51 protein-coding genes, 1 tRNA gene and 2 pseudogenes (1 of these 54 cut by a window edge) are annotated in these 56830 nt (G+C 65.6%); 26 read left to right on the top strand and 28 right to left on the bottom strand.

What is annotated here, in order from left to right; genetic code table 11:
- The 5 genes in view from IP65_RS16230 to IP65_RS16210 are tightly spaced (at most 32 nt apart) and all read right to left on the bottom strand, a layout consistent with a single transcriptional unit that may run on beyond the window.
- A protein-coding gene (locus tag IP65_RS16230) for a GNAT family N-acetyltransferase (RefSeq protein WP_028657458.1) crosses the window boundary here: on the bottom strand, window positions 1-626 show its 5' portion. The gene continues 505 nt to the left of window position 1, outside the view; only the first 626 of its 1131 coding nucleotides appear in the window; the start codon lies at window positions 624-626; its stop codon lies beyond the left edge, outside the window.
- Window positions 627-639: 13 nt separating this feature from the next.
- Complete coding sequence (locus tag IP65_RS16225) at window positions 640-1446, bottom strand: glycerophosphodiester phosphodiesterase family protein (protein WP_051146223.1); 807 nt, start codon at window positions 1444-1446, stop codon at window positions 640-642.
- Window positions 1418-1885 (bottom strand): RidA family protein, encoded by a 468-nt coding sequence (locus tag IP65_RS16220; RefSeq protein WP_022674819.1) that lies wholly within the window; start codon window positions 1883-1885, stop codon window positions 1418-1420. Before IP65_RS16220 ends, IP65_RS16225 begins: the two co-directional genes overlap by 29 nt.
- A 32-nt stretch (window positions 1886-1917) precedes the next feature.
- A complete protein-coding gene (locus IP65_RS16215) occupies window positions 1918-2544 on the bottom strand; it encodes a hypothetical protein (protein ID WP_022674820.1) in 627 nt (208 codons plus the stop codon).
- Complete coding sequence (locus tag IP65_RS16210; RefSeq protein WP_082208961.1) at window positions 2541-2783, bottom strand: DUF3572 family protein; 243 nt, start codon at window positions 2781-2783, stop codon at window positions 2541-2543. Before IP65_RS16210 ends, IP65_RS16215 begins: the two co-directional genes overlap by 4 nt.
- A gap of 114 nt (window positions 2784-2897) precedes the next feature.
- Between IP65_RS16210 and IP65_RS16205 the strand changes: the two genes are divergently transcribed.
- From IP65_RS16205 to IP65_RS16185, 5 genes are all read left to right on the top strand, one after another.
- Entirely contained in the window at window positions 2898-3260 is a 363-nt protein-coding gene (locus tag IP65_RS16205; protein WP_022674822.1) for a response regulator, read from the top strand.
- A gap of 160 nt (window positions 3261-3420) precedes the next feature.
- Window positions 3421-3660 (top strand): acyl carrier protein, encoded by a 240-nt coding sequence (locus tag IP65_RS16200; protein WP_022674823.1) that lies wholly within the window; start codon window positions 3421-3423, stop codon window positions 3658-3660.
- An 8-nt stretch (window positions 3661-3668) separates the two neighbouring features.
- Complete coding sequence (locus tag IP65_RS16195; RefSeq protein ID WP_022674824.1) at window positions 3669-4868, top strand: aminotransferase class I/II-fold pyridoxal phosphate-dependent enzyme; 1200 nt, start codon at window positions 3669-3671, stop codon at window positions 4866-4868.
- Entirely contained in the window at window positions 4868-5680 is an 813-nt protein-coding gene (locus IP65_RS16190) for an SGNH/GDSL hydrolase family protein (protein ID WP_022674825.1), read from the top strand. The genes IP65_RS16195 and IP65_RS16190 overlap by 1 nt, the downstream gene beginning before the upstream one ends.
- Before the next feature lie 124 nt (window positions 5681-5804).
- The gene (locus tag IP65_RS16185) at window positions 5805-7592 is read left to right on the top strand and encodes an amidohydrolase (RefSeq protein ID WP_054132339.1); all 1788 of its coding nucleotides are present in this window, start codon (window positions 5805-5807) and stop codon (window positions 7590-7592) included.
- Window positions 7593-7645: 53 nt separating this feature from the next.
- Here IP65_RS16185 and IP65_RS16180 read toward each other — a convergent pair whose 3' ends face one another.
- Window positions 7646-7939, bottom strand: a complete 294-nt coding sequence (locus IP65_RS16180; RefSeq protein WP_022674827.1) for an EthD family reductase — start codon at window positions 7937-7939, stop codon at window positions 7646-7648.
- A 48-nt stretch (window positions 7940-7987) separates the two neighbouring features.
- On the bottom strand, window positions 7988-8566 hold the full coding sequence (locus IP65_RS16175; RefSeq protein ID WP_022674828.1) for a rhodanese-like domain-containing protein: 579 nt from the start codon (window positions 8564-8566) through the stop codon (window positions 7988-7990).
- A 121-nt stretch (window positions 8567-8687) separates the two neighbouring features.
- On the opposite strand from IP65_RS16175, the gene IP65_RS16170 reads away from it, so the two are divergent.
- Genes IP65_RS16170 through IP65_RS16160 form a run of 3 tightly spaced genes read left to right on the top strand, consistent with a single transcriptional unit; the run spans window position 8688 to window position 12218 of the window.
- A complete protein-coding gene (locus IP65_RS16170) occupies window positions 8688-9434 on the top strand; it encodes a quinoprotein dehydrogenase-associated SoxYZ-like carrier (RefSeq protein ID WP_231627752.1) in 747 nt (248 codons plus the stop codon).
- Window positions 9431-10417: a quinoprotein relay system zinc metallohydrolase 1 gene (locus tag IP65_RS16165; RefSeq protein WP_022674830.1), complete on the top strand. Its 987-nt coding sequence runs from the start codon at window positions 9431-9433 to the stop codon at window positions 10415-10417. The genes IP65_RS16170 and IP65_RS16165 overlap by 4 nt, the downstream gene beginning before the upstream one ends.
- Window positions 10418-10475: 58 nt before the next feature.
- Window positions 10476-12218: an alpha/beta hydrolase-fold protein gene (locus IP65_RS16160; RefSeq protein WP_022674831.1), complete on the top strand. Its 1743-nt coding sequence runs from the start codon at window positions 10476-10478 to the stop codon at window positions 12216-12218.
- Window positions 12219-12294: 76 nt separating this feature from the next.
- Here IP65_RS16160 and IP65_RS16155 read toward each other — a convergent pair whose 3' ends face one another.
- A complete protein-coding gene (locus IP65_RS16155; RefSeq protein WP_054132338.1) occupies window positions 12295-12591 on the bottom strand; it encodes an usg protein in 297 nt (98 codons plus the stop codon).
- Window positions 12592-12725: 134 nt separating this feature from the next.
- On the bottom strand, window positions 12726-13367 hold the full coding sequence (locus IP65_RS16150; RefSeq protein WP_028657464.1) for a YqaA family protein: 642 nt from the start codon (window positions 13365-13367) through the stop codon (window positions 12726-12728).
- 415 nt (window positions 13368-13782) lie between these two features.
- Between IP65_RS16150 and IP65_RS16145 the strand changes: the two are divergent.
- Window positions 13783-14891 (top strand): annotated as a pseudogene (locus IP65_RS16145) (OmpA family protein).
- A gap of 152 nt (window positions 14892-15043) precedes the next feature.
- Window positions 15044-15643 (top strand): superoxide dismutase family protein, encoded by a 600-nt coding sequence (locus tag IP65_RS16140; protein WP_022675938.1) that lies wholly within the window; start codon window positions 15044-15046, stop codon window positions 15641-15643.
- Between the two features lie 82 nt (window positions 15644-15725).
- Here IP65_RS16140 and queC read toward each other — a convergent pair whose 3' ends face one another.
- The 6 genes from queC to IP65_RS22180 all read right to left on the bottom strand — a co-directional run bounded on the left by queC (window position 15726) and on the right by IP65_RS22180 (window position 21015).
- Complete coding sequence (gene queC, locus IP65_RS16135) at window positions 15726-16439, bottom strand: 7-cyano-7-deazaguanine synthase QueC (RefSeq protein WP_022675937.1); 714 nt, start codon at window positions 16437-16439, stop codon at window positions 15726-15728.
- Between the two features lie 61 nt (window positions 16440-16500).
- Window positions 16501-16929 (bottom strand): DUF3617 family protein, encoded by a 429-nt coding sequence (locus tag IP65_RS16130; protein ID WP_022675936.1) that lies wholly within the window; start codon window positions 16927-16929, stop codon window positions 16501-16503.
- A 96-nt stretch (window positions 16930-17025) separates the two neighbouring features.
- Complete coding sequence (locus IP65_RS16125) at window positions 17026-17922, bottom strand: Hsp33 family molecular chaperone HslO (protein ID WP_022675935.1); 897 nt, start codon at window positions 17920-17922, stop codon at window positions 17026-17028.
- A 28-nt stretch (window positions 17923-17950) separates the two neighbouring features.
- On the bottom strand, window positions 17951-18877 hold the full coding sequence (argF, locus tag IP65_RS16120; protein ID WP_022675934.1) for an ornithine carbamoyltransferase: 927 nt from the start codon (window positions 18875-18877) through the stop codon (window positions 17951-17953).
- 10 nt (window positions 18878-18887) lie between these two features.
- Entirely contained in the window at window positions 18888-20084 is a 1197-nt protein-coding gene (locus tag IP65_RS16115) for an aspartate aminotransferase family protein (RefSeq protein ID WP_022675933.1), read from the bottom strand.
- Window positions 20085-20238: 154 nt separating this feature from the next.
- Window positions 20239-21015: a cold-shock protein gene (locus tag IP65_RS22180; protein WP_054132337.1), complete on the bottom strand. Its 777-nt coding sequence runs from the start codon at window positions 21013-21015 to the stop codon at window positions 20239-20241.
- A 282-nt stretch (window positions 21016-21297) separates the two neighbouring features.
- Between IP65_RS22180 and IP65_RS16105 the strand changes: the two genes are divergently transcribed.
- The 3 genes from IP65_RS16105 to IP65_RS16095 all read left to right on the top strand — a co-directional run bounded on the left by IP65_RS16105 (window position 21298) and on the right by IP65_RS16095 (window position 23909).
- Window positions 21298-22107 (top strand): TerC family protein, encoded by an 810-nt coding sequence (locus IP65_RS16105; RefSeq protein WP_022676147.1) that lies wholly within the window; start codon window positions 21298-21300, stop codon window positions 22105-22107.
- Window positions 22108-22164: 57 nt separating this feature from the next.
- Window positions 22165-22608, top strand: a complete 444-nt coding sequence (locus IP65_RS16100; protein ID WP_022676146.1) for a TIGR01244 family sulfur transferase — start codon at window positions 22165-22167, stop codon at window positions 22606-22608.
- Window positions 22609-22799: 191 nt separating this feature from the next.
- Window positions 22800-23909, top strand: a complete 1110-nt coding sequence (locus tag IP65_RS16095) for a choice-of-anchor A family protein (RefSeq protein WP_082209096.1) — start codon at window positions 22800-22802, stop codon at window positions 23907-23909.
- Window positions 23910-23991: 82 nt separating this feature from the next.
- On the opposite strand, the gene murA is transcribed toward IP65_RS16095, so the two are convergent.
- Entirely contained in the window at window positions 23992-25275 is a 1284-nt protein-coding gene (murA, locus tag IP65_RS16090; protein WP_022676144.1) for a UDP-N-acetylglucosamine 1-carboxyvinyltransferase, read from the bottom strand.
- 193 nt (window positions 25276-25468) lie between these two features.
- On the opposite strand from murA, the gene galU reads away from it, so the two are divergent.
- Window positions 25469-26359 (top strand): UTP--glucose-1-phosphate uridylyltransferase GalU, encoded by an 891-nt coding sequence (gene galU, locus IP65_RS16085; protein WP_054132336.1) that lies wholly within the window; start codon window positions 25469-25471, stop codon window positions 26357-26359.
- A gap of 171 nt (window positions 26360-26530) precedes the next feature.
- Here the strand turns inward: galU and IP65_RS16080 are convergent, their stop codons facing one another.
- From IP65_RS16080 to glnE, 4 genes are all read right to left on the bottom strand, one after another.
- Window positions 26531-27271, bottom strand: a complete 741-nt coding sequence (locus tag IP65_RS16080) for a M23 family metallopeptidase (protein ID WP_022676142.1) — start codon at window positions 27269-27271, stop codon at window positions 26531-26533.
- A 209-nt stretch (window positions 27272-27480) separates the two neighbouring features.
- Window positions 27481-28281: a ferritin-like domain-containing protein gene (locus IP65_RS16075; protein WP_054132335.1), complete on the bottom strand. Its 801-nt coding sequence runs from the start codon at window positions 28279-28281 to the stop codon at window positions 27481-27483.
- A 10-nt stretch (window positions 28282-28291) separates the two neighbouring features.
- The gene (locus IP65_RS16070) at window positions 28292-28765 is read right to left on the bottom strand and encodes a peroxiredoxin (RefSeq protein ID WP_054132334.1); all 474 of its coding nucleotides are present in this window, start codon (window positions 28763-28765) and stop codon (window positions 28292-28294) included.
- A 3-nt stretch (window positions 28766-28768) separates the two neighbouring features.
- A complete protein-coding gene (gene glnE / locus IP65_RS16065; RefSeq protein ID WP_054132333.1) occupies window positions 28769-31477 on the bottom strand; it encodes a bifunctional [glutamate--ammonia ligase]-adenylyl-L-tyrosine phosphorylase/[glutamate--ammonia-ligase] adenylyltransferase in 2709 nt (902 codons plus the stop codon).
- Between the two features lie 126 nt (window positions 31478-31603).
- Here glnE and IP65_RS16060 point away from each other — a divergent pair, with 126 nt between their 5' ends.
- Window positions 31604-33259 carry a M28 family metallopeptidase gene (locus IP65_RS16060; RefSeq protein WP_082350206.1) on the top strand — a complete coding sequence of 552 codons (1656 nt, stop codon included), beginning with the start codon at window positions 31604-31606 and terminating at the stop codon, window positions 33257-33259.
- 9 nt (window positions 33260-33268) lie between these two features.
- Entirely contained in the window at window positions 33269-34267 is a 999-nt protein-coding gene (locus tag IP65_RS16055; protein ID WP_054132351.1) for an agmatine deiminase family protein, read from the top strand.
- Between the two features lie 70 nt (window positions 34268-34337).
- Here the strand turns inward: IP65_RS16055 and IP65_RS16050 are convergent, their stop codons facing one another.
- A complete protein-coding gene (locus tag IP65_RS16050) occupies window positions 34338-34586 on the bottom strand; it encodes a hypothetical protein (RefSeq protein WP_054132350.1) in 249 nt (82 codons plus the stop codon).
- A 5-nt stretch (window positions 34587-34591) separates the two neighbouring features.
- Complete coding sequence (gene gyrB, locus IP65_RS16045; protein ID WP_054132332.1) at window positions 34592-37117, bottom strand: DNA topoisomerase (ATP-hydrolyzing) subunit B; 2526 nt, start codon at window positions 37115-37117, stop codon at window positions 34592-34594.
- A 149-nt stretch (window positions 37118-37266) separates the two neighbouring features.
- Here gyrB and IP65_RS16040 point away from each other — a divergent pair, with 149 nt between their 5' ends.
- Both IP65_RS16040 and IP65_RS16035 read left to right on the top strand, forming a co-directional pair.
- Window positions 37267-38703: a M20/M25/M40 family metallo-hydrolase gene (locus IP65_RS16040; protein WP_082350208.1), complete on the top strand. Its 1437-nt coding sequence runs from the start codon at window positions 37267-37269 to the stop codon at window positions 38701-38703.
- Window positions 38704-38887: 184 nt separating this feature from the next.
- Window positions 38888-39523 carry an HNH endonuclease gene (locus IP65_RS16035; protein WP_022677941.1) on the top strand — a complete coding sequence of 212 codons (636 nt, stop codon included), beginning with the start codon at window positions 38888-38890 and terminating at the stop codon, window positions 39521-39523.
- A 27-nt stretch (window positions 39524-39550) separates the two neighbouring features.
- On the opposite strand, the gene IP65_RS16030 is transcribed toward IP65_RS16035, so the two are convergent.
- Window positions 39551-40759 (bottom strand): MFS transporter, encoded by a 1209-nt coding sequence (locus tag IP65_RS16030; protein WP_054132331.1) that lies wholly within the window; start codon window positions 40757-40759, stop codon window positions 39551-39553.
- A gap of 29 nt (window positions 40760-40788) precedes the next feature.
- Window positions 40789-41802: a nitronate monooxygenase family protein gene (locus tag IP65_RS16025; protein ID WP_054132330.1), complete on the bottom strand. Its 1014-nt coding sequence runs from the start codon at window positions 41800-41802 to the stop codon at window positions 40789-40791.
- Window positions 41803-41995: 193 nt separating this feature from the next.
- Here IP65_RS16025 and katG point away from each other — a divergent pair, with 193 nt between their 5' ends.
- Window positions 41996-44194 carry a catalase/peroxidase HPI gene (katG, locus tag IP65_RS16020; RefSeq protein ID WP_054132329.1) on the top strand — a complete coding sequence of 733 codons (2199 nt, stop codon included), beginning with the start codon at window positions 41996-41998 and terminating at the stop codon, window positions 44192-44194.
- Between the two features lie 189 nt (window positions 44195-44383).
- Window positions 44384-44524, top strand: coding sequence for a hypothetical protein (locus IP65_RS21420; protein ID WP_156306658.1), 141 nt, complete (start codon window positions 44384-44386; stop codon window positions 44522-44524).
- 44 nt (window positions 44525-44568) lie between these two features.
- Here the strand turns inward: IP65_RS21420 and wecB are convergent, their stop codons facing one another.
- The 3 genes from wecB to IP65_RS16005 form a co-directional block, all read right to left on the bottom strand.
- The gene (gene wecB / locus IP65_RS16015; protein WP_054132328.1) at window positions 44569-45714 is read right to left on the bottom strand and encodes a non-hydrolyzing UDP-N-acetylglucosamine 2-epimerase; all 1146 of its coding nucleotides are present in this window, start codon (window positions 45712-45714) and stop codon (window positions 44569-44571) included.
- A gap of 157 nt (window positions 45715-45871) precedes the next feature.
- Window positions 45872-47107 (bottom strand): UbiH/UbiF/VisC/COQ6 family ubiquinone biosynthesis hydroxylase, encoded by a 1236-nt coding sequence (locus IP65_RS16010; protein ID WP_054132327.1) that lies wholly within the window; start codon window positions 47105-47107, stop codon window positions 45872-45874.
- Window positions 47107-48804, bottom strand: coding sequence for an alkaline phosphatase family protein (locus IP65_RS16005; RefSeq protein ID WP_231627751.1), 1698 nt, complete (start codon window positions 48802-48804; stop codon window positions 47107-47109). The genes IP65_RS16010 and IP65_RS16005 overlap by 1 nt, the downstream gene beginning before the upstream one ends.
- A 241-nt stretch (window positions 48805-49045) precedes the next feature.
- Here IP65_RS16005 and IP65_RS16000 point away from each other — a divergent pair, with 241 nt between their 5' ends.
- The 3 genes from IP65_RS16000 (at window position 49046) to IP65_RS15990 (ending at window position 52611) form a co-directional block, all read left to right on the top strand.
- Window positions 49046-51082 (top strand): protein-disulfide reductase DsbD domain-containing protein, encoded by a 2037-nt coding sequence (locus IP65_RS16000; protein ID WP_231627750.1) that lies wholly within the window; start codon window positions 49046-49048, stop codon window positions 51080-51082.
- A 37-nt stretch (window positions 51083-51119) separates the two neighbouring features.
- Window positions 51120-51193: transfer RNA gene (locus IP65_RS15995), tRNA-Gly, on the top strand.
- 167 nt (window positions 51194-51360) lie between these two features.
- Complete coding sequence (locus IP65_RS15990) at window positions 51361-52611, top strand: integrase arm-type DNA-binding domain-containing protein (protein ID WP_054132325.1); 1251 nt, start codon at window positions 51361-51363, stop codon at window positions 52609-52611.
- A 160-nt stretch (window positions 52612-52771) separates the two neighbouring features.
- Here IP65_RS15990 and IP65_RS20975 read toward each other — a convergent pair.
- Window positions 52772-53528, bottom strand: a pseudogene (locus IP65_RS20975) (IS5 family transposase).
- Between the two features lie 404 nt (window positions 53529-53932).
- Here IP65_RS20975 and IP65_RS15975 point away from each other — a divergent pair.
- The 3 genes from IP65_RS15975 to IP65_RS22000 all read left to right on the top strand — a co-directional run.
- Window positions 53933-56014 (top strand): TonB-dependent receptor, encoded by a 2082-nt coding sequence (locus tag IP65_RS15975; protein ID WP_054132323.1) that lies wholly within the window; start codon window positions 53933-53935, stop codon window positions 56012-56014.
- Between the two features lie 61 nt (window positions 56015-56075).
- Entirely contained in the window at window positions 56076-56594 is a 519-nt protein-coding gene (locus IP65_RS15970; protein WP_054132322.1) for a cytochrome c, read from the top strand.
- Window positions 56595-56599: 5 nt separating this feature from the next.
- A partial coding sequence (locus tag IP65_RS22000) for a hypothetical protein (protein ID WP_231627749.1) occupies window positions 56600-56830 on the top strand: 231 nt, incomplete at its 3' end.

Below are 56830 nucleotides of genomic sequence, written 5' to 3'. Positions count from 1 at the left end.
GTCACGATCTCCACCCCGGCCTGGGCAGCGGCGCGTTCCTTGCGCAGGTTCTTGCGCTTGGCCGAAGACAGCGCGCCAAGAAAATCGTCGAACGTGGCATAGCCGCGATTTTCCCAGTGGAATTGCAGGTCTGAGCGCAAGAGCCAGCCGGCTTCCTCGAACAGCGGCACCTGTTCGGGTGCAAGGAACGTGGCATGGGCCGATGACAGGCCGTTCTGGTCCACCAGCGCCTCGGCCGCGCGCAACAGGGGGAGCGCCAGATCGGGGCGGCCGGCACACAACAGGCGCGGGCCAGTCGCCGGCGTGAACGGCGCGGCGATCTGCAGCTTGGGATAATAGTCCCCGCCCGCGCGCTGCCAGGCATCGGCCCAGGCGTGATCGAACACATATTCGCCCTGGCTGTGCTGCTTCAGATAGGCTGGCAGCGCCGCCGCCGGGCGGCCATCGGCGTCGTCGATCAGCAGCGGCAGCGGCGTCCATCCGCTGCGCCCGCCGACCGAGCCGGATTCCTCAAGGAGGGAGAGGAATGCGTGTGACATGAAGGGATTGCCATCCCCGATCAGGCGATCCCAATCCGCCGCCGGGATATTGCCCACCGCTCCTTCGACGCGTGCGGTCAGCGTCATGGCGCCGCCCGCCTCACGCCGCTGGCGCCGCCAGCAGAACCGGGCCTTCGGCAATCGGCGCATCGGCATAGGTTGCCGCCCGGCTGGCATCATCGGGGGTGCGCACGGTCCAGGTCAGCACTGGAACGCCCCGGCGCCGGGCGAGGCGCACCACAGGATTGGCAATATCGGCAATGTCATAGGCCAGGAATTGGGGACGCGCGCGCCACAGCGCAAGATGCCTCTTGAGGCGGGCGAGCAAGGTGCGCCGCCCCGCCTCGGTCACTACCAGGCCATGCACCACGTGCGGGGAATAGCGGCGAAACCAGGCGGCAACGCGCGGATCGAAGCTCATTACCGCCACGGGCCCGCGATAGCCTTCAAGCAGGCGGCGCACCGCGAGGCACAGCGGCGCGATGCGCTGCGTGGGCGCGGATTTCACTTCGATCAGGAGGGGCACGCGGCCATCGATGCGGTCGAGCAACTGGCGCAGGCCAAGGATCGTTTCACCGCCCACCACCATGCCGGTTTCATCCAGCAGGGTCATGCCAGCAAGTTCTGCGGCGGTGTGGTCGGCCAGGTTGCCGGCCTGCCCGGTCAAGCGATCGAGCGCGCGGTCGTGGAATACCACGACCTGCCCATCGCGGCTGCGCTGCACGTCGCATTCGATGCCAAAGCCGCGCGCAATGGCGGCCTCGGCCGCGGCGAGCGAGTTTTCCGGCACACCCGGGCCATGCAGCCCGCGATGCGCATAGATGGCCTCGCGCAGCCAGCCGGCGCGGGCCGCTGCCCGCGCCGGCAGGAGAAAGCGATCAATGAGCGCGAACAGCAAAGATAGCATCGATTTCCACCGCAGCGCCCAACGGCAGAACCGGCACGCCCACGGCGCTGCGGGCATGGCGCCCAGCATCGCCGAACACCGCCTGCATCAGTTCCGAAGCGCCGTTGGCCACCTTGGGCTGATCGGTGAAATCACCGGTCGAATTGATGAAGGCGCCGAGCTTGACCACCTGCTCGATGCGGTCGAGCGAGCCCAGGGCAGCCTTGGCCTGAGCCAGCAGCATCAGCGCGCAGGCCTTGGCGGCAGCGGCGCCCTGCTCCAGGCTGACGTCTTCACCCAGGCGGCCGGTCACCAGCGCGCCGTCAATGAACGGCAACTGCCCCGAAACATGCAGCAGCCCGCCCGCCAGCACGGTGGGCACATAGGCCGCCACCGGCGCTGCGGCCTGCGGCAGTTCCAGGCCCAGTTCGGCCAGGCGGGCATCGATCGAAACAGTCATTCTCACTCACTCCAGCAAACGCGAAGAAACGGTCAGGCGGCCTCGTCCAGCCGGGCCATCAGCCAGGGCAGCGCATGGTCCCAGGTATCGATCCGCGCATGGGCGTGGCCAGCCTTATGCGCACAATCGATATGCGGGGCGAGCAAGGGCTCTCCGCACAAGTGCAGGCGGATCACCTCGGGCGTCAATTGCGCGGCGGAATGGTGATGCTGGGGCAGATCGTCGATGAACACCGCGCGGGTGGGGTTGTATTCATCGAGAATGGCCTTGAGCGCCGGCCCTTTCGGCCCCTGGTTGGTAAAGACGCGGGCGTTGATGCCCACGCCTTCGAGTTGCGCGGTGCGGGCGTCGCGATAGCTGTGGCCCAGATTGGTCAGGATCACGAAGTCGGCGCGGTCGGCCAGCGCGCCTACAGCCTCCACCGCGCCGGCGATGGCCGGCTGCGTGTGCATCTGCGTGTTGAAGAACAGGTCGAGCAGGCGCCAGATCTCGCGCGATTCCACCCCGCGCCCGTCATGGACATAGCGCATGGCCTTACCGAAATCATTGCTTTCCATCACGAAATCGATGTCGTGGTTGGCTTTGAGCCAAGCCTGGAACGGCGCCACCATGTGCAGCAGCACTTCATCGCAATCGCTGATCACCAGCGGGCGGCTCATACCAGTTTCTCCCGTGCGGCGGCCAAGGCCTGGGGGCTTATATCGAGCGCGTCGGCCGCGGCAACAAGATCGGGCTCATAGGCCATGAGGAAATCGAGCACCCCGCCCAGCACCCCGGCCTGCGCGGCCGGATCGCCCAGGCCCGCGCGCAGGGTTTCGGGCGTCATCCCGCTCAGGGCCAGGAAGCGTTCGGCGCGCTGCCCATCGGCCAGCACCCAGCCGAGCGCGGCCAGCGCCAGATCCTGCGGATCGGGGACGGGGGACGAGGGTTCGCGGATGATTGTCAGAGCCTTTCGAGGTCAATAGAGCAGCGCAGGCGGCGGCCGTACTGGACCGCGCAATAGAGGTGTTCCGTGGCAAAAAGAATTCTGGTTGTCGAGGACAACGACCTCAACCGCAAGCTGTTCTGCGATCTGCTGGTGGCCAATGGCTTTACCGTCGAGCCGGTAGCCGACGGGCGCGAGGCACTCGACCGTGCACGCCAGTTCGTGCCGGGGCTGGTGATCATGGATATCCAGCTGCCCAACGTTTCGGGGCTGGAACTGATCGAGGCGCTCAAGGCCGATCCGGTGCTGCGCCAGATCCCGATCCTGGCCGTCACCGCCTATGCCGGCAAGGGCGACGAGGAACGCATTCGCGAGGCCGGCGCCGAGGGCTATCTGGCCAAGCCGGTGTCCATCAGCCCGTTCATGCAGGCGGTGATGAAACTGATTTAGATCGCGGCCTGTGTATCATCGTCACCCCGCTTTCCCACGGCCACCGCGCAGGAAATCGGCCTCATCGCCCGTTCAGGCTTGACAGGGCAGGCCACAGGCCGCTTTTCCGCCGCAATGTTCTGGCAGGGGCACCGCCCTGCCCCACGGAGTTAGAGAGACGATGGACCGCCCCGCCACTGCCGCCAAGATTGCCGAGCTGATCGAGCCCTTCAACAAGAAGGGCGTGGCCATCACCGATGCCACCACCTTTGCCGGCGACCTGGAGTGGGACAGCCTGACGGTGATGGATTTCGTCGCCGCGATCGAGGACGAGTTCGACATCATCATCAGCATGAATCAGCAGGCCGAGATCGAAACCTATGGCCAGCTGATCGACGCCGTGACCAAGCTGCAAGGGTAAGCACCCCCATGACCGACCTGTTTTCCAAGTTCGACGGCCTGATCGAACAGCGCCGCGCGCTGCTGTCCACTGGCGTCACCGATCCGTTCAACCTGGTGATGGAAAAGGTGATCTCGCCCACCGTTGCGGTGTGCAACGGGCGCGAGACGATCCTGCTGGGCACTTACAACTACATGGGCATGACGTTCGACCCGGACGTGATCGCTGCCGGCAAGCAGGCGCTCGATGAATTCGGTTCGGGCACCACCGGCAGCCGCGTGCTCAACGGCACCTATGCCGGGCACCGCGCCGTGGAAGACGCGCTCAAGGATTTCTATGGCATGGACCATGCCATGGTGTTCTCCACTGGCTATCAGGCCAACCTGGGCATCATCAGCACGATGGCCGGCAAGGGCGATTACATCGTGCTCGACATCGACAGCCACGCCTCGATCTGGGACGGCTGCAAGATGGGCGATGCCGAGGTCGTGCCGTTCAAGCACAACGATATCGAGGCGATGGAAAAGCGCCTCAAGCGCATTCCCGAAGGCGCGGGCAAGCTCGTCGTGCTCGAAGGCGTCTACTCGATGCTGGGCGATATCGCCCCGCTCAAGGAAATGATCGCCATTGCCAAGGCGCACGGCGCCATGGTGCTGGTGGACGAAGCGCACTCGATGGGCTTCATCGGCCCCAACGGGCGCGGCGTGGCCGAAGACCAGGGGGTGCTCGACCAGGTCGATTTCGTGATCGGCACGTTCTCCAAGTCGGTCGGCACCGTCGGCGGCTTCTGCGTGTCGAACCATCCCAAGTTCGAAATCCTGCGCCTGGTGTGCCGTCCTTACGTGTTCACCGCTTCGCTGCCCCCCAGCGTGGTGCACACCGCCAGCACTTCGATCCGCAAGCTGATGCATGCCGCCGACAAGCGCGCCCATCTGTGGGAAAATTCCAAGACCCTGCACGCTGGCCTGACCCAGCGCGGCTTCAAGCTGGGCACGGCAACGCCGCAAAGCGCGATCATCTCGGTGATCATGCCCGATCTGGAGCGGGGCGCGATGATGTGGGAAGCGCTGCTGCACGAAGGGCTCTATGTGAACCTGGCGCGCCCGCCGGCAACGCCAGCGGGGATGACCTTGCTGCGCTGCTCGCTCTGCGCCGCGCACAGCGCCGAGCAGGTGCAGACGATCATCGGCATGTTCGAACGCGCCGGCAAGGCGGTGGGCATCATCTGATGCGCCGGGCAATTGCCAATCTGGCTGGGGCGGGCGCTGGCGCGCTGGCCCTGGCGCTGATGCTGTCGGCGTCGCCGGCATTGGCGGCGCAGGCCGGGCAGCCGGCCGTGCCCGCCCCGGCGCCCAGCGTCACCGTCGCCGTGGCGCCGATCGGCCCGACCGCGATGGTGACCGAGCCCTGCACGCCCAGCCGGGTCGGTGGCTATGACTGGGGCAACCTCTGCCGCTATCAAAAGGCCGATCGCCAGGTGCCGCAACCGCTGCGCGCGGTGTTCATCGGCGATTCGATCACCGAATGGTGGCTGACCACCGCCCCGGCCATGTTTGCCGGCGGCATCGTCGATCGTGGCATTGCCGGGCAGACCAGCCCGCAGATCCTGCTGCGGTTCTATCAGGACGTCGTGCGCCTGCGCCCACGCGTGGTGCACATTATGTGCGGCACCAACGACGTGGCCGGCAACACCGGGCCGACCAGCCCGGATGAATATGCTGCCAACGTGCTGGCGATGGTCGATCTGGCCAAGGCCAATGGCATTGCCGTGGTGCTGGGCAGCGTGCTGCCCGCCGGCGGTTTCAACTGGCGCAGCGAGATGAAGCCAGCCGCACAGATTGCCGCGCTCAATGCCTGGCTCAAAGACCTCGCCCGTGCCCGCGGCCTGGCCTATGCCGACTACTACAGCGCGATGGCCACGCCCGAAGGGGCGATGAAGCCCGGCTTGTCGAGCGATGGCGTCCATCCCAATGCCGCCGGCTATGCCGTGATGGAGCCGATCGCCCGCGCCGCCTTGGCCGAGGCAGAAAAGCCGCGCTGACACACCTACCGTTCCGGCAGACCTGCATGGACGAAAATTGGACACTTGTCCTACCCCCGCCCTATCTGCTTAGATCACAGATAGGGCGGCACAGGGGGTGCCGCGCGATGTGCGAGGTGCCCGCATGCATTCCCTTCGCCTGATTTCGCTATTGGCCGGTTCGGCCTTGGCGGCCAGCGCCGCCCAAGCCGCGCCAGCGCCGGTGGCCGATACCGTGCTGCTGCACGGCCAGATCCACACCATCGACGCGCAGGGCAGTGTTGCCCAGGCGATCGCGATCAAGGATGGGCGCATCGTCTATCTGGGCAGCGACGCCGGGGCCAAGGCGATGGCCGGCCCGGCCACCCAGACCATCGACCTCAAGGGTGGCGTGGTCATGCCTGGCCTGATCGATGCACACATGCACCCGCTGGAAGGCGGCGCCGGGCTGCTCGCCTGCGACCTGCAGTACAAGCGACTGACCGTGCCGGAATTCCAGGCGGCGCTTTCCGCCTGCGCGGCCAAGGATGGTGACGCGGCCAGCGATGGCAAGTGGCTGATCGCGGTGCACTGGTTCCAGCAGGAAATGCAGCCGCTGGGCGTGGACATGACCAAGGCGATGCTCGATGCGCTGCCCACGCGGCGGCCCGTGGCGGTGTTCTCCTCGTTCGGGCATTCTGCCCTGGTCAACAGCAAGGCGCTGGCCCTCGCCGGTATCGATGCCAAGACGCCCGATCCGGTTGGCGGTGCGATCCACCACGATGACAAGGGCGCGCCCACCGGCCTGCTGGAAGACGCCGCGCAAGACCTCGTGCGCAAGCTGGTGCCCACGCCAACGCCGGCCGACGATGTGGTCGCCGCGCGCGCTGCCCTTGCCGCGATGGCAGCGCAGGGCGTGACCACGTTCCTCGATGCCGATGCGCCGCGCGAATCAATCCATGCCTTTTCCGTACTGTCCAAGGCCGGGGAATTGACCGCGCGCGGCCATTTCGCGCCACACATCGCGCCCGAGGAAGGCCCGTCTCCCGAACCGGCCCTGGCGCGCATCGTCGAATGGCGGCGCGCCTATGACCAGGGCGCGGCGCAGGTGCAGCCCACGATCATGGTGCGCACGATCAAGCTCTACATGGATGGGGTGATCACCGCCCCGGCCTTTACCGGGGTGATGCTGCAACCCTATCTGGAAAACCACGGCACGCCGGAAAAGCCCGATTGGCAGCCCGGCATGAACAAGGGGCCGGCGCCCTATTTCCCGCCTGCCGTGCTGGCGCCACTGCTGGAGCGCATCACCGCACTGGGCTTTGACCCGCACATGCACGCCGATGGCGATGGCGCGGTGCGCATCGCGCTCGACGCCGTGGCGGCCCTGCGCAAGAGCCAGCCGACGCGCGACGTGCGCCCGGCGATCGCCCATGACGAGATCGTCGATCCCACTGATTTCCCGCGCTACAAGGCACTGGGCGTCACCCCGGTGCTATCGTTGCAATGGGGCAAGAAGGCCGCTGATACCGTGGCCGGCGCCAAGGATTACCTCGGCCCCAAGCGCTATGCCTTCATGGAGCCTTCGGGCCTGCTGGCCAAGGCCGGCGCGCGCATCACCTTTGGCAGCGACTGGCCGGTCGATCCGCTGAACGAATGGTTTGCCCTGAAAGTGGGGGTAACCCGGCGCAACGATCCCTCGGCGGGGCCGGAATACAGCCAGCCGCTATCGGGCGGACCGCCGCTGTCGGTGATGCAGGCAGTGCGCGCGGCCACGATCAACGCGGCCTGGTCGCTACGCGCCGAGCATCAGGTGGGCAGCTTGGAACGCGGCAAGTTTGCCGATCTGATCTGGATCGATCGCGATATCTTTGCCGGCAACCCCGATGCCATTGCGCAAACCCGGGTGCTGCTGACCATGGTGGGCGGCAAAGTGGTCTATCGCGCCCCCTGACAACCTCGAACGGGCAACGCGGGGGCGTGAACCGCCCCCGCGTTGCCCCTCGTTCAATCTGCCGCGCGGTAGATCACCGGGGCGATGTCGGTGAAATTGGCCACATCGCCCAGCACTTGCGGCGTATCCGGGCTGGCCAGCGCGGCATCGATCGCCGCCTGGCTGGAAAAGCGCAGCAGGACCGACGCTTTCCACGGCTGGTCGCCCGCCGGAAATAGCACTTCGGCGCCGGTAAAGCCGTGCGGGGTCCACAGCCGCTCTACCAGCGGGATATGCGTGGCGGTATAGTAGGCGGCATCGAACCGCGCGCCTTCTTGCGCGGGATAGCTGACGATCAACGTGGCCATGGCATTTCTCCTGTCGGTGGTTCTGATTGTGGTTCTGGTTTCAACGCATCACTTGTCGGGCACCGGCACGGGGGTTGCCGGCACCAGGTTGCCGCCGGCATCGTGCCATCCCTCGATCCCTTCGGCCAGCCAGCGCACGCCCGCAACGCCGCCCAGCGCCAGGCGCCGCGCGGCGTTCCAGCTCATCCAGCAATCAGCGCGGCAGAACAGCACGATCGGCGCAGCCGGATGCTGCTGACGGAATTGCACCACGCGTGCGGCCATGGCCTGCCATAATACCGGATCGGGCGGCGCGCGGCCGGTTTCGGGATACCACAGGGCGCCGGGGATCGTGTCATGCGGGGTGGCCAGCGTCCAGGCGCCGCTGGCGCCATCGCGATGCGCGCCTTCGGCTGGCAAGACATCGATGAACAGCGCCGCGCCTGGCGCCAGGCGGCGCGCCTGCGTCAGGGAAATCGCCGTGGCCGGCGCGGGATCGCGATCGACCGGCGCCCGAAACGCCGCGTTGCGATAGCCCTGGACATCGAACGGCGCAGCCTGTTGCGCCCAGGCTGGCGAAAGGACCGGCGCGGCCGTCATGGCCAGCACCATCCCTGCCCACGGGATGCGACGCAGTGCTGCGATCATTCTCTCCCATCCCTTGCCCAAGCTGGCCGTCGATCTTGGCCTATGGTGCAATTGTAGAATGCTGTCCGATCAAGGCAAATGGTGCCTTGGTATGAAGCGCCCTGCCCTCCTCGTGCCTATCATGGCTTTGCTGGCAAGCGCTGCGCCGGTTGCCGCCGCCCCTGCGCCTGGATTAGTGGCCGATCCGCTCGCCTCGCCAATGTGGGCCAACCATGCTGCCTGGCTGCTGGGCAAGGCGCCGGTGCGGTTTGATCCGGCGGTAATCGTCACCATGCCCGATGTGACGGAAAACCAGCATGTTTTCCCCGTTACCGTCGATGCTCGCGCGCTGGGCAAGGTGCAGCGCATCGTCGTGCTGATGGATCTGAACCCCTTGCCCGTGGCGATCGACTACCAGCCCCAGGGCGCGCTTCCCTATGTCAGCCTGCGCATCAAGCTGGACCAGCGCACGCCGGTGCGGGCGCTGGTGCTGACCGCCGATGGCGTGTGGCACGTGGGCGGGCGCTGGATCGATGCGGCGGGCGGTGGCTGCTCGGCCCCGCCGGTCAGCCGGGTCAAAGGCGATTGGGCGCAGCATCTGGGCGAAATGCGCGGGAAGCTGTGGCACGAGGCCGCCGATACCCGCCTGCGCGTGAGCGTGCGCCATCCGATGGATACCGGCTATGTCGACAATATCGCCGCCTACAATATCGAAACGATGCAGGTCAGCGGCGCCGATGGCGCGGCGCTGGGCACGATGACGATCAACGGCTCGGTAGCGGAAGACCCGGCATTCACCCTGCTCTTGCCGCCCACGCAGGCCGGCCCGGTCAGCATCCATATGGCCGACAGCAACGGTCGCACGTTTGACGGCAGGCTGGCACCATGACGCTATCGCGCCGCGCGGCCCTGGGCCTGCTTGCCGCCGCACCAGCTGCATTGCCAGCGCGCATGGCCCAAGCGGAAACCTTTGCCGGTCGCTATGCCTATGATCCCCAGCCGATCGGGCCGGGGATCTGGCTGGTGCGCGGCGCGGACGAGGCCATCGTGTTCGGCAATGGCGGCGCCATCGCCAATGCGGTGATCATGGCCTGCCCGCAAGGCGGGGCCGTGCTGTTCGATTGCGGCCCGTCGCTGCGCTATGCCCAAGGGCTGGCGGCGGTGGCGGAAAAGCTGTGCCACGGCCCGGTGCGGCGTGTGTTCCTCAGCCATCTGCACCCCGATCATGCCCTGGGCACGGCGGCGTTCGATCCGGCGATCGTGGCCGCGCTGCCCGCCACCCGCACCGAATTGGAGCGGGACGGCAATGGCTTTGCCGATGCGATGTACCGCATCCTGGCCGACTGGATGCGCGGCACTGCCGTGGCCCTGCCCGGTGCGACGGTCATTCCCGGGCCAATCGAGATTGCGGGCCGGCAGCTTCAGGCCATGGCGCTCAAGGGGCATTCCGATGGCGACCTAGTGCTGGTGGACGAGGCGAGCGGCACGATCCTGGCCGGTGATCTGGTGTTTTACGATCGCGCCCCGGCCACGCCCGATGCCAACCTCGCGGCCTGGCGCGAGAGCCTGGCGACGCTGGCCGCCCTGCCCCATCACCAAGTCGTGCCCGGCCATGGCCCGCTCGATCCCAGCGGGACGGCGGCCATCGCCCAGACCCGCGACTGGCTCGATTGGCTGGAGCAGGCGCTGAACCAGGCGGTCGCGCAAGGCCTCGACATGACCGAGGCGGGATCGCTGCCAATTCCCGACCGCTTCGCCGCGGTGAAGCTGGCGCGCTATGAACTGCAGCGATCGGTGGCGCACTTCTATGCCGGCATCGAGGCGCAGCGCTTGCCGCGCATCGACGCCGGCAGTGGCAACGGAAACGGCTGACAAGCGACGTTTTTGCAGGAATAGTGCGGCCCTGACCAAATTCGGTGGGGGCACCATCATGAAACGTATCGCACGTCATCGTCTTCTGGCGCAGGCCCTGGGGCTGAGCTTGGGCATCGGGCTTGGCCTCGCCAGCGTGCCGGCCCAGGCCGAGGATTTCCGCGTCACGCTGCCGGCAACGGCCAAGAATGCGCCGGTCGATGGGCGGGTGCTGGTGATCCTGGCGGCCAAGCCCGATCCGCAGCCGCGCGAACAGGTCAAGGCCGACTATGATTCCGCGCAGGTCTTCGGCGTGACGGTCGATGGCCTCAAGCCCGGTGACAGCACCACGGTGGGCAGTGGGGTGCTGGGTTTTCCCACGCTCGATCTCAAAAGCGTGCCAGCCGGGCGCTATACCGTGCAGGCCGTGCTGCACCGCTATGACACCTATCATCTGGGCAATGGCAAGACGGTGAAGCTGCCCGCGCCGCGCGGCGCCGGGCAGAATTGGCGGGCAGAGCCGGGCAACCTGTTCAGCACGCCGCAGACGGTCGATTTCGATCCGGCCAGGCTGGGCACGATCGCGTTGACGCTCGACAACGTGAATCCGCCGATCACCCCACCGGCTGACACGCCCTTTGTGCGCCATTTCAAGATGCGCAGTGCGCTGCTGTCAAAGTTCTGGGGCCGCGACATCTATCTGACCGCGCACGTCCTGGTGCCGCGCGATTTCGACAAGCATCCCGAGGCGCACTTTCCGCTGATGATCTTCCATGGCCACTTCCCGGCCGATTTCGGCGGCTTTCGCACCACGCCACCCGATCCCAACCTGAAATGCGAACGCAGCGAACGCTTCAACCTGCCCTGCTACAACCGCACCGAGCAGGAAGAGGCCTATGCGTTCTACAAGCAGTGGATCGGCGATGCCTTCCCCCGCTTCCTGGCGGTGGAGATCGACCATTCCAACCCGTATTACGATGATTCCTATGCGGTCAATTCGGCCAACCTTGGGCCCTATGGCGATGCCATCACCCACGAACTGGTGCCGGCGATCGAGAAGAGGTTCCGCGGCCTTGGCCAGGGCTGGGCGCGGTTTCTCTATGGCGGGTCGACCGGCGGGTGGGAATCGCTGGGCGTGCAGATCAAGTACCCGGATGACTACAACGGCGCCTTCGCCGCCTGCCCCGATCCGATCGATTTCCGCCAGTTCATGCTGACCGACATCTATGCCGACAAGAACGCCTATGCCTATGAAGGGCCGTTCGGGCGAGTGGAGCACCCCGGCAAGCGCGACTGGCTCGATCATGTGCCTTACACCATGGAGATGGAAAACCGCCTGGAACTGGTGCTGGGCGACAAGAACCGCTCGGGCGGACAGTGGGATATCTGGGAAGCGGTGTTCTCGCCCATGGCGGCCGACGGCTATCCGCAGCGCTTGTGGGACAAGCGCACCGGCGTGATCGATCCCAAGGTGGCCGCCTATTGGCGCGACAACTATGACCTGCGCCATATCCTGGAGCGCGACTGGCCGACCCTGGCACCCAAGCTGCAGGGCAAGCTGCACATCTATGTCGGCACGATGGACAATTTCTTCCTCAACAACGCCGTCTACCTGATGGACGATTTCCTCAAGAAGAGCGATCCGCCCTATCGCGGCGTGGTCGATTATGGCGATCGGGCCGAGCATTGCTGGAGCGGTGACCACACCAATCCCAACGCCATCTCGCGCCTGCGCTATCACACGTTCTATCTGCCCCAGATTCTCAAGCGGATCGAGGAAACCGCACCGGCCGGTGCCGACCTCAAGAGCTGGCGCTATTGAACCACACCGGACCGGCGCGATGCATCAGCCAGCGCCCGTCCTGTTGGATCAGCCCGGCTCGATCAGCCCGGCTCGATCAGTTGATCGTGATCACGCCGTTGACCGCGCGGTATTCCTGCGGGCCGATCAGGTGCCGGTGGGCAATGCGGATGGAATGAAGCGCGGCATCGATTTCGCGCCGCCGATGATCGAGAAAGCCGCCTAGGCGCGGAAAGCGTGGCGCAAGATCATACTGCTGAAAGGCAAACATCTGGAGCAGCGCGGGGTGATCGGGCATGTAATAATGCACCTCGATCGTGGTCAGGCCATAGCCGGCAAGTTGCCCCAAGAAACCACTGTCAATTTGCCCAGTATTCGCTCCACCACGTGCCATGCCTTCCCTCCGCCAAAGCAAGGGGCCCGGCCAGCCGCAACGCGGTCAGGCCCCGTGACAGCCTGAAGATCCAACACGGTGAACTTGGCACGTCGTGCGCCGCAGTCAAGACGGGGGCTTAACCGCTGCGGCGTTTACGGCTGGGTGAGAATGGCCTTTTCGCAGCGCTCCATCGCCGCATTCTTGGCGCCGCCGCCGCCCAGCAAGGTTGCAGCTGCGAAGCCGGCCACGACCAGCACGACAAAGCCCGCCGTGACCAGGCCGAGGTACTTGTCGATGAAGCGCTTGATCGGCGCCCCGAACAGGCGGAACAGCACGCCCACGATCATGAAGCTGATCGAGCGCGACACCACGCTGGCCAGGAAGAAGGGCAGCAGCGGCATGCCAATGAACCCGGCGGTGATCGTCAGGAGCTTGAACGGGATCGGCGTCGCGCCCTTGAGCACGATGATCTCCACGCCATACTCGCGCAGATAGCAGGCCGCCTTGGGGAAGCTTTGCGTCAGATGAAGCAGCGCAAGCAGTTGTGTGCCCACGCTATCGTAGAGGAAATGCCCGATGGCATAGCCAAGCAACCCGCCAATGACAGAGCCGGCCGTGGCAAACGCGGCATAGCGCACGGCCTTGCGCGGCTGCGCCAGGCACATCAGGCCGAGCAGGGGGTGCGGCGGGATCGGGAAGAAGCTCGCTTCCATGAACGCGAACAGGAACAGCCACCATGACGCATGGCGATGGGCGGCCTTGGCCATGGTCCATTCGTAGAGGCGGCGCAGCATGGTCTTGTCGTTTCCCCGGTCCATGGCGCCACCGCGCCCTATGAGCCACACGTACCTAGTGCAGTGCACAAGATTGCGCCAGCCATGGCAGCAGGCCGCTGAAAGGCCAGCGGCAAGCCTGGGCAAGCCAGATTGGCACCCGGTTCGCCGTACTGGTTGCATCAATTTGCACCGGCCATCGCAATGAAAATTCGCCTCATCTCAAATTTTTTTGATGGTCGATCGGGAACCGGCTTCGGGCTTCCGCATTGGAGGGGGCACATGAGGGTGGTTTCAACCGGGAAATTGCTGCAAGGGCAACTGATACAGTGGCTTTTAGGCAACAGTTCACGCGTGTGTCCGCTTGCATGAACATAACAGAACCGGTAGACAACCGCCACGACGTGGCATGATCTCGCAAAAAAGGGGAAACGTAATGCGGAAACTGATCCTGGGCCTGGCCTTGGCATCAAGCGCAATGGCGACGCCCGCGCTTGCCAAGAGCAAGAGCTGGTATGTGGAAGGTGATGGCGGCGTCATGCTGCTGGAAGACGCCGACCACAATGTGAACGGTACGGCCAATGCCGCCACCGTCAGCTCCAAGACCGGCTACGACTTCGGTGGCGTGGTAGGTTACGATTTCGGCGGCTTCCGCCTCGAAACCGAAGCCAGCTACCGTCGTGCTCGCAACAGCAACGTGCGTAACAACGTCACCGGCGCTGTGTACTCGCGCGACAACGGCCAGATCGGCGGCAGCACCAGCGCGCTGAGCTTCATGGTCAACGGCCTGCTCGACTTCGGTCCCGACGATGGCCTGCAGGGCTTCATCGGCGGTGGTGCCGGCGTTGCCAAGGCGAAGTACTATGTCGCCACGCCCGACGGTTTGCTCGACGACTCGAAGACCAAGTTCGCTTGGCAGGTCCTGGCCGGCGTTCGCGCGCCGCTCAGCAAGCATGTCGACGTGGGTCTGAAGTACCGCTTCTTCAACGTTCAGGACGTGAACCTGGTTGGCACCTCGGGTGCTTATGCCGGCGCCAACTTCTCGACGCGTCTGCGCTCGCACTCGATCCTGGGCACGCTGACCTACAACTTCGGTGGCGAAGAGCAGGCTCCCCCGCCGCCCCCGCCGCCCCCGCCGCCGCCCCCGCCGCCTCCGCCCCCCCGCCTCCGCCGCCGCCTCCGCCGCCGCCGGTGTGCAACAAGGGCCCGTACATCGTGTTCTTCGACTGGAACAAGTCGGACATCACGCCTGAAGCGGCGACCATTCTCGACAACGCGATCACCCAGTATGGCAACTGCCAGACTGTTCCGATCATGCTGGCCGGCTACACCGACCGTTCGGGCTCGCCCAAGTACAACCTTGGCCTGTCCGCACGTCGTAACTCCTCGGTCCAGGCTTACCTGACGTCGCACGGCATCCCGGCCTCGACGATCACCAGCCAGGCCTTTGGTGAAGCCAACCCGCGCGTTCCGACCGCCGACGGCGTGCGTGAACTGCAGAACCGTCGCGTGGAAATCACGTACGGTCCGGGTTCGGGCAACTAAGTGGCACGGCCCCGGTCAAACGGGGCCGGTCATGAAGACCCAAAACGAACGAGGGGCCGGAGCAATCCGGCCCCTTTTTCGTTGTTGCGACATACGATGCGCCGCGTATCGGCCCCAGCCTTGATGGCGGCATAAGCCACGGAGATCCCACCATGCCTTCCCCGCTTCTGTCCTCTCGCCTGCGCCGTACCGTAACCACCTTCGCGCCGCGCGCGATCGTCGCGCTTGCCCTGCCGATTGCGCTGTCTGCCTGTGGCGATGGCAGCATGGCGGGCATGCACAGCGCCCCCACGCCCAAGGCACAAGTCGTGGCCAATGCCACGCTGATGCTGGCCAGCGGCGCCAGCGCGGGCACCGCCGAACTGCTCCAAGGCCCTGACGGGTTCCGTGTCCACGTCGATGCCAAGGGTCTGCCGCCCGGCGTCCACGGCATTCACCTGCACACCGTTGGCAAGTGTGATGCCCCCGGCTTCACCACTGCAGGTGGGCATCTCAATCCCGATGGCCACCAGCATGGCGCGGAAAACCCCGCCGGGGCGCACCTGGGTGACCTTACCAACCTGACCGTGGGAGCCGACGGCACCGGGGCACTGGACTTTGCCCTGCGCGGCGGCGCCGACATGACCGGCCCGGCGCTGTTCGATGCCGATGGCACGGCGCTGGTCATCCATGCCGCGCCCGACGATTACAAGACCGATCCCAGCGGCAACAGCGGCGCGCGCCTCGCCTGCGGCGTGTTCGTTCGCCAGTAATACAGCACCTGAATGAACGAAGGGGACGAGCAGGGCCTGCCTGCTCGTCCCCTTGTCGTGTCGGTCCAACCAGGCCGGGCGCTCAGGCGCCGTAGCGCGTTCCATCGGTCAGGCCCGCTTCGGCGAAGCCCGCCTTGCGCAAACGGCAGCTATCGCATTCCCCACAAGCGCGGCCATCGGGCAGCGGATCATAGCACGACCAGCTTTCCCCGGCATCGAGGCCCAGCCGGGCCGCTTCCTGGGCAATTTCTGACTTCTTGAGGTGTTGCAGCGGCGCGTGCACGGTTACCGTGCCACCCTGGCTGCCGACCTTGGTGGCAACGCGGGCCAGCCCTTCGAACCCATGGATGAATTCCGGGCGGCAGTCGGGGTAGCCGGAATAATCCAGCGCGTTGACGCCGATAAACAGCGCGTTCGCCCCTGCCGCCTCTGCCCAGGCAAGTGCGAGGGAGAGGAACACCAGGTTGCGCGCCGGCACATAGGTGATCGGGATATCGTCGGTCAGCCCATCCTTGGGCACATCGATCGCGTCGGTCAGCGCCGATCCACCGAACTGGCGCAGATCGAGCGGCAGGATGACATGACGCTCAACCTGCAGGCGCGCCGCGATCACCCGCGCGGCATCCAGTTCCACGCGATGGCGCTGGTTGTAATCGATGGTGAGGGCCAGGACACGGAAGCCCTGCTCTTGCGCAAGCGCAGCGCAGACCATTGAATCGAGCCCGCCGGAAAGCAGGACAACCGCCAGCGGCGCCGATTCCGCGCCGGACGAAGAAGACAATTGGGTATCAGTCATGCTACCGGGCTAGCCCCCTCGCCCGGCACAGGCAACCCCCAGCCGGGCGTTCGCAGCGTGATCAGCGCGCGGTGCAGTCGCCCAGGCGCCGCGCTTCGGCGTTGAAGGAAAAAGGCAGTCCCTTGGCGATGCCCTGCGCCTCGATCTGCAGCAGCTGATCGTTTTCATAGCGGATACGTGTCAAGCCCGAGCCGGCCTGTCCGCAGACATAGCTGACGGAAATGGCGTTGGCTTCGTCCTGCACCACGAACTGGCGGCAAGCCTGCCCCGGATGGCGTAGCTGGATCAGCGGGCGCCCTTCAGCGAGGCACAGCCGGCCCTCAAATCCGCCAGCCTCGCGCGCGTGGACCTGCCATTGGCCCGGCGCGATGCGATCGAGCATCGCGAGAGTGGCCGGCGCCCTTTCGGCATCGGCGGGGGCGACCCAAGCCAATGCCGGCAGGACGATCACCGCAGCGAGGGCGCGGCGCAGCGCGTTACGATACGTCATCAACCACCCTCCAACCCTGCCGCACAGGCTGCGGCAGCCCTTGGCAATATAGCTGCGATGCTGGTGCGATTGAAGACCTCCGGTCGGCAACGGCCGTCAATCGAAACGAAGCGGAAACTCTTTCGAGCAGAACGCGCAGTCGACGACGATAAGACCATCGTCGTTGGCCATTTCCGCGCGCTGTTCCGCACCAAAGCGGGCCAGCAGATCGCGATAATGCTCGGCCGTGCAACGGCACCCCCGCGTGAGCGGATGGCCCTGGGCAACGCGTACTTCGCTTTCCTCGTGAAACAGGCGCCACACCAGGCTTTCCAGCCCAAGTTGCGGATCGGTAAGTTCTGCTTCGGTCAGCGAGCCGGCCAGTGCCGCGACATGTTCCCATTCCGGGTGATCGAGCCGCGCGTGCAGGCGCTCGCGCCCCTCCTCGCCATCGGGCAGATGCTGCACCAGCAAGGCGCCCGCCACGGTGCGGCCATTTTCCGCATGCACCCCCACCCGGATCAGCGTTGGCACCTGTTCCGATTGGAAGAAATAGCTTTCGCAGGCGCGCGCCAGACAATCACCCTCGAGCGGGACAATGCCCTGATAGCGCTGATCACTGCTGGCCAGATCAAACGTGATCGCCAGGTAACCATCGCCGAACAGCGCATGCAGCGAGGGATGCGGCCCCAGCTCGTCCAGCCGCGCACGATCGTGGCGGACATAGCCGCGCAATTCGCCGCCGCGATAATCGCATACCAGCAGATCGACCACCCCATCCTGGGTCTGCGCCTGCATGGTCAACTGGCCATCGTCGTCCTTGAGCAGCGCGCCGAGCAGCGCGGTCAGGGTCAGCGCTTCGGCCAGCAGGTTGCGGATCGGCGCCGGATAGGCGTGGGCCGACAGCACGGTGTCGAGCACCGGGCCCAGGCGCACCACCCGCCCCCGGGCATCGCGCCCGGGAACGGTGAACTGCAATACCTGGTCAAATCCGGTTTCGGCTTGGTCGGTCATGAAAGCTTTCGTCGTGTGAGAATAATGGTCAGATCTGGCCAAAGGCCCAGCGCAGAACGGATTTCTGGGCATGAATGCGGTTTTCCGCTTCGTCCCACACCACCGAACGCGGCCCATCGATCACGGCATCCGTGACCTCTTCGTTGCGGTGGGCCGGCAGGCAGTGCAGGAACAGCGCATCGCCCTTCGCGCGGGCCATCAGCGCTTCATCCACCTGGAACGGCGCCATGGCCGCCAGCTTGGCTTCGGCGTGAGCCTGGCCCATCGAAATCCACGTATCGGTGACCACCACATCGGCCCCGGCCACGGCCTCGGCCGCGTCGCGATGCACGGTGATGGCTGCGCCTTGTGCCTGGGCGCGGGTGATAAAGCCGGCGTCGCAATCATAGCCCTCGGGCACGCCGATGCACACGTTGAACTTCATCAGCCCGGCCGCCTCAACGATCGAGTTGAGCACGTTGTTGCCGTCGCCCAGCCAGGCCACGGTAAGGCCGGGCAGCGCCTTGCCATGTTCGATCACGGTCAACAGATCGGCCATGATCTGGCAGGGGTGGGAAAGATCGGTGAGCCCATTGATTACCGGAACGCTGGCATAGTGGGCCAGTTCCTCGACCTTGGCGTGATCGTCGGTGCGCAGCATGATGGCATCGGCCATGCGGCTGAGCACGCGCGCGGTATCGGCGATGGTTTCGCCCCGGCCCAGTTGGGTATTGCCGGCATCGAGAATCAGCGCCGAGCCGCCGAGTTGGCGCATCGCCACGTCGAACGACACGCGCGTGCGGGTGGAATTCTTTTCGAACACCATCGCCAGGATATGACCGGCCAGGGGAGCATCGGCATCGACGCGGCCCTTGGGCCAGACCGCGCGGGCAGCCTTGCGATCGAGCGCGTCGGCCAGCATCGCGGCGACCGCATCACCGCCGGCATCGGAAAGATTGAGGAAATGCCTGATCATTACCGCTGTCTCACGCCGCAGGAGCCGGAGGAACATAGCTGGCCGCGGCGGCCGAAAGCTTGTCCATGAATTCATCGATGTGGCTGTCGTCGATCACCAGCGGCGGCAGGACGCGGAACGTCATGTCGCCAGCGGCCACGGCCAGGAGCTGATGATTGTCGCGCATGTGGGCCACGAACGGGCGCGGCTCGACCTTGCACTTCACCCCCAGCATCAGCCCCTTGCCGCGGACCATTTCGAACAGGTCGGGATAGTTGCCGATGAACTGTTCGAGCCGCGCCTTGAGGCGATCGCCGGTGGCGCGCACCTGGGCAAGAAATTCGGGAGTGGCGACGACATCGAGCACGGCATTACCGGCCGCCATGGCCAGCGGATTGCCGCCATAGGTGCTGCCGTGGGTGCCAAACACCATGCCGCGTGCCGCCGTTTCGGTAGCGAGGCAGGCGCCAAGCGGGAAGCCGCCGCCAATGCCCTTGGCAATCGCCATGACATCGGGCGCTACGCCATACTGTTCATAGGCGAACATGGTGCCGCTGCGCGCCACGCCGCACTGCACCTCGTCAAAGATCAGCAGCAGGCCATGCTCGTCACACAGCGCGCGCAGGCCCTTGATGAACTCTTCGCTGCCTTCGCGAATCCCGCCTTCGCCCTGGATCGGCTCGACCAGGATGCCGGCGGTATGCGGGCCGATCAGCGCCTTGGTCGCTTCCAGATCGTTGAAATCGACATAATGGAAACCGGGCAGGATGGGCAGGAAGCCCTTGTGCATCTTTTCCTGATCGGACGCGCTGATCGTGCCCATCGTGCGGCCGTGAAAGGCATTGCGATAGGTGATGATCTCGAACCGTTCCGGGGCCTGGCCGTGATACTGGTGATAGGCGCGCGCGGTCTTGATCGCGCATTCCACCGCCTCGGCCCCGGAATTGGTGAAGAACACCGTAGCGGCAAAGGTCATGTCGACCAGGCGCTGCGCCAGCGCCTCGCCCTGGGGGCTGCCATAGAGATTGGACACGTGCATCAGCGTTTCGGCCTGGCGCTGGATCGCGCCGATCAGGTGCGGGTGCGAATGGCCCAGCAGATTGACCGCGATGCCGCTGGCGAAATCGAGATAGCGCGTGCCGTCCTCGGAAATCAGGTGGCAGTGTTCGCCGCGCACCGGACGCACGCCACACCGGGGATAGACGGGCATGAGCGGGGTGATGGACATGGGCAATGCTCCTGTAGTTTCCAAGGATAAAGGTGTTTGGAACGGGGATGGCTGCAAAACGACAAATGGCGGCCCAGCGGACCGCCATTTGCACGCGTATGTGGTGATGCAAGGCCCCTGGGTCTCACAGACCCGAGGGGCAATGCGGCCGGGATCAATCCTGGCGCGGCACCAGGTTGACCGCCGAGTACTTGCCTCGTCGATCAACTTCGAGGTCGAACTCCAGCTTGTCGCCTTCGTTGAGCTCGCGCATGCCGGAACGTTCAACGGCACTGATGTGCACGAACGCGTCGGGCTGGCCGTCATCACGGGTGATGAAGCCGAAGCCCTTCATGCCGTTGAAGAACTTGACCGTGCCAGTGGCCTTTTCACCGGTCAGCTGGCGCTGCGGGGCTGCGGGCTTGGCCGCCACGGGGATGACATCGCCAACAACCTGAAGGTCAGCGGCAGAAACCTTGCCACCACGATCAACCAGGTTGAATTCCAGCGTCTGGCCTTCGGCCAGGCCTTCGAGGCCGGCACGTTCCACGGCGCTGATGTGGACGAACACGTCTTCACCGCCGTCTTCGCGCTGAATGAAGCCGAAGCCCTTCTGGCCGTTGAAGAACTTGACGACGCCCTTGCCGGTGCCGACAACCTGTGCAGGCATGCCGCCGCCGCGCGGGCCGCCGAAGCCGCCACCACCGCCGCCGCCGCGATTGCCGCCGCCGAAGCCGCCGCGATCACCGCCGCCGAAGCCACCACGGTCGCCGCCGCCGAAGCCGCCGCCGCGATTGCCGCCGCCAAAGCCACCACGGTCACCGCCGCCGAAGCCGCCGCGATCGTAGCCACCGCCAAAACCGCCACCGCCGCCGTAGGGATCGAAACCGTCGTCGCCGAAACCGTCGCGCTTGTCGCGTCCGCGACCACGCCGCCCTCTGTCAAAACCCATAAAACCCAATAAACCTTACAATCCGCCCCAAATTTCCTGGCGCCACTGGCCGGACGCGGAGACCAGGGGCGCGACAAGGACAACGTGCCGGGCTTTAGGGCCGGCCCTCTCCATTGCGCCAAGGACTATAACGAAGAAAAAGCCGATGCGCGAACGGAATCGACGGGCGCAGGTGATTCCACCGCAAAATATCGTTCGCAGCCACAATTCGTGACAAAAGTGCCGCGCTTTGCTGCCCCCTGACGCCTTGCCGGGGGCTGAACGATACGGCACAAGCGCGCCATGGACCTTGTCGCTCTTCTTTCCGACCCGCAAGCCTGGGTTGCGTTTCTCACCCTGGTGCTGCTCGAAATCGTCTTGGGCATCGACAACCTGGTGTTCATCGCGATTCTCTCGAACAAGTTGCCCGCCCACCAGCAGGCGCGGGCGCGGCGCATCGGCCTGGCGCTGGCGCTGGTTCTGCGGCTGGCGCTGCTGTCGCTGATCGGCTGGATCGTGACCTTGCAGACCCCACTGTTCGACCTGGGCCTGCGCGGCGCACCCGGCGCCCATGGCGAGCCCACGTTCGAAACGGCATTTTCGGGCCGCGACCTGATTCTGGTAGCGGGCGGGCTGTTCCTGCTGTGGAAGGCAACCAAGGAAATCCACCACACGCTCGATCCCGAACCCAGTGGCGAAATGCTCGACCACAAGGGCCATGAAGCCAAAGGCGCCGGGCAAGCCGTGGTGGCGAATTTCGGGGCGACGATTGCGCAGATCATCGCGCTCGATCTGGTATTTTCGATCGATTCGATCCTCACCGCCGTGGGCATGACCGATCAGATCGCGATCATGATCGCCGCCGTGGTTACCACCGTATCGCTGATGATGCTGGCCGCCGATCCGCTGGCCCGCTTCATCGAGCGCAATCCCTCGCTCGTCATGCTGGCCCTGGCGTTCCTGGTGATGATCGGGCTCGTGCTGCTGGCCGATGGCTTTGGCGTGCACATTCCCAAGGGCTATATCTATGCCGCGATGGGCTTTTCGGTCTTTGTAGAACTGCTCAACATCGCCGGCCGGCGCAAGCGCAGCGTAGCGCTCGCCAAGGCCTGATCCGCGACATCTGCTCCTTCACTCTCGCCAATTCACTCCCGTCAACAAGGGTTTGTCATGTCCCAGTTTCGCCAGATCGACGGCCAGTTCCTGGCCAGCCCGCAGATTACCGTGGAAGACGTGGCCCTGGCCAAGGAACTGGGCGTGACACTGATCATCAACAACCGGCCCGAGGGCGAATCCGACGACCAGACGCCGGGCGCGGAAATCGCCGCCGCGGCGCAGGATGCCGGCATTGCCTACGTCGCCATTCCGGTAACCCATGCCGGCTTTTCGATGCCCCAGGTAGACGCCTTTCAGCAGGCACTGCGCCAGGCGGGCGATGCGCCGGTGCTGGCCTATTGCCGGTCGGGCACGCGATCGACGCTGCTGTGGGCGCTGGCCCAGGCCGCCAATGGCGCCAACCCGTTCGAGATCGCTGCCAAGGCAGCAGCGGGCGGGTATGACATCGGCCCGATCCGTGCCCAGGTCGATATCCTGAGCGCACGCGCATCGGGTTAACCGTGGATCCGCGCTGAAGGCGGGCGATCGCTCCGCCCGGGCGCCTCCAAGCCCGTTCGATCGTTAACGATTGTCAAATCATTGTGCCACAAGGGCACGATGGGCAAATCGCGGTTGCGTTACGGCGCAAAGCGGGCAGGAGGAACGCGCGCGTCTATGCCGGCGCGCATTCCACAGGAAATCGATTCGTCATGCCCGCCCGCCCCCGGATGACCGCTGCCCTTGCCACTCTGGCCGCGCTGGCCCTGCCTTGCAATGCCATGGCCGCGTCCACCCCGGTGGGGATCGACGCGCTCAAGGTCTACAACCTGATCGTGCTGGGCAACCTGACGTCCTCATCCGAAGTGGAAGGGCGCACGTTCGTTGGTGGCAACCTCACCGGCAATTCATCGAACTACCTGATCTCCACGCTGCCGGCATCGAGCTATACCGGGCCGGGCCTGGTCGTGGTGGGTGACGTGAACGGCGGGATCAAGAACCTCAACAACGGTTCGGGCGCAATCGTGGGCGGCAGCGTGTCGAGCGGGTTCAACCTCAATGGCGGCACGCAGACGGTGCAGGTGGGCGGATCGATCGACAACACCAACGTCAATTCCAACATCGTGCAATCCAACCTGGGCACGACCAATCCGGCATTTGTCAGCAATCTGCAGCAGGACGGCAGCCTGATGTCGACCAGCATGACCGGGCTGTCGTATCAGTTGTCGCAGCAGACCGCGAACAGCACCCTGGCGATCAGCGGCAACCGCGGCACGTTCAATGCCCAGCCCAATGCCAGCGGCGTGGCGGTGTTCTCGATCACCGCGGCCGATCTCAATTCTATCGGCGAAATCCAGTTCAACACCAATGGCGCCGATACGGTGATCGTCAACGTTTCGGGCAGCACGATCAACCTGAACGACAACTTCCTGGGCGGCACGGCAAACCTGGGCCAGCACGTGATCTGGAACTTTGCCGATGCCACGGACCTGACGCTGACCACCGCCTGGGGCGGATCGGTGCTGGCGCCCAAGGCCGCCGCCCACACCTACAACTATATCCAGGGTTCGGCGGTGTTCGGCAGCCTGACCCAGGATGGGGAAATGCACATCGGCACCTATAGCGGTGGCTATGTCGTGCCGAGCGATCCGCAGGTTCCCTCGTCGTCCACGTCGAGCAGCAGCAGCACGGGTGGCACCGATGTGCCCGAACCGGGCATGCTGGCCCTGCTCGCCCTGGGCCTGGGCGGCCTGATCCTGGGCCGCAAGCGCCGCGAGCCGAGCGAGCGCCCAGCCAAGGGCGAGTCCGCCGAAGCCGCCTGAACCCCACGATAGGGACACAAAAAAGGGGCCGCGCGGCAGATCCGCGCGGCCCCTTTATTACTGAGCTGGATCAGGTGCGCGCTCAGTCGCTGCCAACGCGCTCCACATCGGCGCCGAGCAGGGCGAGCTTTTCCTCAAGCCGCTCGTACCCGCGATCAAGGTGGTAGAGGCGGTGCACCTGGGTTTCGCCCTCGGCGGCGAGCCCGGCGATCACCAGGCTCATCGATGCGCGCAGGTCGGTGGCCATGACTTCGGCGCCCGACAGCTTGTCCACGCCATGGACCACGGCCGTGCGGCCCGAGGTTTCGATACGCGCACCCATGCGGTTCAACTCGGGCACGTGCATGTAGCGGTTTTCGAAGATGGTTTCGGTCAGCATGCTGGAGCCCTTGGCGAGGCAGAGCATGGCCATCAGCTGGGCCTGCATGTCGGTGGCAAAGCCGGGATAGGGCGCGGTGGAAATGGTCACGGGCCGCAGATCACCATCAGCGGCGATGTGCAGGCCGCCGCGCACCGGCTCCACCGAAACGCCTGCATCGCGCAGCGCCTGGACGGTGGTTTCCATGTCCTCGATCCGCGCGCCCTGCAGCGTCACTTCGCCGCCGGTGATCGCCGCCGCACAGGCATAGGAGCCGGCCTCGATACGATCGGGCATGACCATGTAGGTGGCGCCGTGCAGGCGCGCGACGCCGTGGATCGTCAGGTCTGACGTGCCGATGCCCTCGATCTCGGCGCCCATGGCGACCAGCAGGTTGCACAGGTCAACGATTTCAGGTTCGCGCGCAGCATTGTGCAGCGTCGATTTACCCTTGGCCAGAACCGCCGCCATCAGCGCGTTTTCCGTGGCGCCGACTGACACCACCGGGAAGCTGTAGCGCCCGCCCGGCAGCCCGCCATCGGGCGCGATCGCGCGGACATAGCCCGCGGCCAGTTCGATATGGGCACCAAACGCCTCGAGCGCCTTGAGATGCAGATCGATCGGCCGGTTGCCGATGGCGCAACCACCAGGCAGTGACACGGTGGCTTCGCCAGCGCGGGCCAGCAGCGGCCCCAGCACCAGGATCGAGGCGCGCATCTTGCGCACCAGGTCATAGGGCGCGACGGTCGACGTGAGGCGGGTGGCCTGCAGCGTCATCACCCGGCCGAAATCCTCGGGCCGGCCGCCAGCAATTGCGGTAGACGCACCGAACTGGTTCATCAGGTGCTGGAAGCCGTCGATATCCGCCAGGCGGGGCAGATTGCGCAGCGTTACCGCTTCATCGGTGAGCAGCGCGCAGGGCAGCAGCGTGAGCGCCGCATTCTTCGCCCCGGAAACAGGAACCGTGCCAGAAAGACGCTTGCCGCCGCGAATGATGATCTTGTCCATCGCGGCGGTTTAGCCGGTTTGCCGGACAGGGCAAGGGGCAAGGTTGCGGGCTGGCTGGAGGGCAGCAAAGAGACGGCACGGCGCCAATATTGCATTGCAGCATTTTTTGCACGTTCCGGCCTGCGGAGAACTTGTCATCACAAAAGGAGGCTGCTTAACTATCGTGTAACCGGACAATGGGACAAACACCGACATGAGCGAAACCACCGCAAGCCGCCACAAGCCGATCCGCAAGGCCGTCTTTCCCGTTGCCGGTCTCGGCACCCGCTTCCTGCCCGCCACCAAGGCCATTCCCAAGGAGATGCTGCCGATCGTCGATCGCCCGCTGATCCAGTATGCCGTGGACGAAGCGCGCGAAGCGGGCATCGAAGAGCTGATCTTCGTGACCGGGCGCGGCAAGACCGCAATTGTCGAGCATTTCGACACCGCATTCGAGCTGGAAACCACCATGACCAGCCGGGGCAAGGACCTGTCGGTGCTGGACGATACCCGCATCAAGCCGGGCAATCTGGTCACCGTGCGCCAGCAGGTGGCGATGGGCCTGGGCCACGCCGTGTGGTGCGCCCGCGAAGTGGTGGGCGATGAACCCTTTGCCATCTTCCTGCCCGACGAACTGATGGTGGGCGCACCCGGCTGCATGAAGCAGATGGTCGAAGCCTACAACGAAGTGGGCGGCAACCTGATTTCGGTGCTGGAAGTGCCGGAAGAGGAAGTATCGAGCTATGGCGTGATTGCGCCGGGCGCGCGCAAGTCTGACTCGCTGACCGAAGTGACCGGCCTGGTTGAAAAGCCAAAGCGTGAAGAAGCCCCGTCGAACCTCATCATCTCGGGCCGCTATATCCTGCAACCCGAAGTGATGCGCACGCTGGAAAACCAGGAAAAGGGCGCTGGCGGCGAAATCCAGCTGACCGATGCGATGGCCCGCATGATCGGCACGCAACCGTTCCACGCGGTGACCTTTGCCGGGCGCCGCTTCGACTGCGGCAGCAAGGCCGGGTTTGTCGAGGCGACGATCGCCCTGGCCCTGGAACGCCCCGATCTGGCCGACGATGTGCGCGCCGTGATCAAGAAGCTGGTGGGCTGACCGCCACACGACAGGCTTAAGCAAAAAGGGCCGCGCAGCATAGCCATGCTGCGCGGCCCTTTTTGCAGGCCCCAGCCGCGATCTGCCCGCCGGCGCCGATAGAAAAAGGCGGCCGTTGCGGGCCGCCTTTTTCCGCATCCTCTCCGATGCGTTATTCCAGAAACTGGCGCCTTATTCGTCGCCTTCACCCTCGGCGTCGGTGGCGTTGAAAGCGCGGATCTGCGAGGAATCAGCGGCGCTGGCCAGCTGGGCCAGGTTGGCATCGCGCTGCATGTAGGGCAGCGGATTGACCGCGTTACCAGCCACGCGCACTTCATAGTGCAGGTGCGGGCCAGTCGAATGGCCGGTGGAACCGACATAGCCGATCACGTCACCCTTGTGCACATGCTGCCCTTCGGCAACGGCGATGCGCGACATGTGGCCATAGCGGGTTTCGAGATTGCCGCCGTGCTCAAGCTGAACATAGAGGCCGTAGCCGCCGAAGCGTTCGGCCTTGCCCACCACGCCATCGGCGCTGGCGCGGATCGGCGTGCCGGTCGGCGCGGGCAGATCGACGCCCTTGTGCGCACGCAGGCCGCCGTAGATGGGGTGATTGCGCAGACCAAAGCCGCTGCTCATCGGGCGGCTGCTGGTGATCGGCATCAGAGTGGGGATGGAAACCGAAGCGGTGCGTACCAGCGGCGCCTGGGCCGAGCTACCCTTGCCGCCATCGAGTGCTTCCCAGCTGGCGAAAAGCTTGGAGAATTCTTCATCGCCGGCCGGCGCGGTCATCCCGGCCTTGGCGGCTTCGGCATTACGCAGCGGGGCGGTGATATCGGCAGAAGCGGCGCTGTTGGCGAGAACCGGCGTGGCGAGGCCCAAGGCGAGCATGGTGCCAATGGCAGCCAGACCGGTAGAAAAAGCTTTTTTCATTGCGACCCGTACAACCTCTTTTCGGCAGACACACACCGACGTTGGGCCAATCGGGCCCTGCGCCAGCGGCATCCGTTCCGTGCTGACCCCCAGCGAACGCGACTTTGTCAGACTGCGGCAGGAACCACATCGCTGGCCAAGCTTTGTTCAGAGATTGGTGGATACCCCCCGCCGATCTCGTGCCGGAGGGGTAGCGGCGGCTGCCCCCATCACGCAAGAGCCGCCATCATTTCGCACGACAGACCGGCTGAACGACGCGCCGAGTCGTTGAACGGTGGCTTAACGCTGCCACGGAAGTGCTGCGCGACCAGGGTTTTCCAAAGTTGCGGTGCCGGTTTACCACGCTCTTCGCACAGTTTGGCGAAATGGCTTGTGCCGAAGCGAACGTGGCGCACTTCGTCGTCAACGATTCGCTGCAGGATGCGCGCGGTGGTGTGGTCATCTGCCGCCACGAACCGCGCAATGGTTTGCGGCGTGACATCGAGACCGCGCGCCTCCAGCACCATGGGCACCACGGCGAGGCGGGCGGCAACATCGTGCGCGGTTTCGCGCGCGGCATCCCACAGCCCGTCGTGCGCCGGCATCGCGCCGTAATGGCTACCCAGGGCGCGCAGGCGCCGGGCCAGCAGGCTGAAATGCATCGCCTCGTCCGCCGCCACGCCCAGCCAGTCGCTGACGAAATCCGGCCCGCGCTCGGCACCGAACCGCCCCGCAGCGTCGAGCGCCAAGTCGATCGCGACAAATTCGATGTGGCACAGCGCATGGATCAGCGCGAGGCGCCCGCGCTCGGAACCGCCGCGCCCGCGCTTGGGCATGCGGTTGGGCGGCAGCAGTTCCGGCTCGGCCGGACGCGCCGGGCTATCGGGCATGGCCACGTCGAAGGCGAAAGCAAGGCGGCCGGCCGCCCAATCGCGCGCCACGGCGCGGGTGGCCATGGCCTTGTCACGCGGATCGGCCGTCAACATGGCGGCGCGAATCGCGGCCGCCACGGTGGGAAGCGATGCAGTCATGCCGCGCGCGTTACAGCGCCTGGGCGGCGGCGAGAACCTGCGCTGCGTGATCCTTGACCTTTACCTTGTTCCACACCTGGGCGATGCGGCCATCGGCACCGACTAGATAGGTCGTGCGCTCCATGCCCATGTAGGTGCGGCCATACATCGACTTTTCCGTCCAGATGCCGAGCGCATCGGACAGGCCACCTTCTTCGGCATCGCTGGCGAGCGGGGCTGCCAGGCCATGCTTGGCAATGAACTTCTCGTGCTTCTTGGGCGGGTCCTTGCTCACGCCCAGCAGCGCGGTGCCGGCGGCGGCAAATTCCTCGGCCAGCGCGGAAAAGTCCTTGTTCTCGGTGGTGCAGCCGGGCGTATCGTCCTTGGGATAGAAGAACACAACCAGCTTGCGACCGGCAAAATCGGATGGCTTCACCACGCTGCCATCAGGGGCAGTTAGCGGCAGATCGGGCAGCGGATCGCCCACGCCGGGGAAAGTACTCATGCGTCATGTCTCCAATGCTTGCCCGAAGACCTGGCCCCAGGCAGCGGCAATGCGGTGTCTTGCCCCGGCCACCGCGTCAAGCAGGGCGTCCCAGCTTTCCTGGCCACAGGCAGCGGCCACGATGGCACGGCTGGCCGGTGGCGGGAACATGCCATCAGGGGCAACCAGGCGCACCACCACCAGCAGGCCGGCAAGAAGATCATGCGCCGCGCGCAGGCCCGCCGGCAGCAGGCCGGCATCCTCCAGCGCGGAAACCGCCGCGCCCAGATCGGGTTCGAGCGCAACATGATCGCGCAGTTGCAGGTAGTGTGCGAGGAATTCGAGATCGACGAGGCCACCACGCGCCAGTTTCACATCAAGCGGGCCCTTGGCCGGCTTGTGCCGCGCCATTTCGGCGCGCATCGCCAGAACGTCTTCGCGCAGGGCAACCGGATCGCGCGCATGGCGCAGCACGCGCCCCACGATATCGGCAAGCGCGGCGCGATCGGCAGCCTGCCCGAACAGAGGCCGGGCCCGGCACAGCGCCATGTGCTCCCAGGTCCACGCGTCTTCGCGCTGATAGCGTTCGAAACTGTCGAGGCTGACCGCGATCGGTCCCTGCGCGCCAGACGGGCGCAGCCGGGTATCCACTTCGTACAGCGCGCCCGCAGCGGTGGGCACCGATAGCGCCGCGATCATGCGCTGGGCCAGGCGGTTGAAGTAGAGCGTGCCGCCGATCGGCCGGCCGCCGTCGGATTCGCGGGCATAGGCATCACCTGGCCCGCCAAACAGGAACACCAGATCGAGATCGGAGGCATGGGTGAGCGCGCCGCCGCCCAGCCGCCCCAGGCCGAGCACGACCATGCGCGCATCAGGCACCTGGCCGTGCACGCGGATGAACTCCGCCTCGGCTGCCGTGCCGAGCACGCTGATGGCGGCTTCGGCGACACGGCTGAGCGCAGCGGCCACGGCCAGCGGCGGGTGCAGCCCTTCCACCAGTTGCACGCCCAAGGCAAAGCGCAGCTCGCCCACCTTGCGGCGCACGGCATCAAGCAGGCGCTGGTAATCATCCCCCACCTCGCCCCGCGCCAGAGTGGCGACGATCTCATCGACGCTGCCCGGCAGAGCGAAGGCGGAATGATCGATCAGCGTATCGAGCAGGTCTGCCCGCCGCGCCAGATCTTCGGCCAGCGTCGGAGCATGGGCGAGCACGCGCATGACCACCGCCATCAGGCCGGGGCGCGCCTCGAGCAGGCGGAACACGTTGATCGCCGAGGGCAGCGCCGCCAGCAGCCGTTCCCACCGGGCCAGCGCATGATCGGGATCGGGCGCCTCGGCCAGGGCCTGCAGCAATTGCGGCCGCACGCGTGCAAAGGCGGCGCGGGCCTCGTCGCTGCGCAGCGCGCGAAATGCGCCGCTGTCCCAGGCTTCCACCCGCCCGGCCAGCCCTTCGGCATCGGCAAAACCCATCTCCGCCAGGTCTTGCGCCAGGCTGCGGTTGTCCACCGCCACCGCGCCGGTGGGCGAAATGATCGCCAGCAGGGCATCGAACCGCTGCGCCACTGCCTGCGAGATATCCTGCACCTCGGCAATCAGCGCGGCGCCATCGTCGTGGCCGGCCAGCTGGGCCACGCTGTCGAGCGCGGCCTGCTGCGGCGGCAGGGCATGGGTCTGCTGATCGGCGACCATCTGCAAGCGATGTTCGAGCACGCGCAGCCGGTCATAGCTTTCGCCCATGACTATCGCGTCATCCGCAGAGATGATACCGGCTTCTGCCAGGGCATCGAGCGCCGGGCGCGTGCCGCGCAGGCGCAGGGCGGGATTGCGCCCGCCATGGATCAGCTGGTGGGTCTGAGCGAAGAATTCCACTTCGCGGATACCCCCGCGCCCGCGCTTGAGATCATAGCCCGGCCCCACCACCTGTCCGGCGGCATAGTGATCGCGGATGCGGGCGGTGAGCCGGCCGATTTCGGCGATCGCACCGAAATCGAGGCTGCGCCGCCACACAAAGGGGCGGATCGTATCGAGGAAAGCCTGGCCGCGCGTGACATCGCCAGCGGCGGCACGGGCGCGGATATAGGCCGCGCGTTCCCAGGCGAGCGCGCTCGATTCGTAATGGGTGATCGCCCCTTCGAACGGGATGGCCAGCGGGCTGACTTCCGAGGCTGGGCGCAGCCGCAAATCGATGCGGAAGACATAGCCTTCCTCGGTAATCGTGGAGAGCAGTTCGACTACCCCACGCGCCACGCGCTGCGCCGCCTCGCCCGGCTCGTCGCGCGGGCGGCGCGGCAGCATGTCGGGATCGTAGAGCAGGATGGGATCGATATCCGACGAGTAGTTCAACTCTTGCGCGCCGTGCTTGCCCAGGCCGATGGCGGAAAAGCCCACTGGCGCAGCATCGGGCGCGCGCCGGGCAATGGCGGCGGCGATGGCGGCATCGAGCGCGCGATCGGCAAAGTCTGACAGCGCCTGCACCACACGCATGAGCGGCAGCGCGCCGGCGATATCGCCCACCGCCAGGGCCAGCGCCAGGGCCAAGCGTTCGCGCCGCAAGGCAATCCCGACATCGTCCACGCCCTGCCCAGCCAGGCGCGCATGCGCCAGTGCCGCTTCGATCTCACCCTGCGCGAGCAGCGTGGCCACCTCGGGCTGGCGATCGAGCGCGCGGGCCAGGAACGTGGTGTGCCGGCGGGCAAGGACAAACGCATGGTCCCAATCGATTCCTTGCCGCACGCAGGCTCCCTCTCTCGTTGCCGCACCGTGGGTCGTCTTGCCCCAGCCGGCCGGCTCTGCCAAGTAGCCGGCATGAGCTGCGCCTTCCCCCTTGGCGCGGCGTTATCCCATAGCAAGGATCTGACCATGCATGTTTCCCTTGGCCGCCGCATGGCCACCGCGTTGCTGGCCTCTGCCCTGGCTGTTCCCGCGTTTGCCGCCCCGGCCGCCCGCGTGCCGGCCGTGCCGGTGCCGATGATGCGTGAGGCGATCAAGACGCTGGCGTCAGACGAACTGGAAGGCCGCGCGCCCAGCGGGCCCAAGGAACAGGCCGTGCTCGACGCGATCATCACCCGCTTCAAGGCCGCCGGCCTCAAGCCCGGCAACAAGGGTGAGTGGTTGCAGCCCGTGCCGATGGTGACGATCGCGGCCAAGAACATCAGCCCGCTGACCGTGGGCAGCCTGTCGTTCAAGCCGGGCGCCGATTTCGTGGTGGGTTCCTATCGCGAGGCAGACCACACCGCGATCGATGCCAGCGAACTGGTCTTCGTCGGCTACGGCATCACCGCGCCCGAACTGGGCTGGGACGATTATGCCGGCGTGGACATGAAGGGCAAGATCGCGGTGATCCTGGTCAACGACCCGGATTATGAAAACGCCGACGAACAGGGCTTGTTCAAGGGCCGCCGCATGACCTGGTATGGCCGCTGGCCCTACAAGTATGCCGAAGCCGCGCGCCATGGCGCCAAGGCCGCGCTGATCGTGCACGATACCTTCCCCGCCGCCTATGGCTGGAACGTGCTGGAATCGAGCGGCGGCACCGGCAATTTCGTGGCCAGCGCCAACAAGGGCATGGACCAGACCGAGGCCAACGGCTGGATCCGCCGCCCCGTGGCTGAAGCGATCTTCCAGACCGCTGGCAAGGACTTTGCCGCGCTTTCGGCCGCAGCCAAGCAGAAGGGCTTTCACGCGGTGTCGCTGGGGGCCAAGGCCAGCCTGTCGTTCGACAACACCGTCACGCACAGCACTTCGCACAACGTGATCGGCGTGATCCCGGGCACCACCCGCGCCAACGAATACGTGCTCTATTCCGGCCACTGGGACCATCTGGGCCACTGCAAGCCCGACGCCAAGGGCGATGACATCTGCAACGGCGCGATCGACAACGCCAGCGGCGTGGGCGCGCTGGTCGCGCTGGCCGACATGAACCGCCGCGCCGGCCCCACCCTGCGCACCCAGGTCTTTGCCGCCTGGACGCTGGAGGAATCGGGCCTGCTCGGCTCGGAATACTATGCCCAGCATCCGGTCTATCCGCTGGCCCGCACCGTGGGCGGCGTGAACATGGATGCGCTGTCGCTAATCGGCCCGACGCGCGACGTGCAGGTGACCGGGGGCGACAAGTCTGACCTCACCGCGATCCTGCGCCAGGTGGAAGCGCAGATGCACCTGACCGAAACGCCCGAGGATCATCCCGAGCGTGGCCACTATTACCGGTCGGATCACTTCAGCCTGGCCAAGCGCGGCGTGCCGATGTTTGCCGTCGGCCGGGGCACCGACCTGATCAACGGCGGCAAAAAGGCCGGTGAGGCTGCCACCGAAGAGTATGTCGAGCATCGCTATCACCAGCCGTCGGACGAATATTCCGACAGCTGGGACATGACCGGCATGGCGCAGGAGGTGGAGCTCTATTACCGCCTCGGCCGTGCGCTGGCCACTGGCACGACCTGGCCCAACTGGCACCAGGGCGACGAATTCCGCGCTATCCGCGATGCCAGCCGCGCAACCGTAACCGGCGCCAAGTAAGCCGTGGCCATGAACGACGAGAACCCGACGGGCGGCATGATGCCCCCCGAATTCGCCCCGCAGGACTGGCTCTGGGTGGGTTTCCCCCACCTGGCCGAAGAATGGTCGGGCGTGATCGACCGCGCGCAGGAGCAGATCGCCGCGTTTGCCAGCGCCGTGGCCGAAAGCGGCCAGGAAGTGCGCCTGGTAGTGCGCGATGCAGCCAACCGCATGCGCGCCGAGCGGCTGGCCAGCGCCTGCGTCAAGATCGAACAGCGCGTCTATGGCGACGTATGGCTGCGCGATACCGGGCCGCTGGTGGTGGCCGATGGTGCCGGTGGGCGCCGCGCGCAGCTATTTGGCTTCAACGGCTGGGGCGGCAAGTACCTGATGCCTGGAGACCAGGAGATCGGTGCCACCCTGGCCGCCGATGCCGGGCTGCCGGCCAGCAAGGCCGACTGGGTGCTCGAAGGCGGCGCGCTCGATGGCGATGGCACTGGCCTGGTTGCCACGACCGAGCAGTGCCTGCTCAACCCCAATCGCAACCCGCACCTGTCGCGCGCCGACCTGGAAATGCGCCTCAAGCGCGACCTGGGCTATGATCGCGTGCTGTGGCTGGGCGATGGGCTGATCAACGACCACACCGACGGGCACGTCGACAACCTGGCCCGCTTTGTCGGCGCCAATCGCCTGGCCCTGCCCCGTGCCACCGGCCCGGACGATCCCAATGCCGCGATCTATGCCGATGCCGCCGCGCGCGCCCGCGATGCTGGGGTGGAGGTGATCGAGGTGCCCTCACCGGGCCGCATCGAATGGGGCGGCATGATCCAGCCGGCCAGCTACATGAACTTCGTGATCACCAGCCATGCGGTGATCGTGCCGATCTTCGGCTCGGTCCACGACGAAGCTGGCGTGGAGGCCATCGGCGCGCTGTTTCCCGGCCGCGCCACGCTGGGCGTGATGGGCGATGCCGTGCTGGTGGGTGGCGGTGGCTTCCACTGCGCCAGCCAGCAGATGCCCTCGGCCTGACGAAGCATCGCCCTGTCCCGCCCGTGACATAATCGGGCGGGACAGGGGGTTGCCGGCATATTGGGCCGGGTTACTGCGTCTCGCGTGCCAGGCGTTCGGCCAACTCGGCGATTTCCGGTGGATCGAGCAGCCAGGTGCGGGTCTTGCGGCCTTCGCGGTGGATCGGCACGGTCAGCAGCACACGGGCGTTGTCACGGGCGTGCGGCTTGTAGAGCGAGAAGTGCAGCGCACATTCGCGGATCGTGCCGATGATCGGCGTGCGGCCTTCCAGATCGATCATCGTGGCGGCCTGGTCCCAGGGGATGGTTGCAGTGCTCATGCCGATCAAACGTCCAGATTGGCCACGTTGAGGGCGTTTTCCTGAATGAAATCGCGGCGCGGCTCGACCACGTCGCCCATCAGGCGGGTAAAGATCTCGTCGGTCACGTCGGCGTCTTCCACCTTGACCTGGAGCAGCGAACGGACTTCCGGATCGAGCGTGGTTTCCCACAGCTGTTCGGCGTTCATTTCACCCAGGCCCTTGTAGCGCTGGATCGACAGGCCCTTGCGGCCATTGGCCATGACCGCTTCGAGCAGTTGCGAAGGCCGGGTAATGCCGGCGTCCTTGCTGTCGGCCCGGGCCGCGGCGGCGGGGACTTCCTCGCCATCGGTGGCGCCCGTGCTTTCCGGCTCGGCCGGCGCGGCGCCAGCGCGCACCAGGCGGGCAACACCGGCATAGACATCGGCGTGTTCGGCCGCGAGGCGGGCCAGCTTGCGCGCTTCGGCGCTGGTCAGGAAGCCGGCCTCGATCATGTGATGGTCGGTCACCCCGCGCCAGGCGCGCTGGATGTGATAGCCGCCGTCTTCGCTCATCTGCGCCGCCCACTGCGCCTCGGGATCGCCACGATCCAGCCAGCTTGCGGCATTGGCAAGCGCGGCGATGCGGGCATCGGCCGAGAGATCGGGATCGAGCGCACCGGCCAGCGCCAGCGCTTCCACGATATCCGGGTTGTAGCGGCGCGGCACGAAGGCCATCAGGTTGCGCAGGCGCAGCGCATGGTCGACCAGTTCGGCCAGTTCCTGGCTGCCGCGCGCGCCACCCTGGGTTTCCAGGATGCGGCCCGTCGTGCCGGCCTCCACCAGGTAGCGATCGAGCGCGGCGTTGTCCTTGAGATAGACTTCGCTGCGCCCCTTGGCGACCTTGTAGAGCGGCGGCTGGGCGATGAAGAGGTGCCCGGCCCGGATGATGTCGGGCATCTGGCGGTGGAAGAAGGTGAGCAGCAGCGTGCGGATGTGCGCGCCGTCGACGTCGGCGTCGGTCATGATCACGATCTTGTGATAGCGCAGCTTTTCCAGGTTGAATTCATCGCGGATGCCGGTGCCCATCGCCTGGATCAGCGTGCCCACTTCGCGCGAGGAAATGATGCGGTCGAACCGCGCGCGCTCCACGTTGAGGATCTTGCCGCGCAAGGGCAGGATCGCCTGCGTCTTGCGGTCACGGCCCTGCTTGGCGCTGCCACCGGCCGAGTCCCCTTCGACCAGGAACAGTTCGCACTTGCTGGCGTCGCGCTCCTGGCAATCGGCGAGCTTGCCGGGCAGGCTGGCGATGTCCATCGCGCCCTTGCGGCGGGTCAGTTCGCGGGCACGGCGCGCGGCCTCACGCGCGGCGGCCGCATCGATTACCTTGAGGATCACGGCCTTGGCGTGGGCCGGGTTTTCCTCCAGCCATTCGCTCATCTTGTCGGCCATCAGGCTTTCAAGCGGCTGGCGCACTTCGGAGGAGACCAGCTTGTCCTTGGTCTGGCTGGAAAACTTCGGATCGGGCAGCTTGACCGAGACGATCGCGGTCAGCCCTTCGCGCATGTCGTCACCCGACAGCGAAACCTTTTCCTTCTTGAGCAGGCCCGAGCGATCGGCATAGCCGTTGAGCGTGCGGGTCAGCGCGGCGCGGAACGCGGCCAGGTGGGTGCCGCCATCGCGCTGCGGGATGTTGTTGGTGAAGCACAGCACGTTTTCGTAATAGCTGTCGTTCCATTCCAGCGACACGTCGATGCCGATGCCGTCGCGCATCGCCGAAATCGCGATCGGTTCGGGGATCAGCGCCTGCTTGTTGCGATCGAGGTATTTCACGAAGGCCGCAATGCCGCCCTCGTAATAGAGATCGTGTTCCTTGACCTCTTCATGGCGCTTGTCACGCAGCAGGATGCGCACGCCCGAATTGAGGAAGGCAAGCTCGCGATAGCGGTGCTCGAGCTTGTCGAAATCGAACTCGGTCACGTTCTTGAAGGTGTCGTGGCTGGCCGAAAAGGTCACGCGCGTGCCCTTCTTGGGCTTGCCGTTGTCCGCCATCGGCGCCGGGCCGGTAACCTTGAGCGGCGCCACGGCATCGCCATGGGCAAACTTCATCCAGTGTTCCTGGCCTTCGCGCCAGATCGTCAGCTCCAGCCATTCCGACAGGGCATTGACCACCGAGACGCCCACGCCGTGCAGGCCGCCCGAAACCTTGTAGGCGTTGTCGTCAGACGTGTTCTCGAACTTCCCGCCCGCATGGAGCTGGGTCATGATCACTTCGGCGGCGGAAACGCCTTCCTCGGCATGGATGCCGGTGGGAATGCCGCGTCCGTTATCCTCGACCGAGACCGAACCATCGGGGTTCAGCTCGATCAGGACAAGATCGCAATGACCGGCCAATGCCTCGTCGATGGCGTTGTCCGACACTTCGAAGACCATGTGATGCAGGCCCGAGCCATCGTCGGTATCGCCGATGTACATGCCGGGACGCTTGCGAACCGCATCCAGGCCCTTGAGGACCTTGATCGAGTCGGCGCCGTAGGAGTTGGTGTTCGGGGTATTTTCGTTGGTGCTGGCCATAGTTTTGCACATAGGCACTTTACCCGCAAAACCCAAGCGAATTGGCCCTGTTTTACACAGGCCCAAGGCGGGCTGCGCCAAGTCTCTTGCATGCGCGGCGCCATGCGGCATGGTGCGCGCAACGAACAGGAAAAGGGGGCAATCCTTTGATCACGCGCAGCGCCATCTCGACCATCGCCCTGGCAGCGATGGCCACCGCCACTGCGGCCCAGGCCGCGCCCACCGCGCCAGACGCCGGGGAGGCGCAATTTCGTGGCATCTACAAGGAACTGGTCGAAACCAATACCACGGTCAGCAGCGGATCATGCACCCTGGCGGCCGAGCGCATGGCCGCGCACCTGAAAGCGGCTGGTTATGCCGACAGCCAGCTCACGCTGTTTTCCACGCCCGAACATCCCAAGGATGGCGGGCTGGTTGCTGTGCTGCCGGGCACGTTGAAAACCGCCAAACCGATCCTGCTGCTCGCCCATCTCGACGTGGTGGAGGCCAAGCGCGCCGATTGGGAGCGTGATCCTTTCACCCTGATCGAGGAAGGTGGCTATTTCTATGGCCGCGGCACCGCCGACGACAAATCGATGGCGGCGATCTGGGTCGATACGATGGTGCGCCTCAAGGCGGGCAAACCGCTCAAGCGCACGGTCAAGATGGCGCTGACCTGCGGCGAGGAAACCACCTGGGCGTTCAACGGTGCGCAGTGGCTGGCGCAGAACAAGCGCGACCTGATCGATGCCGAGTTTGCCCTTAAAGAGGGCGGCGGCGGCGATACCGATGGCAAGGGCCTGTCGGAAGGCGGCAAGCTGGTCAACCAATCGATCCAGGTGGGCGAAAAGGCGGTGCAGAACTATCGCCTGGAAACCCGCAATCCTGGCGGCCACAGCTCTATCCCTGTGCGCGAGAACGCCATTTACGAGCTGGCCGATGCGCTCGCCCGGCTGCGCGACCATGAATTTCCCACCGAGATGAGCGACACCACCCGCGCCTTCTTTGCCAAGGCCGGGGCGGCGCGCGGCGATGCCATGGGCAAGGCGATGCAGGTCTTGGCCAGCAACCCGATCGGCAGCCCAGCCTTTGCCGAGGCGGAAAAGCTGGTGAACACCGACCGCACCTATCATTCCAAGCTGCGCACCACCTGTGTGGCCACGCTGCTCGATGGCGGCCACGCCAACAATGCCCTGCCCCAGCGCGCCGGGGCCAACGTGAACTGCCGCATCTTCCCCGGCCATTCGGTAGAAGAAATCCAGACCGCGCTGCAAAAGGTCGTAGCCGATCTTGGCGTGACGGTGAGCCTGGTGCCGCCCCAGCGTCCGCTGGCCAAGGCGCCCGCGCTAGATCCCAAGATCATCGGCCCGATGGAAAAGCTTTCCGCGCAGTATTTCCCCGCCGTGCCGGTGGTGCCCGACATGTCCACCGGGGCCACCGACGGCATCTTCCTGGAGGCCGTGGGCATCCCGACCTATGGCGTGCCTGGCCCCTGGGGCAACCCCGATGGCAATGGCGTGCATGGCCTGAACGAGCGGATCGAGGTCAAGTCGCTGCTGACCGGACGCGCCTATCTCTATGACCTTGTGAACGCCTACGCACGGTGATCGGCGGGGTGTTGACAAGCTGTGGATAAAGTCCGGCTGCCCTTTTGGTGCGGCAGCCGGGCCTTGACCGGAACAGCACAAAGGTGTTCGTTATGCCCATGCGTCATGAAGCGGTCATGCCTGTCCTTCATGCCTCGCCCCGAGCGAGGCGGAAGCCGATTTGGCACAGGAGCGCGAGCGGAGCATGCTTCACCAGGCGCTGATCGAGCGGGCGGCTGCGGCCAGGCCCCATAGCGGCGATAGCGCCGCGACGCCGCGTTTGCTGGCATCCAACCGTCATCTCGACAATTGCCCGGCGCTGGTGCTCAACGCAGATTACACGCCGCTCAGCTATTACCCGCTCAGCCTGTGGCCGTGGCAAACCGCGATCAAGGCGGTGTTCCTGGAACGGGTGGATATCATCGCCACCTATGACCGCGCGGTGCACAGCCCGTCGCTGGACATGAAGATTCCCTCGGTGATCGCGCTGCGGCAATATGTGAAGCCCAGCGAGTTTCCCGCCTTCACCCGCTTCAACCTGTTCCTGCGCGATCGCTTCGTGTGCCAGTATTGCGGTAGCGGGGAAAACCTCACGTTCGACCACGTGATCCCGCGCCGGCTGGGCGGGCGCACCACCTGGGAAAACGTCACCACCGCCTGCGCACCCTGCAACATGACCAAGGGCGGCCGCACCCCGGCCCAGGCGCACATGCGCTTGATGGAAGAACCGATCCGGCCCACGACATGGCAATTGCAGGAAAAGGGCCGCGCCTTTCCGCCTGGGCATTTGCACGAAAGCTGGCGGGATTGGCTCTACTGGGACGTCGAGCTGGAAAGCTGACGCTTAGACCGCCCGTCGCAACGGCCCTTAGGCGGTACGCCGGGCGCCTTTCAGGAACAGCACCAACGCCGCCAGCGCGATGACCGAGGCGACCAGCATCGGCATGGTGGGCAGATCGATCAGCGCGCCCGGGCCGCTGAACCGTGCCAGGGTCTGCGCATAGAGCGGCGGGCCGATGATCTGGGCGATCGAGCCGATCGACTGCACCGCGCCTTGCAGTTCGCCCTGGCTGCGCGCATCGACCGCGCGGCTGTTCATGGCCGAGATCGAAGGCTGCACCGCGCCTTGGAACGCGCCGACCGCAATGGCGAGATAAACCTGCCAGACCTGGTGCGCGAGGCAATAGAGCACTGCAGAAGTGGCGAGCGAGGCCACGCCCATGATCACCGCGCGCCGCTCCCCCAGCCGGGGCAAGAGATAGCGCATGCCCAGCCCCTGGAACAGCGCGGCGCTCAATCCGACGACGGCGAGAGCGAGGCCAACCGCCTTTGTCGAAAACCCATAGGCAGCAATCGCCATGTAGGTCCAGATCGCAGGATAGACCACGTTTGCCAGTTGCCATGCGCCCAGCGCCGCCACGAACCACAGCACTTGCGCGCTTTGCCCTTTCAGCGCGCGCAGGCTGGAAAGGGCATTGGCACGGCGCCAGTCGAATGGCCGGCGATGATCGGCGTCGAGCGATTCCCGCAAGGTGAACAGCCCGAACAGGAAATTGGCAAAGCTGAGCCCGCCCGCCGCCATGAACGGCACGCGTGGCCCCAGCGTGCCGAGCAACCCGCCCAGCGCCGGCCCGGCAACGAAGCCGATGCCAAAGGCCATGCCCATCAGGCCAAAGCTGGCCGCGCGCTTTTCCGGCGGGGTGACATCGGCGATATAGGCATAGGCGGCCGAGAAGCTGGCACCGGTGATGCCGGCAATGATGCGCCCGGCCACCAGCCAGCTCATCGCCGGAGCAAAGGCCTGGAGCAGATAGTCGAGGCCCAGGGCAAAGACCGCCGCCAGCAGCACCGGCCGCCGGCCAAAGCGATCGGACAGGTTGCCGATCACCGGGGCGAACACGAACTGCATTACCGCATAGCCCGCGCCCAGCCAGCCAGCATATTCGGCCGCCTGGGTTATCGACACGCGGGCCAAGTGCATGATCAGCCCGGGAAACACCGGAATGACGATGCCAAAGCCAAGCATATCGATCAGCACGATGGCAAAGACAAAGCTCAGCGAAGCGCGATGCGTCATGAAATCCCCCCGGCCCCAGCCATCTGCCCTCAGCCGCGACGCATCAGCGCAGCTTCGCTTTCTTCCAGCAGCTGGGCCATGATCGTGGCCACCGGCTCTTCCTTGGTGACCATGCCCACCGACTGGCCGGCCATGACCGAGCCGCGTTCCACATCGCCATCGATTACCGCGCGGCGCAGCGCGCCGGCCCAGAAATGTTCGATTTCAAGCTGCGCGGCGGCCATGTCGAGTTCGCCGGCGTCCAGCTTGTGCGCCACTTCGATCTGCTTGGCGGTGAATTCCTCGGTGCCCTTGTTCTTGAGCGCGCGCACCGGAATGACCGGCAGGCGCGGATCGACCTGGACCGAGGCCACCGCATCGCGCGCGTTGCCGCGGAAGAACGCCGCCTTGAACGCGAGATGAGCGATCGATTCGCTGGCACAGGCAAAGCGGGTGCCCAATTGCACGCCGGCCGCACCCATTTCGAGGTAGGAGGCAATCGCCTCGCCACGGCCGATGCCGCCCGCCACGAAGACGAGGTGATCGGCAGCCAGGGCGGGCAGGAATTCCTGCGCCAGCACCGAGGTGGACACCGGGCCGATATGGCCGCCTGCTTCGCTGCCCTCGATCACCAGCGCATCGGCGCCCGAACGGAACAGCTTCTTGGCGAGCGCAATCGTGGGGGCAAAGACGATGACCTTGGCGCCGAACGCCTTGATCGCCTCGACACTGCCCTTGGGCGGGATGCCGCCGGCCAGCACGACATGGCCCACGCCGTGCTTTGCACACACCGCGATCAGATCGAATAGCAGGGGGTGCATGGTGATCAGGTTCACGCCGAACGGCTTGGCCGTAAGCGCCTTGGTGCCGGTGATTTCGGCATCGAGCAGATCAGGCGTCATCGCGCCGCAGGCTATCACGCCAAAACCGCCGGCATTGCTGATCGCGGCCACCAGGTTCCGTTCCGAAACCCAGCTCATCGCACCGCACAGGATCGCGTGCTCGGTGCCCAGAAAGGCAGCGCCGCGCGCCATTAGCGCGGAAGTCTTGGGAGTGGCCGTCATGTGTGAAAAATCGCCCCGTCTGCGATGAAGAAAGTGCCCGCGCTTTACGGTGCCGGAACCGGCCGGGCAAGGGGGAAGCGGAACCATAAATCGTCATTTCAACTTACTCTGGGCACTTTAATCCATTTAGACGATCAAAACATGCTCGTTATGGCTGCGGACAACGAATTTCCCCCTGACGGAGAGCCAAGCCATGTCCGCCCCCTCGAAGTGCCCGTTCCATGAAGGCGCCAGCGCCGCAGCGATCGCGCAGAGCCAGACCAACCAGACCTGGTGGCCCAACCGGCTGGACCTGGGCATCTTGCGCCAGCACTCGCGCCTGAGCGATCCGATGCCCCATGGGCATGACTATCGCGCGGCGTTTGGCCGGCTCGACCTCGATGCGGTAAAGGCCGATATCGCCGCGCTGATGACCACGTCGCAAGAGTGGTGGCCGGCCGATTATGGCCACTATGGCCCGCTGTTCATCCGCATGGCTTGGCACAGTGCGGGCACCTATCGCACGTTTGACGGGCGCGGTGGCGCGTCTTCGGGCACGCAGCGCTTTGCCCCGCTCAATTCCTGGCCCGACAACGTCAATCTCGACAAGGCGCGCCTGCTGCTGTGGCCGGTGAAGCAGAAGTATGGCGCCAGCCTGAGCTGGGCCGACCTGATGGTGCTGGCCGGCAATTGCGCGCTCGAAGCGATGGGCCTGCCCACGGTCGGCTTTGGCGGCGGCCGTGAAGACGTGTGGGAAAGCGAGGCCGATATCTATTGGGGTTCGGAAAGCCAGTGGCTGGCCGATGCCCGCTATAGCGGCGATCGCGAACTGGAAGAGCCGCTGGCCGCCGTCCAGATGGGCCTGATCTATGTGAACCCGGAAGGCCCCGATGGCGAACCCGATCCGCTCGGTTCGGCGCGCGACATTCGCGAAACCTTTGCCCGCATGGCGATGAACGACGAGGAAACCGTGGCGCTGATCGCCGGCGGCCACACCTTTGGCAAGGCCCATGGCGCAGGTGACGCGGCCGCGATCGGCGCCGCCCCGGAAGGCGCGGATATTCTGGCCCAGGGGCTGGGCTGGATCAGCACGCACGGCAGCGGCGCGGGCGTGGATGCGATCACCAGCGGCCTTGAAGGCGCCTGGACGACCAATCCGATCGCCTGGGACAACGGCTATTTCGATGCGCTGTTCGGCTATGACTGGGAATTGACCGTCAGCCCGGCGGGCGCACACCAGTGGAAGCCCAAGGGCGACGCTGGCGCGGGCACGGTGCCGGATGCGCATGATGCCACGCGCCGGCACCAGCCGATGATGTTCACCAGCGATATCGCGTTGATCACCGATCCGGCCTACCTCGCCATTTCCAGGGACTTCCACGCCAACCCGGACAAGTTTGCCCGCGCCTTTACCGAGGCGTGGTTCAAGCTGACCCATCGCGACATGGGGCCACAGGCGCGCTATCTGGGCAAGGACGTGCCGGAAGCACCGCGCATCTGGATGGACCCGGTGCCGGCGGTGGATCATCCCCTGGTGACGGCAGCCGATATCGACACGCTCAAGGCACGGGTGCTCAACAGCGGTCTCTCGGTGACGGACCTGGTCAAGACGGCGTGGGCCAGCGCCTCCACCTTCCGCCAGTCCGACAAGCGCGGCGGCGCCAATGGCGCGCGCATCGCCCTGGCACCGCAAAAGGATTGGGCAGCGAACGAGCCGGCTGACCTCGCCCGCGTGCTCGACGTGCTGCGCACGATCAAGGCATCGTTCGATGGCGAAGCCCGCGATGGCCGCAAGGTGAGCCTGTCAGATCTGATCGTGCTGGCCGGCAATGCCGGCGTGGAAGCGGCGGCGCGGGCGGCGGGGCACTATGTCGTGGTGCCGTTCACCCCGGGCCGCACCGATGCCAGCGATGCCCAGACCGATGCGGCCAGCTTTGCCGTGCTGGAACCCCGGCATGACGGCTTTCGCAACTATGCCGCAGGCAAGCATCGTCGCAGCCAGGAAGAACTGCTGGTAGATCGCGCGCAACTGCTGGGCCTGACCGCGCCCGAGATGACCGTCCTGGTCGGCGGGCTGCGCGTGCTGGGCGCCAACCATGGCGGCAGCAAGCTGGGCCAGTTCACCGATCGCGTGGGGCTGCTGACCAATGACTTCTTCCGCAACCTGCTGGCGGCCACCACGGCCATGCGCTGGCAGGAAACCGGGGATGGCGTGTTCACTGCGTTCGACCGCAAGACCGGCGAACCCCGGCATAGCGCCACGCGGGTGGACCTGATCTTTGGGGCCAACTCAGAACTGCGCGCCCTGGCCGAAGCCTATGCCACGGATGATGCGGAAAAGCCGTTCGTTGACGCGTTTGTGGCGGCCTGGGCCAAGGTGATGGACGCCGATCGTTTCGACCTAGTGGCCTGACAAGGTTGGCAAGAAAGCGGCACCATCCCCTTTACCTGCCGCTTTCAAGCTTACCGCCCCGCCTTTTTCCGGTATCCCCAGCCGGAAGGAGGCGGGGTTTTTGATGTTCGCGTGGCAGTTTCAGGTTTGTTGGGCACAGTCTGCGCCCTTCCCCCGTTGCCACGGGATGCAGCATCGCTTGCCCCGCCCATGTTGAAAGCCACACTGGAAATCGTGCTGTTCCTACTTTCGGGAATTGCCCTGGCCGCCGCCAAGGTTGCCGCGCTGGCCGCTGCCGCCCTGGCCGTGCCGGCGGCCGGCGTGCTGCTGTGGCGCAAGCGGCGGAAATAGGGGTAGATATTAAACATCACAGCCCGCGAGCGTTGCGACCAACACTATATCTTTGGCGGCCCCGACCCCGCCAGCAACGCCGTAATGCGCACGGCGGCGTGGCCGTCGCCAAAGGGGCTGTGGGCGCGGGCCATCGCGGCGTAGGCGGCGGGATCGTCGAGTAGGGCGCTGGCCTCGGCCACGATGCGCGCAGCATCGATGCCCACCAGGCGGGCAGTGCCAGCAGCGACGCCTTCGGGCCGCTCGGTGGTTTCGCGCATCACCAGCACGGGCTTGCCCAGCGCCGGGGCTTCTTCCTGCACGCCGCCGCTGTCGGTCAGCATGATCTCGCTGATCGCCAGGAGGCGGGCGAAATGGGGATAATCGAGCGGCTCGATAAGGGCGACATTGGGCAAGCCGGCGAGCGCTGCATCCATCACCGCGCGCACGTTGGGGTTGGGGTGCACGGGAAAAATCAGGGCAACGTCGGGCCGGGCCGCCAGGGTGCGGATCGCCTGGGCAATTGCCTCGAGCCCGCCGCCGAAGTTTTCGCGGCGGTGGCTGGTCACGCCGATCAGGCGCTTGCCGGCAAAGCGGCTTTCGAGGGCAGCGAGGCCGCCGGCCAGTTCCGGCTCTGCCGCGATCCTGGCGGTGACCCAGTGCAGCGCATCGATCACGGTGTTGCCGGTGACGTGGATCGTGGCGGAGTCGACATTTTCGGCGCGCAGCGCGTCGGCGGCCGTGGGCGTGGGCGCAAAATGCAGCGCGGCGATGGTGCCGATGATCTTGCGGTTCACCTCTTCGGGCCAGGGGTGATAGATATTGTGACTGCGCAGGCCAGCCTCGACATGGGCCACCGCGATCTTGCGATAATAGGCCGCCAGGGCCCCCGCCATAGCCGTGGCCGTATCGCCCTGAACCACGACCCAATCGGGCTTTTCCGCGTCCATTACCTTGCCGATTTCGGTCAATAGCGCGGCGGTGAGCCCGTCGAGCGTCTGGTTGGGGCGCATCAGATCGAGATCGTGATCGGGGGTGATGCCGGCAATCGCCAGCACCTGGTCCAGCATGCCGCGATGCTGCGCGGTGACGCAGGTGACCACGCGAAAGCGCGGATCGGCGCGCAGGGCGTGCACCACGGGAAACATCTTGATGGCCTCGGGCCGGGTGCCGAACACGAGGAGGATGGTTTTGAGCGCGCGCTGGGTCATGACGGAGCGCTTTATAGGGCGAATCTTAAGCGCCGGATAAGGGGCCGCGCTTAAGGAATATATCAGAATTGGAGCCGCTTGGACCGAACCGCGCACCGATGATAGGGCAAGCCCGCCCCGACGCGCAGCCAGGGCGGGCTGAACAGGCCGCTGTGGCTCAGGCCTTGAGCAGGTCTGGCAGCTTGCCACTCATGCCGCGCGCCTCATCCATGAACCAGCGCTTGAGCGTGGGCAGGCGCTGCACGCCGGCCATACCGAAGCGGCGTACCATGCTGGGCAGGCGCCCGCGCAGGCCGAACAGGCGGGTGAGCACGTCCGTGGCAGCCGCAACCATGAAGGTATCGGCGGCGCGCCAGCGTTCATAGCGTGCGAGCAACTGCGCGTCGCCCGGCTCCAGACCCAGCCGCGCACCGTCGGCCAAGACCTCTACCAGCGCGGCAACATCGCGCAGCCCCACGTTGAGGCCCTGGCCGGCGATCGGATGCATGCCGTGCGCGGCATCGCCCACCAGCGCGAGGCGATGATCGACGATTTTGGCGGTGTGGTGGAAATTGAGCGGATAGGACGAGCGCGGGCCGTTGAGCGCGATCTTGCCGAACACGCCGCCCATGCGCTTGTCCACCTCGGCCAGGAAGGCAGCTTCGCCCAGGGCGAGAACCCCGGCCGCGTCCTTTTCCGCCACGGTCCACACCAGCGCGCTGCGGTGCGTGCCATCGGCTTCGTCCAACAGCGGCAGCAGGGCAAAGGGGCCGGCGGGATAGAAGATTTCCCAGGCAGTGTTCTCGTGGCTGCGTTCGTGGGTCAGCCCGGCGATGATGGCGCGATGGCCATAGTCCCAGCGTGCCGGGGTAAAGCCTGCTTCATCGCGCGTGGGGCTGCGGCGCCCTTCGGCGGCGACCAGCAGGCTGCCCTTGAGCAGGCGGCCATCGGCGAGGGTAACGGCCACGCCATGATCGCCGCGTTCGCGCGTGGCAACCTGGGCATTGGGCAGGAAAGTGATCAGGCTTTCCCGCGCGGCAGCATCGTACATCGCCATGCGCAGATCGCGGTTGGCATACATGCGGCCCAGCGAGCCCTCTTCCGCGCCGGGGCGGAAATCGATGCGGCCGGGCTTCATGCTGTCGGTCACGGCGATGGCATCGATCGGGCAGCCCTTGGGAGCCAGCGCGTCGGCCATGCCGAGGTTGGTATAGAGGTTCCAGCTGGCGGTAGAGATGGCCGAGGCGCGCCCGTCGAACCCGGCGGCGGTTTGCGCCGCCGGATCGGAGGAATCGACCACCAGGCTGGACAGGCCCTGCTTGGCGAGGCCGATCGCCAGCGTCATGCCGACAAGGCCGCCGCCCAGGATCACCACGTCGCCCGAAAGGGCCTGCTCTGCCGCCACGTCGTTCATCACTTCACTCCACAGGTACTGCCCGGCCCCGGATCGAGATCAAGGCAGCGACCGTCATAGGCGCCTTGCGGCGCCGGCAAATTGATCCATGCCGAAAGGGTGGGGGCAATGTCCACTGTTTCAACGGGCGAAGGCTGTTCAAAGCCAGTCATGCCCTTGCGCCAGAACAGGATCGGCACGCGGCGGTCATAATCCCACGGCGAACCATGGGTGGCGACATAGCCCGGCCCCGGTTGCGGCAGCGCCATGACACCGCGCTTGAGCATCACCACGAAATCGCCCGAGCGCGGGCCATAGAACGAGGCGCGGGCGCGCTGAATCAGGCTCCAGGTTTCGGGCGAGCCCGATGGCATCGGCGTGGCGGCGATTTCGGGGGCGGTGAACACGGCGGCGACCTGCGGGTGGGCCAGCAGGATGGCACGGGCAGTTTCCACCACGGTGGTCTTTTCCGCATCGGGCAGCGCGGCATCGACCCAGAAATCGCCGGCAGTGCCATCGCCCAGGATCAGGCCCTTGGCCGGCAGGCCGAGCTTGGCCGCCACCTTTTCGCTCAAGGCCTTGGGCGAAAGCGCCATTTCGGCGCGGGCCACTTGGGGCATCGCCTCGCGGTTCTGCCGCTCGGGCAGGTCAAAGCCGCCATGGTCGGCCGAGAGCACCACGCCATAATCGATGCCGCGTGCATCGAGTGCGGCAAAGAACGCGCCCAGCGCCTGGTCGACAGTGGCCAGTTGGATGCACATTTCCGGCCCTTGCGTGCCGGTGCCGTGGCCCACGTAATCGGTTGCCGAGAGGCTGACGGCGAGCATGTCGGGCGCCGGGCCCTTGCCCAGCTTCATCGCGTCCACCAGCTTGAGCGCGAGATCGAGCGTCGCCTGATCGAGGCGGGGCGAGGCGCGGAAGGCCATGGTATCACCCGCCGCCAGGGCGAAATGCCCAGTGCCGACCGTTGCGCTGCCAGCCTGCACCGCGCCTTCGCGCGCCGCGCAGAACGCCGGCAGCGGCAGCGCCGGGGCGCCCTTGGCGAGGAGCTTGGCCACGGTGGCATTTTCCTGCGCGGCGGCAGGAATGCCGGCCCGGCCATCGAGCGTGACGAAGCCGTTGTTCTTCCACCACCACACCTGGTCAATCACATGGCCGCCCATCATCAGGGCGGCACGGTCCTTGCCCGAAACCGCCACGTTGCGCGCGGCCGGCCACTGCTGCTTCATCCGCTCGCCCAGGGTGGGCACCAGAAGATGGCCGACGCTGGCGACATAATCCTTGGAATCGGCGGCAGCGCGGGTTTCATCCTCGGCGCAATAGACCTCTTTCTTGGCCCGCGCGGCGGATTGATCGATCCAGGTGTTGGCGATGATGCCGGTGTGGGCCGGGCGATTGCCGGTGAGCAGGGTGGAATGGCCCGGGCAGGTTTCGGTGGCGGCATGGCTTTGATAGCCGGCCGGGAACACCGCCCCGCTGGCCAGCCGCGCCAGGCCGCCGGTGAAGTGGCTGCGATATTCGGCAAACAGATCGGCCGAGAACTGGTCCATCGCCAGCGCGATCACCAGGCGCGGCGGCGTGGTGACGGCGGAACTGGGTGCCGGCGCAGCGGCAACAGGCTGCGGCGCGGCTGGCGCGGCGATGGACGTGGCGGGCGCCATCGCCAGGGTTGCCGCAAGGGTGATCAGGGCGGATGTCAGGACCGGTTTGTTTCGCATGAAGTTACCTCAACGGAATGCCGCCTGCCTTGTCCATCCCGCCCTTGGGGTATTCACCAAGAGGCGTTCTGGACGGCGCCGGCCATGTGCCTTACATCGCGCGGGCGTTAGACTGATCTTTCGCGCCGGAAACGGAGAGCGTGTGCCCCTGTTGCAGCGATTCTGGAAGAGCATGACGGGCGCCCTGGCGCAACTGACCCCGCCATTGCGCGCAATTGTTGCAGTCTTGTGGCTCTTGCCGATGGCCCTGCTCGGCGCCCAGCCGCTCCAGGCCCAGAACGAAAGCGGCAGCGCCCCGCATATCCGCGCCACGCTGCTGGCGGAGGGGCCCGCCCAACCGGGCCAGACCGTGACCATGGCCGTGCTGATGCAGCCAGAGGCGGGCTGGCACGGCTATTGGACCAATCCGGGCGACGCTGGCCTGCCGCTGTCGCTCGACTGGAGCCTGCCGGCCGGGGCCAAAGCCGGCGACCTGCAGTTTCCCGTGCCGCAGACCCTGATCCTGCAGGGCCTGATGAACCACGTCTATGAAAAGGCCTATGCCGTCCTGGTGCCGGTGACGGTGCCGGCCGATGCGCGGCCGGGCAGCACCCTGCCGATCAGCGCCAAGGCGCAATGGCTGGCCTGCACCAACCAGATCTGCGTGCCCGAACGCGCCAGCCTGATGGGCACGATCGCCGTGGGCGATGGCCCCAACGACGCCCGCTTTGCCGCGTGGCGCGCCGCCCTGCCGGCGCGGCTCGATCAGCAGGGGAAGTTTGAGGCAACGCCCCCCGGCCTCGCGCTCGCCATCCCCTTCCCCGCCACCGCGCGCATTGCCGATCCGCACTTCTTCATCGCTGGCCAGGGCGTGATCGATTATGCCGCGCCCCAGGCCTTTGCCCGGCAGGGCGATTGGCTGATCGTCACCCTGGCGCGGGCCAAGGGCGCCATGGCCGAACACCCGCAAAGCATTTCCGGCGTGCTGGCGCTGGGCCCTGGCGCTGGCGGTCTGGCGATCACGGCCGTGCCCGGCGCGGTGCCCAAGGGCGGCACGCCGATCGGGGGCAGCGGACAGACCGCGTTTTCGTGGCGCACGCTGGTGCTGGCCATGCTCGGCGCCTTGGCCGGCGGGCTGGTGCTCAACATCATGCCCTGCGTGTTTCCGATCCTCAGCCTCAAGGCCATGGCGCTGGCACGTGGCAACAGCCGGCATGCCCAGGCCGAAGGGCTGGCCTATAGCGCCGGGGTGATCCTGGCATGCCTCGCGCTGGGCGCGGCACTGCTGGCCTTGCGCGCCGGCGGGGCGCAGGTGGGCTGGGCATTCCAGTTGCAAAACCCGGGCGTGGTGGCCTTGTTAGTCTTGCTGGCGATGGCGATCACGGCAAACTTTGCCGGGCTCTATGAACTGCCGGGCCTGTCTGTCTCGCGCAGCGGCGCCAGTGCCGGCACGGTGGGCGGCGCCTTTGGCACCGGGCTGCTGGCGGCCTTCGTGGCGACGCCGTGCACGGGCCCGTTCATGGCCGCCGCCATGGGCGTGGCGCTGGTACTGCCGCCAGTGGCGGGGCTCGCCGTGTTTGCGGCGCTGGGCCTGGGCCTGGCGCTGCCATTCCTGCTGATCGGCTTCGTGCCGCCGCTGCGCCGCATCCTGCCGCGCCCCGGCCCGTGGATGGACCGCTTCCGCCGCGCCATGGCCGTGCCGATGGGGCTGACGGTAGCGGCGCTGCTGTGGCTGGCCTGGCGCCAGGGTGGCCTTGGCCTGATGGGCGCGGCGCTCGCCCTCGCCGTGGCGCTTCTGATCGTGCTGGTCGTGGCCGAACGGCAGCGGCGCCAGGGCCGCACCGTGCTGGCTTGGCTGGCGCCGCTCGCGATCGCGCTCATCGCTGCCGCCCTGCTCGGTGCCCCACGGCTTGCCGCAAAGCCCACAACGCAAGGTGAAGGCCTGCCCGGCGCGCAACCGTTCAGCCAGGCCGCGCTCGACCGCGCGCGCGCCAGCGGCACGCCGGTGTTCCTCTATTTCACCGCAGACTGGTGCCTGTCGTGCAAGGTCAACGAAAGCGTCGCGATTGATCGCGACACGACCGCCAAGGCCTTTGCCAAGGCCGGGGTGCAGGTGATCGTGGGCGATTGGACGCGGGCCGACCCGGCGATCACCACCTTCCTGACAGCCCAGGGCGCGGCGGGCGTGCCGCTCTACCTGTGGTATGCGCCGGGCGCCTCAACCCCCACCAAGCTGCCCCAGGTGCTGACCCCGCAGACCCTGCCCGACCTTGCCGCAGGCGCCAAACAAGACGGTTGACCGCCCCGCCCCCCTGTGGCAATCGCGCCGCACCCGAGCGGGTGTAGCTCAATGGTAGAGCAGCAGCTTCCCAAGCTGAATACGAGGGTTCGATTCCCTTCACCCGCTCCAGAGCCTCCTCTCAAGGGGTGCCAGCACGCCTCATAAGTGGCTGTTTTCTGCGGTTTTTTGGTGGTATAATTTCCGGGCAGTTCCGGACATGTTCCACTCAATCTCAGACGAGTGATGGATCACTTGATGGACCTGCGGCCAATTTGCGCTGTCGGAGGTCCATCAACATGGCCGAAAAAGCAGGAAAATCAGGGCTTACGGCGGCATCTGTCGCGCGCGCCAAGCCCAAAGACAAGCCGTACAAGCTGTCTGACCGGGACGGACTCTACCTCCTCGTGAAGCCGAGTGGAACCCGCTACTGGCGGATGAACTACCGCTTCCACGACTTCCAGCGCACGATCACCTTCGGTCGCTATCCCGAGGTGCTGCTGGCAGATGCACGGGAACGTCTGCTGCAAGCTCGCCGCCTGCTGGCTGATGGCATCGACCCGGTAGAGCAGGCCAAGCTCAACAAGATTGCAGATTCGGTAGCGGCGTCGAACACCTTCAAGGCGGTGTCCGACGAATGGCTGGAGAAGGTCCGGCTCGAGGAGCGCGCCGCTGCTTCGATTAAGAAGTACGAATGGCAGTTGGGGCTGGTCATGCCGGGGATCGGCAGGCGGCCGATTTCCAAGATCTCAGCACACGAGGTGTTGCTGGCGCTCAAGAAGATCGAACGCACCAAAAAGTTCTACACCGCCACCAGCGTGCGCACGACGTGCAGCCAAGTGTTCCGCTTTGCCATCGCGACCGCGCGCGCCGAGCGCGACGTCTGCGCGGACCTGCGCGGCGCGCTGGTCACGCCCAAAGTTGTTCACCGCGCTGCCATCACGACGCCCAAGGAGGCCGGAGCCCTCCTCCGCTCGATCGAGGACTATGAAGGCGACATGCAGACGCGCATCGCCATGCGCCTGTTGCCACATGTTTTTGTTCGACCCGGCGAGCTTCGCCATGCCGAATGGAAGGAGTTCGATTTCGACCGCAAGATTTGGACGATCCCCGAGCACAAGATGAAAATGCGCCGGCCGCATGCCGTGCCGCTATCCAGGCAAGCCATCGCGATCATTCGTGAGATCGAGCACGACGCCGCCTATAGCCCTTACCTCTTCCCCTCGTTGCGCTCGGCCAATCGGCCGATGTCGGACAACACCATCAACGCAGCGCTACGCCGCATGGGATACGGCAAGGACGAAATGACCGCCCACGGCTTTCGCGCCATGGCGGCAACACTGCTCAACGAGATGGGACTTTGGAACGCCGATGCCATTGAGCGCCAGCTTGCCCACGTCGAAGCCAACGCCGTTCGCCGCGCCTCCACGCGCGGGCAGTATTGGGAAGAGCGAGTGCGTATGATGCAGCACTGGTCGGATTATCTCGATGGTCTGCGCGACGGCGGCAAGGTGCTGCGACCGAACTTCGGGCAAGCAGCGCTCGGCTGATCGCAATCAGTCGGACCACGGTCGGATTCGACCACATCACGCAGTTTAACAGGGAACGAGTGAACGGCCGCGTGTGCCGAAACCTGCCCCTCCGTCTAACCGCTAAGCCGCCCGTCGGCTACACGCCCTCATTCCAGCTGTTAGGCTCAGGACTCGTTGATCACAGCCAAAAGAGCACGATTGCAGCGAGCGTGAGGGCGGAGAAGAACACCGTTGGGCAGCGATCGTAGCGGGTAGCCACGCGGCGCCAGCCCTTCAGACGATCGAACATGATCTCGATGCGATTGCGTCGTTTGTATCGGCGCTTGTCGTATTTGACTGGAAAGGTACGCGATTTCCGCCCCGGAATGCAGGGCTGATGCCCTTTTGCTCGAGCGCGTCGAGGAACCATTCGGCTTCATAGCCCCGGTCGGCCAGCATCCACTGCGCTTTGGGCAGATCATCGAGTAGGGCTGCCGCGCCGGTGTAATCGCTGATCTGGCCCGCCGTGATGAAGAAACTCAACGGGCGACCATTGGCATCGGTGACGGCGTGCAGCTTGGTGTTCATGCCGCCCTTGGTCCGTCCGATCAGGCGCCCGACATCCCCTTTTTTACCCCAAAACTGGACGCCGTGCGGTGAGCCTTGAGATAGGTTGCATCAATCATGACGGTTTGGGGCTCGGCCCTCTGGGCGGATAGGCCCTCCATCATCCGTGCGAACACGCCCATCTCGTCCCAACGTTTCCAACGGTTATACAATGTCTTATGCGGACCGTATTCCCTGGGTGCGTCCCGCCAGCGCAGCCCGTTGCGGTTGACGAAGATGATCCCGCTCAGCACACGACGGTCATCAACCCGGGGCTTGCCATGGCTCTTGGGGGAATAGGGCGACAGACGCGCCATCTGCTCGTCCGTCAGCCAATACAGGTCGCTCATGTTCAGTCTCCTCCCGGAGCCTGAATCACATCACGTCCATCCAATCAATGGGTCCTGAGCCTAGGCGCGTGGTCACGCAAGAACCCGACACGGCCTGCGCCGCGCCTGGTCTGTATTCCTGACGCGCTCTCCGCCAAAGAGTAAAACATTCGGCGCGCGCGTAACGCCCTGTAACGTCCAACCAACGTCAATGAACTTGCGTCCGGCCGTCTGCTGGAAATACTCGAGGGGTAGATGCCGCCATGGCGGATCCTGCCCCCCGCCCCCGCATCGGCCATCATCCTCGGCGCCTTCTGGCGGCGCGGCGATGCTGCCCCCAGAGATTTGAGATCACTGTCATGAACTTGCGTCTTTCCGCCCCCTGCGCCGCATCGCGCCTCCTCCTGCTGACAGGTGTCTGCACGATGGCCATCGCGGGCAAGGCATCCGCCCAGGAGCAGCGCACGATCATGGTCACCGCATCGCGCAGCGAGATGATCGGCAAGGCCGAAACCGCCAGTCAGGGTTCGATCAGTCAGCAGGAGATTGCCCTGCGCCCGATCTATCGCGCCGCGGAATTGTTCGAGAGTATCCCCGGCCTTGTCGTCACCACCCATTCGGGCGAGGGCAAGGCGCCCTATTATCTGATCCGGGGCTATGCGCTGGACCATGGCACCGATTTTGCCAATTTCATCGACGACATGCCGGTCAATCGCGGCACCAATGCCCATGGTCAGGGCTATTCTGATCTGGGCTTTCTGACCCCGCAGGTCGTGGCCGGGATCGATTATACGAAAGGCCCCTATTACGCGGGCGCAGGTGATTTCGGCTCGGTGGCGTCCGCACGCACGCGGCTTCTGAATGAAGCCCCCGCGCAAATAGCCGCGACTGTGGGCACCGATGGCTATCAGGAAGCTCAGGGCATGGCCACGCTGCGCCTTGGCAAGGACAAGCGGCTGCTGGGCGCGTTTCAGATCAGCCATTATGACGGCCCTTGGCAACCGGGGCAGAATTTCCGCAAACTCAACGGTGTGTTGCGCTACAGTCAGGGCACCGCCAGAGACGGCTTCACCCTGACCGCCATGGTCTACGCCAGCGAGGGGCGGCTGACTACCGACCAGCCCCAGCGCGCCGTCGAGGCGGGGATCATCAGCCCCTATGGCACGTTGGACCCGAGCGATTACAGCCGTTCGCAACGTTACAGCCTGTCGGGCCATATCGAAAAACCCATCGGTCCGGGCCAGTTTTCCGCCAGCCTCTATGCGATCCGTTCGACCATGACGCTGTGGAACAATTTCACCCACTACCTTTATGACCCCGTCAACGGCGACCAGCAGGCCCAGCATGAGGCGCGCACCGTTTTTGGCGGGCGAGCCAGCTATACGCTCAAGGCGCAGGTGCTGGGGCTGGAGACCGAGACGGTGTCGGGCGTGCAGATCCGCCACGATATCGCGCTGGTCGACCGCCGCCATACGAAGAAGCGCGACACGATCCTGTCCAACTGCTTTCAGAAACAGGACGGAGGAGGCATCCTTTACTACAATGCCATCAACGGCAATTGCAACGCTGACCGGGTGCATATCCTGATGCTCTCGCCTTATATGCAAACCACGCTGCGCTGGGCCAGTTGGCTGCGCACGGTGGGCGGCGTTCGCCTGGATTACATGCAGGCCGACGATGTCAGCTATGTCACCGGCACCAATGGGCAGGGCCATCAATATCTGTGGCAGCCCAAGGGCAGCCTGATCCTTGGCCCATGGGCGAAGACCGAGTTCTATTTCAGCACGGGGCGCGGGTTTCACTCCAATGACGTGCGCGGCGTGTTCGGCACGGTGCCCACGCAAGGCGTGCCGCTGGCGGCGGGAGGCACGCCGCTGCTCGCCTCGACCACGGGGATGGAGGTCGGGCTGCGCAGTAACCTTATCCCGCACCTCAGCCTGCAAATCGCCGCCTTCCAGCAGGATTTCGGCTCCGAACTGCGCTATAACGCCGACACCGGCCAGAACGAGGCGGGAGCCCCCAGCCGCCGTCAAGGCATCGAGATTTCCGCGCAATACCGCCCGGTTCACTGGCTGGAGCTGAACAGCGATCTGGCCTTTGCGCGGCCGCGCTATCGTGGCGCCAATCTGGCGGCCTTTGGCATTGCCCAGCCCTATATCGCGGACGCTCCCAATTTCACCTATTCGGCGGGCGCGCTGGTCAACGGTCTGGGGCCGTGGTCGGGTTCGCTGCAATGGCGGCGGCTGGGCACGCATTCGCTGGTCGATGGGCAGCTCGACCCGCGCGATGGGGGATACAGCGAGTGGAACATCGACGTCACCTATGCGCTGGCGGGCGGATGGAGGGCGCAGGTCAGCCTCTTCAACATCTTTAACAGCCGCAGCGCATCGGCAACCTATTACTACACCTCGCGCCTGCAGGGAGAACCCGCAGAAGGGGTGGAAGGTTTCCAGACCCATCCACTTGAGCGGCGCTCAGCCCGGTTTACCATCCGCAAGGAATTTTAAGGCGCCTACCCCAAAAAGTAAGGAAAGGATCGAAGGAATGGCAAATTGGAAACTGTTGGGAATGGCCGCGCTGGTGCCGATGGCGGTGTTGACGCAGGGCGCCGTCAAGCCTGCGCCCAAGGGGCCGGTGGTGGTCTATAGCGAGATGCACGATCACGTTGCGGCTAAGGCACAGGTCCTATGGGACATCACCAATGCCAAGCTGGACGATGAGGGCAATCCGTCGGCCAAGAAGATGAAACCTGCCGACTGGATCAAGCTGCGCGCCGCTCTGACGGACCTATCGGCCTCGCTGAACCGGCTGGGCGAGGCCGAGAGTTTTGTGGTGCGCAAGGCCGATCAACAAATCCTTGACGAACAGACTCCCGGAGGCGCCAAACCGGCCGACATTCAGCGCCACATCGACGCCAATCCCGCCGGTTTCCGCCAATATGCCATCGCCCTTGCCCGCCGGATCGACGGCATCGGCAAGGCCGCCGACCGCCGCGATCTCAAGACCGTCTATGAGGCGGCCGGCGAACTGGATGGCCAATGCGAGGCCTGCCACCAGGCTTTCTGGTTCCCCAAGGACGCGCAATAGGCCGGATGCCCGCTCCCCCGGCAAGGAAGGCGCCCATCAATGCGCAATTCCTCGATAAACTTGCGGTCGATCCGCCCGAGGCGATGCAGGACCCCATTGAGCAGAAGTCACCCGCAAGCATTCCTCTGTACAAGTTTTCTCAAAGCATGTCCGCAGCATGGTTATTGCCCCAGGCGGTCCATCGCAACGACATCTACAACCTGACATCTGGATCACGCGAACCGGGTGGCACTTCT

It is taken from the genome of Novosphingobium sp. AAP1 (genome assembly GCF_001295765.1).
GTDB lineage: Bacteria > Pseudomonadota > Alphaproteobacteria > Sphingomonadales > Sphingomonadaceae > Novosphingobium > Novosphingobium capsulatum.
The sequence above is the reverse complement of the archived record's forward strand: the minus strand, read 5'-3'. Positions and strand labels throughout refer to the sequence as shown.

Bases quoted from the DNA above. Each gene is read 5' to 3' on its own strand.
- IP65_RS15975 (WP_054132323.1), top strand. From the start codon at position 53,933: ATGGCCATCGCGGGCAAGGCATCCGCCCAGGAGCAGCGCACGATCATG.
- IP65_RS16180 (WP_022674827.1), bottom strand. From the start codon at position 7,939: ATGGCCACGTTGATCGTCAGCTATCCCGCGCAAGAAGGCGCGCGGTTC.
- katG (WP_054132329.1), top strand. From the start codon at position 41,996: ATGTCCGCCCCCTCGAAGTGCCCGTTCCATGAAGGCGCCAGCGCCGCA.
- IP65_RS16105 (WP_022676147.1), top strand. From the start codon at position 21,298: ATGGACCTTGTCGCTCTTCTTTCCGACCCGCAAGCCTGGGTTGCGTTT.
- IP65_RS16220 (WP_022674819.1), bottom strand. From the start codon at position 1,885: ATGACTGTTTCGATCGATGCCCGCCTGGCCGAACTGGGCCTGGAACTG.
- IP65_RS16115 (WP_022675933.1), bottom strand. From the start codon at position 20,084: ATGTCCATCACCCCGCTCATGCCCGTCTATCCCCGGTGTGGCGTGCGT.
- IP65_RS16100 (WP_022676146.1), top strand. From the start codon at position 22,165: ATGTCCCAGTTTCGCCAGATCGACGGCCAGTTCCTGGCCAGCCCGCAG.
- IP65_RS16150 (WP_028657464.1), bottom strand. From the start codon at position 13,367: ATGCTGCGCCGCCTCTACGAATGGACCATGGCCAAGGCCGCCCATCGC.
- IP65_RS16125 (WP_022675935.1), bottom strand. From the start codon at position 17,922: ATGACCGACCAAGCCGAAACCGGATTTGACCAGGTATTGCAGTTCACC.
- wecB (WP_054132328.1), bottom strand. From the start codon at position 45,714: ATGACCCAGCGCGCGCTCAAAACCATCCTCCTCGTGTTCGGCACCCGG.
- IP65_RS16195 (WP_022674824.1), top strand. From the start codon at position 3,669: ATGACCGACCTGTTTTCCAAGTTCGACGGCCTGATCGAACAGCGCCGC.
- IP65_RS16175 (WP_022674828.1), bottom strand. From the start codon at position 8,566: ATGATCGCAGCACTGCGTCGCATCCCGTGGGCAGGGATGGTGCTGGCC.
- IP65_RS16225 (WP_051146223.1), bottom strand. From the start codon at position 1,446: ATGCTATCTTTGCTGTTCGCGCTCATTGATCGCTTTCTCCTGCCGGCG.
- IP65_RS16055 (WP_054132351.1), top strand. From the start codon at position 33,269: ATGAACGACGAGAACCCGACGGGCGGCATGATGCCCCCCGAATTCGCC.
- IP65_RS16170 (WP_231627752.1), top strand. From the start codon at position 8,688: ATGGCTTTGCTGGCAAGCGCTGCGCCGGTTGCCGCCGCCCCTGCGCCT.
- IP65_RS16155 (WP_054132338.1), bottom strand. From the start codon at position 12,591: ATGGCACGTGGTGGAGCGAATACTGGGCAAATTGACAGTGGTTTCTTG.
- IP65_RS16060 (WP_082350206.1), top strand. From the start codon at position 31,604: ATGCATGTTTCCCTTGGCCGCCGCATGGCCACCGCGTTGCTGGCCTCT.
- IP65_RS16130 (WP_022675936.1), bottom strand. From the start codon at position 16,929: ATGACGTATCGTAACGCGCTGCGCCGCGCCCTCGCTGCGGTGATCGTC.
- argF (WP_022675934.1), bottom strand. From the start codon at position 18,877: ATGATCAGGCATTTCCTCAATCTTTCCGATGCCGGCGGTGATGCGGTC.
- IP65_RS16200 (WP_022674823.1), top strand. From the start codon at position 3,421: ATGGACCGCCCCGCCACTGCCGCCAAGATTGCCGAGCTGATCGAGCCC.
- IP65_RS16215 (WP_022674820.1), bottom strand. From the start codon at position 2,544: ATGAGCCGCCCGCTGGTGATCAGCGATTGCGATGAAGTGCTGCTGCAC.
- IP65_RS16075 (WP_054132335.1), bottom strand. From the start codon at position 28,281: ATGACTGCATCGCTTCCCACCGTGGCGGCCGCGATTCGCGCCGCCATG.
- IP65_RS16140 (WP_022675938.1), top strand. From the start codon at position 15,044: ATGCCTTCCCCGCTTCTGTCCTCTCGCCTGCGCCGTACCGTAACCACC.
- IP65_RS16185 (WP_054132339.1), top strand. From the start codon at position 5,805: ATGCATTCCCTTCGCCTGATTTCGCTATTGGCCGGTTCGGCCTTGGCG.
- murA (WP_022676144.1), bottom strand. From the start codon at position 25,275: ATGGACAAGATCATCATTCGCGGCGGCAAGCGTCTTTCTGGCACGGTT.
- IP65_RS16030 (WP_054132331.1), bottom strand. From the start codon at position 40,759: ATGACGCATCGCGCTTCGCTGAGCTTTGTCTTTGCCATCGTGCTGATC.
- IP65_RS16165 (WP_022674830.1), top strand. From the start codon at position 9,431: ATGACGCTATCGCGCCGCGCGGCCCTGGGCCTGCTTGCCGCCGCACCA.
- queC (WP_022675937.1), bottom strand. From the start codon at position 16,439: ATGACTGATACCCAATTGTCTTCTTCGTCCGGCGCGGAATCGGCGCCG.
- IP65_RS16160 (WP_022674831.1), top strand. From the start codon at position 10,476: ATGAAACGTATCGCACGTCATCGTCTTCTGGCGCAGGCCCTGGGGCTG.
- galU (WP_054132336.1), top strand. From the start codon at position 25,469: ATGAGCGAAACCACCGCAAGCCGCCACAAGCCGATCCGCAAGGCCGTC.
- IP65_RS16080 (WP_022676142.1), bottom strand. From the start codon at position 27,271: ATGAAAAAAGCTTTTTCTACCGGTCTGGCTGCCATTGGCACCATGCTC.
- IP65_RS16005 (WP_231627751.1), bottom strand. From the start codon at position 48,804: ATGCGAAACAAACCGGTCCTGACATCCGCCCTGATCACCCTTGCGGCA.
- IP65_RS16025 (WP_054132330.1), bottom strand. From the start codon at position 41,802: ATGACGGCCACTCCCAAGACTTCCGCGCTAATGGCGCGCGGCGCTGCC.
- IP65_RS15970 (WP_054132322.1), top strand. From the start codon at position 56,076: ATGGCCGCGCTGGTGCCGATGGCGGTGTTGACGCAGGGCGCCGTCAAG.
- IP65_RS16010 (WP_054132327.1), bottom strand. From the start codon at position 47,107: ATGAACGACGTGGCGGCAGAGCAGGCCCTTTCGGGCGACGTGGTGATC.
- IP65_RS21420 (WP_156306658.1), top strand. From the start codon at position 44,384: ATGTTGAAAGCCACACTGGAAATCGTGCTGTTCCTACTTTCGGGAATT.
- IP65_RS16070 (WP_054132334.1), bottom strand. From the start codon at position 28,765: ATGAGTACTTTCCCCGGCGTGGGCGATCCGCTGCCCGATCTGCCGCTA.
- IP65_RS16035 (WP_022677941.1), top strand. From the start codon at position 38,888: ATGCTTCACCAGGCGCTGATCGAGCGGGCGGCTGCGGCCAGGCCCCAT.
- IP65_RS16050 (WP_054132350.1), bottom strand. From the start codon at position 34,586: ATGAGCACTGCAACCATCCCCTGGGACCAGGCCGCCACGATGATCGAT.
- IP65_RS22180 (WP_054132337.1), bottom strand. From the start codon at position 21,015: ATGGGTTTTGACAGAGGGCGGCGTGGTCGCGGACGCGACAAGCGCGAC.
- IP65_RS16095 (WP_082209096.1), top strand. From the start codon at position 22,800: ATGCCCGCCCGCCCCCGGATGACCGCTGCCCTTGCCACTCTGGCCGCG.
- IP65_RS15990 (WP_054132325.1), top strand. From the start codon at position 51,361: ATGGCCGAAAAAGCAGGAAAATCAGGGCTTACGGCGGCATCTGTCGCG.
- IP65_RS16000 (WP_231627750.1), top strand. From the start codon at position 49,046: ATGGCCCTGCTCGGCGCCCAGCCGCTCCAGGCCCAGAACGAAAGCGGC.
- IP65_RS16190 (WP_022674825.1), top strand. From the start codon at position 4,868: ATGCGCCGGGCAATTGCCAATCTGGCTGGGGCGGGCGCTGGCGCGCTG.
- gyrB (WP_054132332.1), bottom strand. From the start codon at position 37,117: ATGGCCAGCACCAACGAAAATACCCCGAACACCAACTCCTACGGCGCC.